Annotated in this window: 59 protein-coding genes and 6 pseudogenes (2 of these 65 running past the window's edge); 52 read left to right on the forward strand and 13 right to left on the reverse strand. The window is 43.3% G+C overall.

Annotation, left to right across the window (positions count from 1 at the left end; all coding sequences use genetic code 11):
• The 3 genes from sucC to ACYQ3Q_RS17165 form a co-directional block, all read left to right on the forward strand.
• Positions 1-369 carry the 3' portion of an ADP-forming succinate--CoA ligase subunit beta gene (gene sucC / locus ACYQ3Q_RS17155; protein ID WP_459929744.1) on the forward strand. It extends 747 nt beyond the left edge of the window, so 369 of the gene's 1,116 nt are visible here — the last part of the coding sequence; its start codon lies beyond the left edge, outside the window; the stop codon is at positions 367-369.
• 47 nt (positions 370-416) lie between these two features.
• Positions 417-1,286 (forward strand): succinate--CoA ligase subunit alpha, encoded by an 870-nt coding sequence (gene sucD, locus ACYQ3Q_RS17160; protein ID WP_459929745.1) that lies wholly within the window; start codon positions 417-419, stop codon positions 1,284-1,286.
• Between the two features lie 94 nt (positions 1,287-1,380).
• On the forward strand, positions 1,381-2,601 hold the full coding sequence (locus ACYQ3Q_RS17165) for a DUF401 family protein (RefSeq protein WP_459929746.1): 1,221 nt from the start codon (positions 1,381-1,383) through the stop codon (positions 2,599-2,601).
• A gap of 101 nt (positions 2,602-2,702) precedes the next feature.
• Here ACYQ3Q_RS17165 and ACYQ3Q_RS17170 read toward each other — a convergent pair.
• The 4 genes and pseudogenes from ACYQ3Q_RS17170 to ACYQ3Q_RS17185 form a co-directional block, all read right to left on the reverse strand.
• Positions 2,703-2,915 (reverse strand): annotated as a pseudogene (locus ACYQ3Q_RS17170) (flavodoxin family protein); the annotation flags it as partial.
• Between the two features lie 193 nt (positions 2,916-3,108).
• Positions 3,109-4,398, reverse strand: a complete 1,290-nt coding sequence (locus tag ACYQ3Q_RS17175; protein WP_459929747.1) for a hypothetical protein — start codon at positions 4,396-4,398, stop codon at positions 3,109-3,111.
• A gap of 46 nt (positions 4,399-4,444) precedes the next feature.
• Positions 4,445-5,521 (reverse strand): S-methyl thiohydantoin desulfurase family protein, encoded by a 1,077-nt coding sequence (locus ACYQ3Q_RS17180; protein WP_459929836.1) that lies wholly within the window; start codon positions 5,519-5,521, stop codon positions 4,445-4,447.
• A gap of 111 nt (positions 5,522-5,632) precedes the next feature.
• Positions 5,633-6,850, reverse strand: a complete 1,218-nt coding sequence (locus tag ACYQ3Q_RS17185) for a sigma-54 interaction domain-containing protein (protein WP_459929748.1) — start codon at positions 6,848-6,850, stop codon at positions 5,633-5,635.
• A gap of 853 nt (positions 6,851-7,703) precedes the next feature.
• On the opposite strand from ACYQ3Q_RS17185, the gene ACYQ3Q_RS17190 reads away from it, so the two are divergent.
• The 17 genes and pseudogenes from ACYQ3Q_RS17190 to ACYQ3Q_RS17270 all read left to right on the forward strand — a co-directional run bounded on the left by ACYQ3Q_RS17190 (position 7,704) and on the right by ACYQ3Q_RS17270 (position 19,886).
• Entirely contained in the window at positions 7,704-8,969 is a 1,266-nt protein-coding gene (locus tag ACYQ3Q_RS17190; protein ID WP_459929749.1) for a cytosine permease, read from the forward strand.
• Between the two features lie 73 nt (positions 8,970-9,042).
• Positions 9,043-10,134: an S-methyl thiohydantoin desulfurase family protein gene (locus ACYQ3Q_RS17195; protein ID WP_459929750.1), complete on the forward strand. Its 1,092-nt coding sequence runs from the start codon at positions 9,043-9,045 to the stop codon at positions 10,132-10,134.
• Positions 10,134-11,690, forward strand: coding sequence for a hydantoinase/oxoprolinase N-terminal domain-containing protein (locus tag ACYQ3Q_RS17200; RefSeq protein ID WP_459929751.1), 1,557 nt, complete (start codon positions 10,134-10,136; stop codon positions 11,688-11,690). The genes ACYQ3Q_RS17195 and ACYQ3Q_RS17200 overlap by 1 nt, the downstream gene beginning before the upstream one ends.
• Positions 11,691-11,710: 20 nt before the next feature.
• Complete coding sequence (locus tag ACYQ3Q_RS17205) at positions 11,711-12,439, forward strand: aspartate/glutamate racemase family protein (protein WP_459929752.1); 729 nt, start codon at positions 11,711-11,713, stop codon at positions 12,437-12,439.
• A 193-nt stretch (positions 12,440-12,632) separates the two neighbouring features.
• Positions 12,633-13,937, forward strand: coding sequence for an IS91 family transposase (locus ACYQ3Q_RS17210; protein WP_459927896.1), 1,305 nt, complete (start codon positions 12,633-12,635; stop codon positions 13,935-13,937).
• Entirely contained in the window at positions 13,927-14,112 is a 186-nt protein-coding gene (locus tag ACYQ3Q_RS17215; RefSeq protein ID WP_459927895.1) for a hypothetical protein, read from the forward strand. Before ACYQ3Q_RS17210 ends, ACYQ3Q_RS17215 begins: the two co-directional genes overlap by 11 nt.
• A gap of 122 nt (positions 14,113-14,234) precedes the next feature.
• Positions 14,235-15,287 carry a dipeptidase gene (locus ACYQ3Q_RS17220; RefSeq protein WP_459929753.1) on the forward strand — a complete coding sequence of 351 codons (1,053 nt, stop codon included), beginning with the start codon at positions 14,235-14,237 and terminating at the stop codon, positions 15,285-15,287.
• An 84-nt stretch (positions 15,288-15,371) separates the two neighbouring features.
• Positions 15,372-15,989, forward strand: a pseudogene (locus tag ACYQ3Q_RS17225) (recombinase family protein); the annotation flags it as partial.
• A 130-nt stretch (positions 15,990-16,119) separates the two neighbouring features.
• Positions 16,120-16,881, forward strand: coding sequence for a ParA family protein (locus ACYQ3Q_RS17230; RefSeq protein ID WP_459929754.1), 762 nt, complete (start codon positions 16,120-16,122; stop codon positions 16,879-16,881).
• Positions 16,882-16,914: 33 nt separating this feature from the next.
• Entirely contained in the window at positions 16,915-17,523 is a 609-nt protein-coding gene (locus ACYQ3Q_RS17235; RefSeq protein ID WP_459929755.1) for a ParB N-terminal domain-containing protein, read from the forward strand.
• On the forward strand, positions 17,516-17,743 hold the full coding sequence (locus ACYQ3Q_RS17240; protein WP_459929756.1) for a hypothetical protein: 228 nt from the start codon (positions 17,516-17,518) through the stop codon (positions 17,741-17,743). The genes ACYQ3Q_RS17235 and ACYQ3Q_RS17240 overlap by 8 nt, the downstream gene beginning before the upstream one ends.
• A 106-nt stretch (positions 17,744-17,849) precedes the next feature.
• The gene (locus ACYQ3Q_RS17245) at positions 17,850-18,062 is read left to right on the forward strand and encodes a hypothetical protein (RefSeq protein WP_459929757.1); all 213 of its coding nucleotides are present in this window, start codon (positions 17,850-17,852) and stop codon (positions 18,060-18,062) included.
• Between the two features lie 207 nt (positions 18,063-18,269).
• Positions 18,270-18,512 (forward strand): DUF6133 family protein, encoded by a 243-nt coding sequence (locus ACYQ3Q_RS17250; RefSeq protein ID WP_459929758.1) that lies wholly within the window; start codon positions 18,270-18,272, stop codon positions 18,510-18,512.
• 93 nt (positions 18,513-18,605) lie between these two features.
• On the forward strand, positions 18,606-18,767 hold the full coding sequence (locus ACYQ3Q_RS17255) for a hypothetical protein (RefSeq protein WP_459929759.1): 162 nt from the start codon (positions 18,606-18,608) through the stop codon (positions 18,765-18,767).
• Positions 18,768-18,852: 85 nt separating this feature from the next.
• Positions 18,853-19,137, forward strand: a complete 285-nt coding sequence (locus ACYQ3Q_RS17260; RefSeq protein ID WP_459929760.1) for a nucleotidyltransferase family protein — start codon at positions 18,853-18,855, stop codon at positions 19,135-19,137.
• A complete protein-coding gene (locus ACYQ3Q_RS17265; protein ID WP_459929761.1) occupies positions 19,127-19,483 on the forward strand; it encodes a HepT-like ribonuclease domain-containing protein in 357 nt (118 codons plus the stop codon). Before ACYQ3Q_RS17260 ends, ACYQ3Q_RS17265 begins: the two co-directional genes overlap by 11 nt.
• Before the next feature lie 208 nt (positions 19,484-19,691).
• Positions 19,692-19,886, forward strand: coding sequence for a hypothetical protein (locus ACYQ3Q_RS17270; RefSeq protein WP_459929837.1), 195 nt, complete (start codon positions 19,692-19,694; stop codon positions 19,884-19,886).
• Between the two features lie 246 nt (positions 19,887-20,132).
• Here ACYQ3Q_RS17270 and ACYQ3Q_RS17275 read toward each other — a convergent pair whose 3' ends face one another.
• Entirely contained in the window at positions 20,133-20,351 is a 219-nt protein-coding gene (locus tag ACYQ3Q_RS17275; protein ID WP_459929762.1) for a DUF8193 domain-containing protein, read from the reverse strand.
• Between ACYQ3Q_RS17275 and ACYQ3Q_RS17280 the strand changes: the two genes are divergently transcribed.
• A complete protein-coding gene (locus tag ACYQ3Q_RS17280) occupies positions 20,341-20,958 on the forward strand; it encodes a TraC-like domain-containing protein (RefSeq protein ID WP_459929763.1) in 618 nt (205 codons plus the stop codon). The two genes, ACYQ3Q_RS17275 and ACYQ3Q_RS17280, sit on opposite strands and share 11 nt — an antisense overlap.
• 68 nt (positions 20,959-21,026) lie before the next feature.
• Here ACYQ3Q_RS17280 and ACYQ3Q_RS17285 read toward each other — a convergent pair whose 3' ends face one another.
• Positions 21,027-21,338, reverse strand: coding sequence for a helix-turn-helix domain-containing protein (locus ACYQ3Q_RS17285; RefSeq protein WP_459929764.1), 312 nt, complete (start codon positions 21,336-21,338; stop codon positions 21,027-21,029).
• Positions 21,339-21,574: 236 nt separating this feature from the next.
• Entirely contained in the window at positions 21,575-23,311 is a 1,737-nt protein-coding gene (locus ACYQ3Q_RS17290) for an ABC transporter ATP-binding protein (RefSeq protein WP_459929765.1), read from the reverse strand.
• Positions 23,312-23,624: 313 nt separating this feature from the next.
• On the opposite strand from ACYQ3Q_RS17290, the pseudogene ACYQ3Q_RS17295 reads away from it, so the two are divergent.
• From ACYQ3Q_RS17295 to ACYQ3Q_RS17305, 3 genes and pseudogenes are all read left to right on the forward strand, one after another.
• A pseudogene (locus ACYQ3Q_RS17295) lies at positions 23,625-24,174 on the forward strand (MgtC/SapB family protein); the annotation flags it as partial.
• A gap of 34 nt (positions 24,175-24,208) precedes the next feature.
• Positions 24,209-24,358, forward strand: coding sequence for a hypothetical protein (locus tag ACYQ3Q_RS17300; RefSeq protein WP_459929766.1), 150 nt, complete (start codon positions 24,209-24,211; stop codon positions 24,356-24,358).
• 6 nt (positions 24,359-24,364) lie between these two features.
• Entirely contained in the window at positions 24,365-24,586 is a 222-nt protein-coding gene (locus ACYQ3Q_RS17305; RefSeq protein WP_459929767.1) for a hypothetical protein, read from the forward strand.
• Between the two features lie 355 nt (positions 24,587-24,941).
• Here ACYQ3Q_RS17305 and ACYQ3Q_RS17310 read toward each other — a convergent pair whose 3' ends face one another.
• The gene (locus tag ACYQ3Q_RS17310; RefSeq protein WP_459929768.1) at positions 24,942-25,517 is read right to left on the reverse strand and encodes a flavodoxin family protein; all 576 of its coding nucleotides are present in this window, start codon (positions 25,515-25,517) and stop codon (positions 24,942-24,944) included.
• A 228-nt stretch (positions 25,518-25,745) separates the two neighbouring features.
• On the opposite strand from ACYQ3Q_RS17310, the gene ACYQ3Q_RS17315 reads away from it, so the two are divergent.
• The 3 genes from ACYQ3Q_RS17315 (at position 25,746) to ACYQ3Q_RS17325 (ending at position 27,162) form a co-directional block, all read left to right on the forward strand.
• Positions 25,746-26,102, forward strand: a complete 357-nt coding sequence (locus tag ACYQ3Q_RS17315) for a winged helix-turn-helix transcriptional regulator (protein WP_459929769.1) — start codon at positions 25,746-25,748, stop codon at positions 26,100-26,102.
• Positions 26,103-26,202: 100 nt separating this feature from the next.
• A complete protein-coding gene (locus ACYQ3Q_RS17320; protein WP_459929770.1) occupies positions 26,203-26,520 on the forward strand; it encodes a DUF2680 domain-containing protein in 318 nt (105 codons plus the stop codon).
• Between the two features lie 204 nt (positions 26,521-26,724).
• On the forward strand, positions 26,725-27,162 hold the full coding sequence (locus tag ACYQ3Q_RS17325; protein ID WP_459929771.1) for a rhodanese-like domain-containing protein: 438 nt from the start codon (positions 26,725-26,727) through the stop codon (positions 27,160-27,162).
• Here ACYQ3Q_RS17325 and ACYQ3Q_RS17330 read toward each other — a convergent pair.
• The 4 genes from ACYQ3Q_RS17330 to ACYQ3Q_RS17345 all read right to left on the reverse strand — a co-directional run bounded on the left by ACYQ3Q_RS17330 (position 27,098) and on the right by ACYQ3Q_RS17345 (position 33,719).
• Entirely contained in the window at positions 27,098-28,477 is a 1,380-nt protein-coding gene (locus ACYQ3Q_RS17330) for a hexokinase family protein (RefSeq protein ID WP_459929772.1), read from the reverse strand. The two genes, ACYQ3Q_RS17325 and ACYQ3Q_RS17330, sit on opposite strands and share 65 nt — an antisense overlap.
• A gap of 64 nt (positions 28,478-28,541) precedes the next feature.
• The gene (locus ACYQ3Q_RS17335) at positions 28,542-30,242 is read right to left on the reverse strand and encodes a glycoside hydrolase family 13 protein (RefSeq protein ID WP_459929773.1); all 1,701 of its coding nucleotides are present in this window, start codon (positions 30,240-30,242) and stop codon (positions 28,542-28,544) included.
• Positions 30,235-32,490 (reverse strand): bifunctional alpha,alpha-trehalose-phosphate synthase (UDP-forming)/trehalose-phosphatase, encoded by a 2,256-nt coding sequence (locus ACYQ3Q_RS17340; RefSeq protein WP_459929774.1) that lies wholly within the window; start codon positions 32,488-32,490, stop codon positions 30,235-30,237. The genes ACYQ3Q_RS17335 and ACYQ3Q_RS17340 overlap by 8 nt, the downstream gene beginning before the upstream one ends.
• Before the next feature lie 389 nt (positions 32,491-32,879).
• Positions 32,880-33,719, reverse strand: coding sequence for a 3-hydroxybutyryl-CoA dehydrogenase (locus ACYQ3Q_RS17345; RefSeq protein ID WP_459929775.1), 840 nt, complete (start codon positions 33,717-33,719; stop codon positions 32,880-32,882).
• Positions 33,720-33,901: 182 nt separating this feature from the next.
• Here ACYQ3Q_RS17345 and ACYQ3Q_RS17350 point away from each other — a divergent pair, with 182 nt between their 5' ends.
• Positions 33,902-35,368 carry a 4-hydroxyphenylacetate 3-hydroxylase family protein gene (locus ACYQ3Q_RS17350; protein WP_459929776.1) on the forward strand — a complete coding sequence of 489 codons (1,467 nt, stop codon included), beginning with the start codon at positions 33,902-33,904 and terminating at the stop codon, positions 35,366-35,368.
• Positions 35,362-36,342: pseudogene (locus ACYQ3Q_RS17355) on the forward strand (acetyl-CoA hydrolase/transferase family protein); the annotation flags it as partial. The gene ACYQ3Q_RS17350 and the pseudogene ACYQ3Q_RS17355, both read left to right, overlap by 7 nt.
• Positions 36,343-36,465: 123 nt before the next feature.
• Here the strand turns inward: ACYQ3Q_RS17355 and ACYQ3Q_RS17360 are convergent.
• Positions 36,466-36,777, reverse strand: a complete 312-nt coding sequence (locus ACYQ3Q_RS17360) for a hypothetical protein (RefSeq protein ID WP_459929777.1) — start codon at positions 36,775-36,777, stop codon at positions 36,466-36,468.
• A gap of 25 nt (positions 36,778-36,802) precedes the next feature.
• Between ACYQ3Q_RS17360 and ACYQ3Q_RS17365 the strand changes: the two genes are divergently transcribed.
• The 23 genes and pseudogenes from ACYQ3Q_RS17365 to ACYQ3Q_RS17475 all read left to right on the forward strand — a co-directional run.
• A complete protein-coding gene (locus ACYQ3Q_RS17365; protein WP_459929778.1) occupies positions 36,803-37,072 on the forward strand; it encodes a hypothetical protein in 270 nt (89 codons plus the stop codon).
• A gap of 73 nt (positions 37,073-37,145) precedes the next feature.
• The gene (locus tag ACYQ3Q_RS17370; protein WP_459929779.1) at positions 37,146-37,604 is read left to right on the forward strand and encodes an ABC transporter ATP-binding protein; all 459 of its coding nucleotides are present in this window, start codon (positions 37,146-37,148) and stop codon (positions 37,602-37,604) included.
• 72 nt (positions 37,605-37,676) lie between these two features.
• Positions 37,677-38,249 (forward strand): ABC transporter permease, encoded by a 573-nt coding sequence (locus ACYQ3Q_RS17375; protein WP_459929780.1) that lies wholly within the window; start codon positions 37,677-37,679, stop codon positions 38,247-38,249.
• Positions 38,222-39,313: an ABC transporter permease gene (locus tag ACYQ3Q_RS17380; protein WP_459929781.1), complete on the forward strand. Its 1,092-nt coding sequence runs from the start codon at positions 38,222-38,224 to the stop codon at positions 39,311-39,313. Before ACYQ3Q_RS17375 ends, ACYQ3Q_RS17380 begins: the two co-directional genes overlap by 28 nt.
• A 60-nt stretch (positions 39,314-39,373) precedes the next feature.
• Positions 39,374-39,916 carry a PadR family transcriptional regulator gene (locus ACYQ3Q_RS17385; protein WP_459929782.1) on the forward strand — a complete coding sequence of 181 codons (543 nt, stop codon included), beginning with the start codon at positions 39,374-39,376 and terminating at the stop codon, positions 39,914-39,916.
• Between the two features lie 600 nt (positions 39,917-40,516).
• A complete protein-coding gene (locus ACYQ3Q_RS17390; protein WP_459929783.1) occupies positions 40,517-40,873 on the forward strand; it encodes an NADH-quinone oxidoreductase subunit A in 357 nt (118 codons plus the stop codon).
• On the forward strand, positions 40,864-41,385 hold the full coding sequence (locus ACYQ3Q_RS17395) for an NADH-quinone oxidoreductase subunit B (RefSeq protein WP_459929784.1): 522 nt from the start codon (positions 40,864-40,866) through the stop codon (positions 41,383-41,385). Before ACYQ3Q_RS17390 ends, ACYQ3Q_RS17395 begins: the two co-directional genes overlap by 10 nt.
• A complete protein-coding gene (locus ACYQ3Q_RS17400) occupies positions 41,375-41,863 on the forward strand; it encodes an NADH-quinone oxidoreductase subunit C (RefSeq protein WP_459929785.1) in 489 nt (162 codons plus the stop codon). The genes ACYQ3Q_RS17395 and ACYQ3Q_RS17400 overlap by 11 nt, the downstream gene beginning before the upstream one ends.
• 11 nt (positions 41,864-41,874) lie before the next feature.
• The gene (locus ACYQ3Q_RS17405; RefSeq protein ID WP_459929786.1) at positions 41,875-42,978 is read left to right on the forward strand and encodes an NADH-quinone oxidoreductase subunit D; all 1,104 of its coding nucleotides are present in this window, start codon (positions 41,875-41,877) and stop codon (positions 42,976-42,978) included.
• A gap of 26 nt (positions 42,979-43,004) precedes the next feature.
• Positions 43,005-44,060 carry an NADH-quinone oxidoreductase subunit NuoH gene (gene nuoH, locus ACYQ3Q_RS17410; RefSeq protein ID WP_459929787.1) on the forward strand — a complete coding sequence of 352 codons (1,056 nt, stop codon included), beginning with the start codon at positions 43,005-43,007 and terminating at the stop codon, positions 44,058-44,060.
• A 4-nt stretch (positions 44,061-44,064) separates the two neighbouring features.
• The gene (locus ACYQ3Q_RS17415) at positions 44,065-44,493 is read left to right on the forward strand and encodes a NuoI/complex I 23 kDa subunit family protein (protein ID WP_459929788.1); all 429 of its coding nucleotides are present in this window, start codon (positions 44,065-44,067) and stop codon (positions 44,491-44,493) included.
• A gap of 2 nt (positions 44,494-44,495) precedes the next feature.
• Positions 44,496-44,999: an NADH-quinone oxidoreductase subunit J family protein gene (locus ACYQ3Q_RS17420; protein ID WP_459927588.1), complete on the forward strand. Its 504-nt coding sequence runs from the start codon at positions 44,496-44,498 to the stop codon at positions 44,997-44,999.
• Positions 44,996-45,332 (forward strand): annotated as a pseudogene (gene nuoK / locus ACYQ3Q_RS17425) (NADH-quinone oxidoreductase subunit NuoK). The gene ACYQ3Q_RS17420 and the pseudogene nuoK overlap by 4 nt, the downstream one beginning before the upstream one ends.
• Positions 45,333-45,387: 55 nt before the next feature.
• Positions 45,388-45,807, forward strand: a pseudogene (locus ACYQ3Q_RS17430) (proton-conducting transporter transmembrane domain-containing protein); the annotation flags it as partial.
• Positions 45,808-46,081: 274 nt separating this feature from the next.
• Positions 46,082-47,788 carry a DNA repair helicase XPB gene (locus ACYQ3Q_RS17435; protein ID WP_459929789.1) on the forward strand — a complete coding sequence of 569 codons (1,707 nt, stop codon included), beginning with the start codon at positions 46,082-46,084 and terminating at the stop codon, positions 47,786-47,788.
• Positions 47,789-47,803: 15 nt separating this feature from the next.
• Complete coding sequence (locus ACYQ3Q_RS17440; protein WP_459929790.1) at positions 47,804-49,558, forward strand: helicase-associated domain-containing protein; 1,755 nt, start codon at positions 47,804-47,806, stop codon at positions 49,556-49,558.
• Positions 49,559-50,003: 445 nt separating this feature from the next.
• Positions 50,004-51,560: an ABC transporter substrate-binding protein gene (locus ACYQ3Q_RS17445; RefSeq protein ID WP_459929791.1), complete on the forward strand. Its 1,557-nt coding sequence runs from the start codon at positions 50,004-50,006 to the stop codon at positions 51,558-51,560.
• A gap of 13 nt (positions 51,561-51,573) precedes the next feature.
• Entirely contained in the window at positions 51,574-52,584 is a 1,011-nt protein-coding gene (locus tag ACYQ3Q_RS17450; protein ID WP_459929792.1) for an ABC transporter permease, read from the forward strand.
• Between the two features lie 7 nt (positions 52,585-52,591).
• Positions 52,592-53,431, forward strand: coding sequence for an ABC transporter permease subunit (locus ACYQ3Q_RS17455; protein ID WP_459929793.1), 840 nt, complete (start codon positions 52,592-52,594; stop codon positions 53,429-53,431).
• Positions 53,432-53,441: 10 nt separating this feature from the next.
• Positions 53,442-54,416, forward strand: coding sequence for an ABC transporter ATP-binding protein (locus tag ACYQ3Q_RS17460; RefSeq protein WP_459929794.1), 975 nt, complete (start codon positions 53,442-53,444; stop codon positions 54,414-54,416).
• Entirely contained in the window at positions 54,409-55,431 is a 1,023-nt protein-coding gene (locus ACYQ3Q_RS17465; RefSeq protein ID WP_459929795.1) for an ABC transporter ATP-binding protein, read from the forward strand. Before ACYQ3Q_RS17460 ends, ACYQ3Q_RS17465 begins: the two co-directional genes overlap by 8 nt.
• The gene (locus ACYQ3Q_RS17470; protein ID WP_459929796.1) at positions 55,391-56,341 is read left to right on the forward strand and encodes an aminopeptidase; all 951 of its coding nucleotides are present in this window, start codon (positions 55,391-55,393) and stop codon (positions 56,339-56,341) included. Before ACYQ3Q_RS17465 ends, ACYQ3Q_RS17470 begins: the two co-directional genes overlap by 41 nt.
• Positions 56,316-56,812: the 5' portion of a cupin domain-containing protein gene (locus ACYQ3Q_RS17475; RefSeq protein WP_459929797.1), read on the forward strand. 88 nt of this gene lie beyond the right edge of the window; the window shows 497 of its 585 coding nt (coding positions 1-497); it begins with the start codon at positions 56,316-56,318; its stop codon lies beyond the right edge, outside the window. The genes ACYQ3Q_RS17470 and ACYQ3Q_RS17475 overlap by 26 nt, the downstream gene beginning before the upstream one ends.

Below are 56,812 nucleotides of genomic sequence, written 5' to 3' on the forward strand. Positions count from 1 at the left end.
GCCAATGGTGCAGGTATCACCATGGGTACACTGGATACCCTCACCTATTACGGCGGGAAACCGGCAAACTTCCTTGATGCTGGTGGCGGAACGGGAGAGGAAGGCACGGCCAAGGCTCTTGAACTCATCTTGTCTAGAAACCCCAAGTCGATCATCATCAACATATTCGGTGGCATTACCCGTTGCGATGATGTTGCAAGGGCATTTGCCTCCGTCAAAAAAAATAGAGGAATCCCGGTTCCGGTGGTGATTCGCTTGGTGGGTACCAACCAAGAAGCCGGACGAGCTATACTGAAGGAAGTTGGCATTGAGGCCTATGATTTCATGCAGGATGCTGCCAAGAAAGCCGTTGAGTTGGCCAATTCGTAGTTCGAAGTTCGATTTGGGAATAAGTTCGATAAGGAGGGCTAGATAAATTGGCCATAATAATCGATGAAAATACGAACGTATTAGTCCAGGGCCTTACTGGCAAACAGGGCCTTTTCCACACTAAGCAAATGCTTGCTTACGGCAGCAAGATTGTCGCCGGCACTTCCCCGGGCAAGGGCGGTACCACCATCGAAGGTATCCCCGTCTACGACAGTGTGCGCGCGGCCTGTGAAAGTCATCGGATCGATGCGTCCGTCATCTTTATACCGGCAGCTTTTGCCAAAGATGCTGCTTTGGAAGCACTGGAAGCAGGTATAAAAGTTGTCGTAGTGGTTACTGAGCATATCCCGGTCCATGATGAAATGGCAGTTGTGGCTTATGCAAAACGTGTAAATGCTACCGTTATCGGTCCGAATACATTTGGCATCGTGTCCTCAGGTAAATGCAAGCTGGGTATTCCACCGAATCAGTTTTTTATTCCTGGATCTGTGGGTGTTGTGGCCCGCTCTGGGACTCTGACCTACGAAATCGTTGGCAACCTCACCGCCCAGGGTATCGGTCAGTCCACAGTAGTGGGTGTGGGTGGCGATAGGGTCGTGGGGCTGAGCTTTGTGGACGTTTTAAAACAGTTTGAGCAAGATCCAGAAACCAAGGCGGTTGTTTTAATCGGTGAGATCGGGGGTAACTCCGAAGAAGTGGCCTCTCTTTATATTAAAGAAATGACCAAGCCGGTGGTAGCATATATCGCTGGGAAGAGCGCCCCTGCTGGAAAACGGATGGGGCATGCGGGAGCTATTATCGAACGCGGAATGGGAACCTATGAGGGTAAAGTTAAGGCTTTGCTTGAAGCGGGTGCTAGGGTAGTGGAATTGCCTTTTGAAGTTCCAGAAGTCATTAAAGAAGTATTGGGTAGATAAGAATACTAGAGAAGACTTCCTACGCCAGTAATGCGACATTCATACGGAATTCAGACTTCTGACCGCGGACTTCGATTTTTAGGTGGGTAGGCAAATGTATGTAACAGTCAAGATGACCTTAGTGCTTATATCAATGGTATATCTCTTGAAGCGCAAGATTGCGATTGGCTATGTAATGCTTGTGGCCTCAGCCATCTTATTCATCATGTCTACCAGAGATCTGACGGTTGGGTACGCGGCGATTATTGGCACCCTTCGGAGGCAAGGTACCTGGGAAGTTATTATCGCCATGTACTTTGTGATGTGTTTGGAATACGAATTGCGGACCAGTGGCAGTCTGGACGGGTTTATGACCGCCACCCGCCAACTGTTTGGCAGTGATCGCTTATTACTGGCTTTTATGCCGGCATTGCTCGGTTTACTCCCATCTGTGGGCGGGGCCTTGTTTTCAGCTCCCCTGGTGGATAACGCCAGCCGCTGGTATCAACTCAGTGCGGAGACGAAGACGGCTATCAATTATTGGTTTCGCCACATTTGGGAGTTTTCCAATCCAATCGTGCCGGCCTTATTGCTTGCCAGTGAAATTACCGCGATTAGTTTAAATGTGTTAATCGAACATTTGGCTGTCTACACATGTGTCGCCACTATCCTGGGTTGGCTGGTTTTGCTAACGGGCCGGAACTACAATAGAGAAAACACTCTGACCCAAGGTCAATCCGATCAAGTGGAAACGACAAAGAATTCTTATCAAGCTGTGAAGGCTATCCTTTATGCGATTGGTCCTATTGTGTTAAACCTAATTCTAGTAACCGGATTTCATCTCAGTGCAGCAGTATCAATGGCCTTGGTCGTGGGGGTAATGGTGGCTGTTTTTCGCCTACGGGCTGCCCAAATCGGTGAGATGTTTAAGGAGTCCTTTCACACGAAATTATTATTGGGACTTCTGGCTATCTTCTTTTTTCAGCAGGTGTTGTCCGCGACCGGGAGCGTCAATGAGATTGTGGATCTGCTTAGGCAGTCCGGGGTTTCACCTGCGGTATTAGTCACCATCATTACCCTTACGGTGGGATTACTCACCGGCCAAATGACGAGTTTCGTAGCAATTACCTTTCCGATAGTTAATGTGATCGCACCGGGGGATATTAATCTTGTGACCATAGGCTATGTGATGGGAGTGGTAGGCACAATGTTGTCGCCTGCCCATCTTTGTTTAGTGGTCTCCTTAGACTACTTTAAAGCCAGTATCATTAACTCACTTAAGCCGATTGCTTTGATGGCCGGAATTATCACGGTCTTGGTGTTTATTCTAAACTAAACTAAACTAAACTGAACTGAACAGTAAATTAGGGGATAACCTTGATGAATCTTTTCCAATGAGCCCTTCGATTCTAATGGATTAGGGAGGTACTTAAAAAATTAACGGACCTGCTTTAAGAGCTGGGCCATATTTTTTCCTAAGGTGTGAAAAGTCAAGATTCCTTCAGCATCATTATGGACATCGCCTGGATCGGATAAGGTCATATTCCAATAATTTGAACTGCAAATGATCATTTCAGCTATGCCAAAGAAGAAGTTGATGGCAGAGTATGTAAAGGTTGAGCCCGCTCTACGGGCAGAAACGACCGAAGCAGCTGGAGAGGGTGAAAGGCTGATGGATTGAGGGTTTGGGGCATTTGGGAATTTGAGGTCATGTCAAAGGACAAGATTATCATAAGATTCAAATCAGGTTTTTAAATGGAGCAGACGCTGGCTACAAAATAAAATTACCTAGAAGAAACAACCGTCAAACTGTGAAAAGCAGATTTAATCATTACTCATCCGCTTAACAAAGATTACCCCAAATAATAAGTTTCAATAATACCCTGTTCTTGGGCAAATATTTTAAAGGATTATTTTCAAAACTATAATTTATTTTCCTCAATCGAACACCCTGCTTATCTAATGTATTCAAAGCTGTGTCTAATAGAGTTTGTTTTACAGAGTCTATCTCTTCTACAGAATTAACCACAATCATTTTTTGAGTCTCCCAACGAAACGGAGCGGTTAGCACGCCACTTGCTAAAACATGGGGTTCATTGGGAGCGTTGGCAATTGGATAGCTGAAAACAGGCGAAGTATCAAATATTTTGGAAAAGTTTACCATGGGAACAGGGCCAGGAAAGGGATTTAGCAACGCTATCGCTTCCTCCCATTTTTTTCGATTGTGGATATTTTCAATTATTATGGTCAAAGGATATCGCCCTGAAAGTTCTATGCCCTGAAATTTATTGACGACTTCCTGGACTCCGGGGAGGTAGTCTTCGGTAGCTCCCATCTTGATGCGCTGATCCTGCTCAAAAATAACTATAGTATTCTTATTTTTTTGCCAGTGACTACCCGAAATTAAATAAACAGCTTCTTTGGCTCGCCATGTAGCCAAAGGATTTGTTTCAGCCATCTTGCTACTAGCAAGGGTTCCGTCTCCTTTTAACAGATAAACCGGGGCAAAAATACCAACTTTATTCAACGACCTACCAATTTTTTCTAATAAAGCGTTTACATTTTGACGTAACAACGAATTAATCAACAAGTTATTTTCTCTCAACAAAAAATTAGCAGTGTTAAAAATGTCCGAAAAATAACAAGAGAATTGGCCCGGGCAAAATTGCTCTATTTTTTCGAGTATCCTAGGTGCAGAAGAGTTATCAATTAAAGAAAAAGTACTGTTAACGGCAACTTCTTTTATAGAAAGCATAGTCAAAGTTTCTAAAGTTTTTCTTAGTCGCACATCAAAGTCAGGCTTAATTGGCAGTGGCAAGTGAAAAGTATGGATTTTTACATTGCTCTTCTGCAATAAACTAGCAATCGGCATAAACTCTAGTGGAGTAGGTGTAATTCTTAAATACCCAAAGTTCTTGTTGCTTTTCAGTTCTTGCGGAATTATTTCCGTTAAATCACGAACCACTATTACATTTTCTATTTGTTGAGGATCTATACCATATCGGTTTAAGAATTGTTCCAAACTACTAATTGACAACGAAGAAATTCTCTCGGAAGCTACCACAACTTCGTTTACCCCATAGTTAATATCCACTTGTTCTTGTTGCCATATTAATACGATATTTCCGCCCATTTCCCCACCTCTTCAACCTAACGAACTAAGTTTTAATTAGTGTTATTTAATCACCGAAAAAATAAGAAAAGTATAGTTCCTCTAGGGATTTATATTTTGACTTGTACCCAAAATTTTGAGGCCCTATAAATTCAAGGGATTTTTTTGTTTTTAGCACCATGGGTGCGGGCATCCCTATAACCGCTACCTCTGCACCAACTGTTAGATTGCTGTTGCTAACAGGTTTTAGTGTTTCTAAATCAATGATAGAAATTAAATCTGGCACCATCGCGGCAACCTGATTATTTCGATAAGCTATCAGGTTTTCGTTTTTTACAAGAATCTTAAATTCTTCCTCTGCATAATAGCCCTTACCTTTGATGGCGATGGTATCCCATTCTAAAGTTTTGGTTCTGATATGGTTACTGGTGTCCACCGTTCCAACAAATAATTCTATAACACTGGCATATAAGGAATTCTTAGAAACCGCGATTAGATTGTTTAACAATTCTGCATATGATTTGGATTCAAGAAATGCTCTACCTATGTTTGCGGCAAAAGAAATCGTTTTGGGAATTAGTATACGTTTTAAGATATTTCCTGTTGTGGGATACCCCGCAAAAAAGCCGACCCCTCCACCCATATCAACAACTTGCCGAGTATTCAATTCCAATAAAAAAGTATCTTCATCATGAAAATGATAGTTATTTCCAAGGTAATCTTTTAATACGAAAGGGGTACTTGGCAGATTGTTAAGATGAAACGTTGTCATTTGAAATTCTGGAAAAGCCCTCCCCATGGCATCACCGTTTATGAGAGGTCGTTTGGATAGCCCGGCCACGAGCAGCGGATATAGAATATTCACCGATGCTGCTTCTAAGGGAAACAAACCTTGTATGCTGTTATTTCGCAGATTATTCAGTTGGTCAAATAAATCTACTCCTTCAAAACCGGTAATATAATGTTCTTCTAACAACTCGGGAGAACCCATAATGCCAACCGCCAAATATTGGTCGGAAGGATCAATTTCGTTTAATTCAATCAAGTTTACATCAAGGCCCTTACGAAAGGTTTCTTCTAGTAATTTGGCGATATTTCTTTCCCCGCCACCCCCGCCAGAACTTAAAAACATATTGCCCCACATCAAGGGTTGAATCCACTCCTTACTAATAACCTGCACTTTATTCCCCCCAAGCTAAGTTTCCCAATATTTCTTACGAAACAAGTCTGTATCACCTGGATAATCAGCAATCTGCTAAAGTTTATATTTTTTGATCCACCGATACAAAGTAGCTAAACTAATACCTAAATTTTTAGCAATTTCCCGTTTGCTATCAGTTGTTTGACCAAATTGTTCTAATAAACTTCGCAATTGTTCCCTATCTATTTCATGAGCCGTTTGATTATGCATAATTTGTAGTGACTGTCTTTCAGGCATAGTGGACTGGAACTGAATCGATAAATTTTCGATTCCTATTTCATCTGCTTTTGTAATAGCAACAGTATATTCCACCGCGTTTTCCAATTCCCGCACGTTCCCAGGCCAAGAATACGACTGTAGGATTTCCATCGCTTCATAGGTAAATGTCATAAAGTTTTTGTTTAGAAGAATACTGTACTTTCTAATAAAAAAGTTCAACAACAACTCGACATCTTCAGGCCTCTCCTTTAATGGCGGTATATTTATAGGAATAACATTGATCCGATAAAACAAATCTTCCCGAAACCTATTTTCTTTAATCATTTCTTTTAGATTTCGGTGCGTAGCCGTAATTACCCGGGCATTTATTGGAATTTGTTTGGCGCCCCCTATTCTTTCAATGTTCTTATTTTGGAGTACCCTCAATAATTTAGCCTGTAAAGCCAAGGGCATATCTCCTATCTCATCAAGGAAGAGGGTTCCGTTGTTAGCAAGTTCCAATTTACCCAGTTTTCCACCTTTTTTCGCTCCAGTAAAAGATCCTTCTTCATATCCAAACAGTTCACTTTCCAGGAGATTTTCTGGGATAGCCGCACAGTTAATAGCAATAAAAGGTCCATCTTTTCGCAGGCTTTCTTTGTGAATAGCCCGGGCAAACATTTCTTTCCCCGTTCCACTCTCCCCTCTTAACAATACCGTAGAGTCCGTCATTGCAACGATATGCGCGGTAGAAATTGCTTTTAACATTTGTGGATTTGCACTAATGATGTTTTGAAAATTTATTGATTTCCTCGGTGTAGAAAAATCAAAGTTTTTTGTTTTCAGTCCCGATTGATGGTTCACCAAGGTTTTTCCTAAGTATCTATCGGAATAATAATAGTGCCGCAAATAGGCGGGCAATGGATTGTTTTTATCCAGCACCAAATTCAACGTTGTTGCTTTCCGGTAATTTTGTTCCAAAGGAGTTTCTTCGTATTCCAAAAAATGTTGGTACAGGTTGAGTTCCTTAGCCTTTTCGTTTTGATATATTATTTTGTCTTGATCATCAAACAATATAACCCCTTCTCCGTGAAGTTCGCCAAAAAACTCTGCAACCTGCCGGAAAAATTCACCCTGGAGCTGTTCCTTTTGTTCTGACTCCCAAAAGGACACTATTTGCGAAAAATCGATAGCCGATTTCAACCATAATGTTGTGTCTGCTGGCGATGAACCATGGAATCGCCATAATACCCCAGCTGACTTCTGGGAAATTTCAACAGGAACAAAAACCTCTTTAGTACAAAGACATCCTTTAGCCTCGATGCAATCGGAGCACAAGTGGTGACGTCCTTTGTTTATGACAAGGGGATGCCGGTAAGAAAGTAATCGTTTCAGATGAACTTGATCTGGAACCAAACCTTTTAATTCCGAATAATCTTCTGAAACAACTGTTCCATATATTTTTTCTTCACTCCACCAGGTAATCTGGCAATTGTAGAATTGGGCAAGATTACTGAGAAAAGAGCTTGGGGTAATCCTATTTTCCAACGACGGTCACTCCAATTCGCGCTGATATCATCAATTTATTAATCTCAGTATAGCATGGCAATAACACGACAACAAGAAAAGTGCGAAAACTATATGTTTCTACGAGAATTTATGAGAATTTACGAGAAACCGATAGGTATTTTTATTTTTTGACAAAATTTAGATGAGAATTATTTGCGAAAATTCTTAAGGATATGAGAAATATTAAAAAAACTATTTTTGATAATGCAAAATCTAGTAGATTTTTCTCCCCTTCGAAAAAAAATTGTTGGTGAATTCCAGGGCCTTAGGGTTTTTAGTAGCAAATATTTGTTTTGGGGTTTATAGGTTGGCATGAATATTGCTTATTAAGTGATAAAAATACAAAGGAGGTCATTTAATGAGCGAAAATAATTCAGATGCATTTGAGAGGTACGCGCTGGAAGCTGTACCCCAAAGTGATCGGCAGCCGTGGTACACCATAGCGCTTATTTGGATTGGAACTATGATTTGTGTTCCAGGCTTGATGATCGGAGGAGCTTTAATAACAGGTTTGACGGTTATGCAGGCGTTTTGGGCTGGAGTAATTGGTTACAGTATCGTGGTGTTGTATATGAGTTTTCAGGGTATGCAAGCTGCCGACTTAGGTCGGCCAACGGTAAGTATGGCTAGTTCATCTTTTGGTGAAACAGGATCCAGAGTAGTTATTTCACTTATTCTGGGAATTGCCACGTTGGGTTGGTTTGGCGTTCAGGCAAATCTTTGTGGGGGAGCATTTAGCAATATTTTAGCTTCTTGGCAAGGCATTAACTTGCCGGTATGGATTTCATCTCTAATTTGGGGCGTAATTATGTTAACAACCGCCATTTACGGATTTAATGCCCTAAAATATTTGAATTATATCGCGGTTCCCGCTCTCATTATTTTATCGTTATATGGTTCTTATGTTTCTCTTTCTACTTATGGTTCTGACATCTTATTTAATTATCAACCACCACAACCGTTTTCTTTTTTTCAAGGCATAGCTTTGGCAGTTGGTTCTTTTGCGGTTGGCGGCGTTATTGCAGGCGATTACTCACGCTATGCGGTCGGTCGAAAAGATGCAATTTTATCATCCGTACTTGGCGTACTCCCTGTAGGAGTTGGTATGTTTATTATGGGTGGCGTAATGGCAGTTGTAGCAGGAACGTACGATATTACTGTCATTCTTGCTAACCTAGGTGTACCTGTAATCGGTTTAATTGTTTTGATTTTGGCAACATGGACAACCAATACAGTCAACGCTTATTCGGGTGGTTTGGCTATTACAAATATGTTTAATTTGAGTGATTCCAAAAGAGCTTTGGCGACGGGTATTGCTGGTGCGTTAGGTACCTTTTTAGCCATTGCCGGTATCGTTGATTATTTTACTAATTATCTGTTATTACTAACCTCTGCGATTCCTGCTGTAGCCGGGGTAATGATTGCTGATTATTGGATTGTTAAAAAAGGAGACGCTTCAAAGTGGAGGAAAGTTCCCGGGATTAACTGGGTTGGTATGATTTCTTGGTTATTAGGGGTTGTTGCCAGCAATGCTATTAAAATTGGCATTGGTCCTTTAAGTGGAATCGTAGTGTCCCTAGTCGCCTATATAATACTTCATTCCTTTGTCGCCAAAGAAAAATAATCCAAATAAATCTTGAAAAACTCTTTACTTCAACTAAGAACCAACATTTGCAAAAAGAAGAGGAGGCATTGTAATGCGAAAAATCGATGAACAAGCGGTTGAAGATATTGCCCTAGGGGCCGCCCTTTTGGGTACTGGTGGTGGAGGAGACCCTTATATTGGAAAGTTAATGGCCAAGCAGGCCATTGCTGAGTATGGCCCGGTAACTTTATTAAGTCCTGATGAGGTGCCGGAAGATGCTTTAGTGGTACCCTCAGCAATGATGGGGGCACCGACGGTATTGGTGGAAAAACTAATGAACGGGGAAGAGCTAATTCGTTCATTTAAAGGATTAGAAAATTATCTAGGTAAAAAAATATATGCTACTTTTCCAATAGAGGCAGGGGGAGTTAACTCCATGATCCCATTTGTGGTCGCTGCCCGCATGGGAATCCCGGTAATTGATGCAGACGGTATGGGTCGTGCTTTTCCAGAACTTCAGATGTTAACCTTCCATTTAGCCGGACTAAATGCCACTCCCATGGTTCTGTCTGACGAAAAAGGCAATGATATTATCTTTAATACAATTAATAATTATTTTACTGAGAATGCCGCTAGAAGCGCAGTAGTATTAATGGGTGGATCTGCAACCCTTAGTATCTACCCCATGACAGGGAAAGATGTTAAAGAACATGGTGTCACCGGGATTGTATCCTTTGCCGAAACAATTGGTAAGGGAATTAAAGAGTCGCGTAAGACTGGACAGAACCCCATAGAGGTACTTCAACAAATAACGGGTGGTTTTGAATTATTTAGAGGAAAAGTTGTTGATGTCCTTCGAAAAACCGAGGGAGGTTTTAACCGGGGTGAAGCGGTAATTGAGGGTGTGGAAAGTTATAAAGAGGAAACACTAGTTGTCGAGTTTCAAAATGAAAATTTGATTGCCCGCAAGGGAGGGGAAATTCTAGCCACTACCCCTGATCTAATTTGTATGGTAAACCTGGAAACTTGTATTCCGTTTACAACTGAAGCACTTAAATATGGCCAACGGGTTTTGGTATTAGGAATCCCCTGCGATTCTAAATTTAGAACTCCCAAAGGAATAGAAACGGTCGGACCCCGTTATTTTAAATATGATGTAGACTATATACCAATCGAAGAGCTAGTGAAAGGAGGTGGCAAATAATGGGCTATCGTATAGGAATTGATGTAGGTGGTACAAATACCGATGCCGTAATAGTTGATGAAAATTTAAATCTTGTTGAAAGCATAAAAACACCAACTACAGTTGATGTTACAACTGGAATTTTTAACGCTCTCAGTGGTGTTTTGAAAAAGTCGGGAATTGATAAAGATAAGATAACCTATGCTATGTTGGGTACCACCCATTGTACCAATGCAATTGTAGAGCGAAAAAGACTTTGCAAAGTGGGAATTATCCGAATCGGCAAACCTGCTTCGTCAGCGATCAGTGCGATGTCTGATTGGCCAGTTGATTTAAAAGAGGCTGTGAGCGATAATTATTTCTTGGTTTCTGGCGGGCACGAATTTGATGGTCGGGAAATTTCCCCTCTAGATGAAGATGAAATCCGCACCGGGGCGAGAAGTCTTAAAGGCAAAGTGGATACGATTGCTGTTTCTTCCGTTTTTTCCTTTGTTTCCTCAGACCATGAAAAACGGGCAGCCCAAATTTTACGAGAAGAATTAGGCGATATTCCCATATCCCTTTCCCACGAAATTGGCTCATTGGGATTATTGGAAAGAGAAAATGCAACTATCTTAAATTCCGCTTTAACAGATGTGGCCAAAACCACGGCCTTGTCCTTTAAAAAGGGGCTAAGTCGAGAAGGTGTAAACAACGCAAACGTCTATTTATGCCAAAATGACGGGACTTTAATGTCTATTGATTATGCCATGAAATACCCAATCCTAACCATCGCCTGTGGCCCAACAAATAGTATTCGCGGCGCATCCTTTTTAAGTAAAAAAAGCGATGCGATTGTATTAGATGTTGGGGGTACCACTAGCGATATCGGGGTAATCGTAAATGGTTTCCCCAGAGAATCTTCACTGGCAGTAACAATCGGCGGTGCCCGTACCAATTTCCGGATGCCAGACCTGATTTCCATCGGTTTAGGCGGGGGCACTATTATTCAGGAAAAAGATGGAGAAATTCAAGTTGGCCCTCAAAGTGTTGGATACAGAATTACCGAAGAAGCCCTTGTTTTTGGCGGTAAAACCTTAACTGCTACAGATATCGCAGTACGTTTAGGAATAGCCCAGGTTGGGGATCCCCAAAAAGTATCACATATTGATGAAGGCTTTGCCAAAAGAGCATTTGATAAAATGATGCTGCTAGTTAGTGATAACATTGATAAAATGAAACTTTCTAACGAAGATGCTACGGTCATCTTAGTAGGAGGAGGAAGCATTCTTATTAGCGATAAATTAGACGGGGTTTCTGAAATCATCCGTCCTGAGAACTTTGCGGTCGCGAACGCTCTGGGCTCAGCCATCGCCCAAGTAAGCGGGCAAGTGGAACTAGTGTACAAGTTGGATACTATCAGTCGGGAAGCAGCTTTAGAAGAAACCAAAAAAGCAGCAATAAACGAAGCGATTAAGGCTGGCGCAGATCCGTCTACCATAAAAATTGTTGAGGCAGAAGATGTTCCGCTAGCATACCTACCGGGTAACGCTACCAGAATTCGAGCTAAAGCGGCTGGTGATCTTGCCAGTAAATAAAAAATAAGGGGGCATATATTATGAAAATCAAAGTAATTGTTCCGCTAATCGGAACCTCATTCAACGACGAAGTGCGTCGGGAAGTAGCATCTTTGGCTACCCCAGGGGTAGAATATGATGTGGAGAGTCTGGACTATGGTCCTGCCTCAATCGAGTCTGAGTATGATGAAGCACTTGCAGTTCCGGATATTTTGCACAAGGTAAAAAAGGCAGAAGAAGAAGGTTTTGACGGTGCAATCCTAGATTGTTTTGGGGATCCCGGTGTTCGAGCTGCTCGGGAAACCACTAATCTGGTAGTATTTGGGGGGTTTGAACCTCCGATGCTGATCGCATCTGGTCTGGGAGACAAAATTGCAATTGTCACCGTGTTGCCAGAAGTTATTCCCATGATTGATGGCTTGATTGCTAAGGCAGGTTTAAAGGATCGGGTTGTCGCCGTGCGCCACGTAGATATTCCAGTGTTAGAACTTTCTGATATTCAAAAATTAAAGGACGCTCTATTTGAACAAAGTGTAGAGGCAATTAAGCAAAACGGCGCTCAAGTTATTGTACTTGGTTGTACCGGTATGATGGGAGTTGCCAACGAAGTTATGGATAGACTGAAAAAAACAGGTTATGATATTCCGGTAGTCGACGCTTTTGCTGCCGCTCTTCGAATGACCGAAGCAGTTGTTTCCTTAGGTCTACGGCCCAGTAAACTCGCTTACATGCCAGTACGAATGAAAGCTCGAAAATGGTGGGGAGAATAAAAAGACTAAAGGGTGCCTATATAAACGGCACCCTTTTTTATACTATCAGAAAGTATAAATTTCTGGTAAGCATAAGTGCAACTAAGGCGGCCGCCTGCGCTGAAGCTTGGCGCCAGCCAAGTTTTCTTTAACGTATCAGAAAGTATAAGTTTTGAGGGTACCCCTTTACTTGCGAATTTGGTATGATGAAGTCATGGAAAATAACATTTTGAGGCGGATTTTTTTTGACGACGAGAGACACTGGGATAGATTTGTCGAAAAGTACGGAGATCGTATAAGAGCAATTGTTATTAAAGAAGTCGAGAAATTCCGGAATTGTGGCAATCCCAAAAATGGGTTTAAGCTATTAGTTTGCGAAGGCTGCCATGATCTACGGATCGTTCCGTACCGTTGTAAAGGAAGATTTTGCACAACGTGTTCAAGTGGTGAAACTGAGGAATGGAGCCGAATGATGGCAGAAGACGTTCTTCAGGTAAATCATCGACATGTCGTGTTTACGATAGATGAAGGATTAAGAGAAATATTTCAGAGGCATCGACAGTTACTTAAACCTCTTATGGATGAGGCGGTCGGGATAATTCAAGAGTGGTTTAAGAAGAAATTTAAAATAACGCCAGGAATCATAGCGGGGCTACATACGTTTGGGGCTCAGATGAACTTTAATCCTCATGTTCATATGCTAGTAAGCATGGGCGGAATGAAGAAAAATGGGGAGTGGAAGGTATACGACTATATACCTTTTCCAATGTTGCGTAAACAATGGCAGACCGTAGTTTTGAAGCTAATTCGCAGCAATTTAAACGTTGCAGAAAAGAAGAAGATCCAACATCTTTTACAGAAAGCCTATTCAGCCAATGGAGAAGGCTTTTATGTTTATGCTCCGAAGCAAAAGGGAAATGTGAAAGTTCAATTAGGATATATCGGTCGTTATATTCGTCGACCCGCAATAGCGTTACATCGGATCGAGGCATATGACGGCCAATATGTAACCTATCGATATCATGACAAAAAAGATGGACAAGAGAAACGGGAGACACTAACAGTTGAAGAGTTTATAAAACGATTAATCGTACACATTCCGGATGAGCAATTTAAAACAATCCGTTATTATGGTGTGTATTCCCGAAGAATCAAAGCACGTTGTAAAAAACTAATCTCAGTCTGGCAAAAAGAAGTAAGACGATGGATCGTAAAGGTTAAAAAGATAGTAAAACGAAGAAAATGGGAGCAACGGATAAAAGAGCAGACAGGAAAAGATCCAATGGTATGTCCGCATTGTCAGTGTTATTATGAGTACAAGGGAGAAGTCTGCCTAAAAGATGGACAATTGGCAATAAAGTATGCAAGTGATGAGGTAGCAAGAGCTTGCCTGGAAAGGATGATTTACAATATCACCGGTATCAAAACAACGAAAACCCAACAAAAAGAAGAATTCACAAAACCAGAGAAGAATGCCGATCGAGAACAGTTCTGTCAATTACATTTGTTTGCAGTGTAATGAGCAAGAGAAAATACCGTTAGAAGTCGTAAGGAATTTTGATGCTATGGATGATGGTGATCCAACCGTTCCTCCGCAGTTTAACTGTGAGAAATGTGGAGGGGATATGTACCCAGAGTATTATAGGGGACTCCACGGTTATGAATACAAAATTTCGGATATCCAAGAACAATAAAAAGGACCGAGGCCGCAGCCTCGGTTTTTCTTACTTTTCGAAGGTTTAAAGTATAAAAAGGATAATAGTAACTGACAATGAATATATCCCCGTATATACGTTGTGGGAATGGAGGAAAAAACATGCTTTTATCAGAAAATAAACTGCCGGAGTTAGTAAGCAAAATACAAAAAGACTGTGTGATTATTGACGCCCATTTTGATCTCCTATTTGATGTTGTTAGGAAAAGACAGCATGGGCAAAGAAAAGTAATTGAAACCGATTATTTGCCAAGTTTGATCGAGGGTGGCGTCAACGTTGTTGTCGCCTCATTATATATTGATGATGAGTTTTTACCTGAAATGGCATTAAGACGAGCACTCCAACAAATTAGTGCTTTGTACGAAGAAATAGACGAATCTTCCGGAAAGTTCGTATTATGCAAGAGTTTTCATGATATTGAACAGGCGATCAAGAATAATAAATTAGGAATCCTTCTTTCTTTTGAAGGAGTTGAACCTTTATATAATGATTTAAGCTTGCTGAAGATTTTCTATGAACTAGGAGTGAGAATCCTTGGCCTGGTTTGGAGTCGGAGAAACTTTGCGGCAGATGGGTGCCATTTTAGCGCAGTAAAAACCGGTACCAAAGGGGGGCTTACTGATTTTGGGCTAAAACTGATTGAAAAAGCGGATCAGCTCGGCATGTTGGTTGATGTAAGCCATTTAAATGATGAGGGTTTTTGGGATATCATTAAATTCTCAAAATCTGCTATTATCGCCTCCCATTCTAACTGTAGAGTACTAGCAAGCACCATGCGAAATCTTACTGACCAGCAAATCCAGTCTATAGCTGAGAAAAACGGCGTTATTGGCATAAACGCCGCAAATTTAATCGTAGCCGATAAACCTGAGGATGCCACTTTAGAATATCTGGTAAAACATGTAAGCCACATGGTAAAACTGGTGGGAGCGGAACATGTTGGTCTAGGCTTTGACTTTTGTGAATCACTTATGGCATATCTTTCTCCCTTAACAATAAAAACTATGTCCCCCACTCCCTTTGATGTGTTAAAGGGACATAAGGACTTGAATAAATTTATTGAAGCACTCCTAGCAACCGGCTTAAAAGAAAGTCAGATTCACCAAATCTTGGGTCAGAATTTCTTAAGAGTCTTCAAGGACAGGTTTAAATAAATTTTAAATAGATATAGAAAAATTACCCTTATTGTTTACTCAAATATAGTAAAAAAGTTTTGAGTTAAAATTATCTTTTTTATACACTCGAAGCAGGTCGATTATTATACCCGGCACATACAGGCAAATGACGAGTGGGATTTTGTTGGAGTATATACCGATGAGGGTATTTCAGCCACAAGCACGAAAAACAGAGACGGCTTTAAGAGCATGATAAAGGATGCCTTGGACGGCAAAATTGACCTTATCCTCACAAAGTCGGTCAGCCGTTTCGCCCGAAACACCGTGGACACCTTGACCACTGTCCGACAGCTCAAAGAAAAAGGTGTTGAGGTTTATTTTGAAAAGGAAAACATTTATACCCTTGACAGCAAGGGCGAATTACTTATAACGATTATGAGTTCCCTGGCACAGGAAGAGAGCCGGAGCATCTCCGAAAATGTAACATGGGGACAAAGAAAGCGATTCGCAGACGGCAAGGTGAGCCTGCCTTATAAGCAGTTCCTCGGCTACGAAAAGGGCGAGGACGGTTTTCCGAAGATTGTGGAGGAACAGGCAAAGGTCGTCCCCATGATTTATAGGCTTTTCCTTGAGGGCAAAACGCCTACGGGCATTGCCAGGCTGCTGACCACAAAAGCCATCCCGACACCATCCGGAAAATCCAAGTGGCAGGCAAGCACCGTGGAAAGTATCCTCACTAATGCGTGAGTTATAATAGGCATAAATCAGCAGAACCCAGTAAACAAGCTGGTTTCCACCGATTTATGCCTATTTTTATGCCCTTTTCAGGGGGCAAACATCAGCAATTTTAATGATAAGGAGGCAATTGAAAATGTGTAAAATAGTACCGGTTGCGAATCAGAAAGGTGGTGTATCAAAAACAACAAGTGTCCGCAATCTTGCCTATTCTCTTGCTGAATTAGGCTATCGAATTTTGGCAGTGGATTACGATCCCCAATCCAATTTAACGGCTTCTCTTGTGGTGGAAGATGAAAATGAAAACAGGGATATCCCTAAAATACGCACAACGATGGCAAACTTGATGACAATGGCAATGGACGAGGAAGAACTACCGCCCAAGAGCGAATATATTCAGCAGCGCGGGAAGATTGACTTTATCCCCAACGACATTCATCTGTCGGTGGTTGAATCCAATCTGTGGATGGAGATGGGAAGCGAAAAATTGCTTTTCAGTATCCTGGAGCCTTTACGTAGGGATTATGACTATATCCTCATTGATACAAATCCCTCCCTGGGCCCGCTGACAATCAATGCTCTTTCCGCCGCCGACAGCGTTCTCATCACGATCAACCCTGAATTCTACGCTACCATAGGGCTTCAAGACCTGACCAAAACCATTCTTAAAATCAAGCGCAGGATTAACCCTAAAATTGAATTTGAGGGTATCCTGCTGACCATGTGCGATATGCAGACCAATCTGCACAAAGAAGTCTGCGCGGAGGTAAATGAAGCATACCGGGGAGGCATGAGAGTTTTCAAAACCTCTATTCCCCGTTCTATCAGAGTGGGCGAAGCCAACCGTTGCGGATTTGAGCATTTTGGAATTCGAGCCCAAATCCAAGGCAGGGATTGACGTATATGGAATTTGCAAAGGAGTTGATTGGATATGCCGGATAGACCCGCACCGAAACGGATTAAATCAATGGACGAGCTGCTTATGGCAGTGGAGCCGGAGATCCAGCCAACCAATATAAAAAGTGGTGTAGTTCGCTTGAATTTTTCTCAAGTGGACCCATACCCCAATCACCCTTTTCGCCTATACAGCGGTGAGCGGTTGGACGATAAGATTGCAAGCATCAGCAATTATGGTATTCTGACCCCGATGATTGCCCGCACCAAGGATAACGGAAGATATGAAATGCTTGCGGGGCACAACCGCATGAACGCCGGTACGCTGGCAGCGCTTGATGAAGGCGACTTTATCATCAAGGACAACCTGTCGGATGAAGAAGCGTGGATGTATGTCATTGAAACCAATGTCATGCAGCGCTCCTTTGCCGACATGCTACCGTCTGAAAAGGCGGCGGTACTTGCTCTGCGGCACTCAAAAATGTTCTCCCAGGGTAAGCGCAACAATATTATTGCAGAGCTTATTAAGCTTGAAAAATCCCATGAAATCAAGGAAGTCGCAACTTCTGCCCCAGTGGGGCAGAAGTTGACAAGCAGAGATAAAGTCGGGCTGGCTGGACAGCGACCTGAAAATACGTGTGGATAACAGTGAAATTTCTATCCGTTGCGCAGTCGACCTCTCTTATCTTGCAGAAGCTGAACAAGTAGAGGTTAATAAGGTTTTGACGGAGAACGAGTATAAAGTCGATATGAAAAAGACCGATATGCTCCGCAACTACTCCGCCCCCTGTCAAAATCAAGTACAAAGTCTATTCCAAGTATTTTCCGGCGGACACAAAGGCGAGCGAGATCGAGAGAATCGTTGACGATGCCCTCGAATGGTATTTTTCCAAACCTGCCATGTTAACAACATCAAATGTCATTAGCTTCCTTGTCTTATGTCGAATCAGTAGAAGTGTTAAAATTGGTCTGGTGTCGACTGTAACGAGCTTTGCTGGACTTTTTCTATTAGTGGTAGGCACCCAAATTAATTGTTATATGTACAACCACGGAGTAAATGGCAGCTATGACGGGTTTGAGAATGTCCCTAAAGCCTTAGCAATCATTTTTATTGTGTGCTTGGTTCCTCAACTACTGATGGCGGCTTTCATATCGGCAAAAAATTCTAAAGAGCAAATAGCGTAATTTACAGAATGACACTTAATAAGTCACTTACTGGATAAAATTTACTTGTCGGGTAAGTGAATTATAAAACCTGTGGAAAGGAGACGATGGTACCCCGATCCTGGCCTTCACCACCATAGAATATGCCCTAGCGCAAAAGCCGGGGTATTTTATTTTTTAAAAACGTAAAAAAACGCGAGAGCAATTGGGAAAGGAGTGATACTTGCCATGAAAGAATTGAGCGAACCGCTTTTTAGAGCGTTTAGAGTAAATATGATGAAGGGAATGGTTTCTGTCAGAGGCATCCTGACAGACAGAAGTGGGTCAGGAATGATTGACCTTGCTATCAATGTAATGATCAGCGTAGTTTTGGGAGCTTTAGTCCTTGCGGGATTGTATCTACTGTTTGGCTTGACCATCCTTCCAATGCTTTCAGAAAAAATAAAGGAAATCTTCAATTACCAAGGCTAAAACAAATAAGGTGTGCTTTTGGTTTGCGTATCTCTGACGTTCATTTCAGCATGATATACTGCTCCTATCTCAAATGATAGGAGTTGAAATATTATGCAGATGGAAAACAAACGGTTTAAGCTTAAGAAGTTTAAGTTTAAAACAGAGAACGGCAGGGCTATCGACAGGTATATGATAACAGATAACCTTCTGCCAATGCTGGAGGTAAACCAGTGGATCGAAGCAAAAAGCCTTTCGAGGCATATTCCTTTTTGACTGTGACCAGTTTTAAAGGTATAATGTAATCAGATATTTAATCATCGCCTTAATTTTGTTTAAGGCCTTTAAGAGGTGATAAAGCGTGACAATTACAGATATTCGAGATGCGGTCGTTCAGGTTGCACCTGCGTATCCGGTGCTTAGCATTGACTTGTTTGGCTCATTTGCAAGTGGTGAGGATACAGAGGATTCAGACGTGGATTTACTTGTATACTTTGATGAAAAAGTTGCAAGTTTATTTGATATGTCCGGGCTTAAGCTTGATATTCAAGAGAAATTGAACACCAAGGTGGATGTGGTTGCCGGCCCCTTAAAGGAAAATAGCTATTTAACCATTAACAAGAAGGTAAGGATATATGAAGCATAGGGATATTCAATTACTGAAAAAGATCATATCCGAATGCAAAGACATTATAAGGTATTCTAATGAAATCGGTGAAAAAGGATTCCTCGAAAATGATGTTTACCAGAAGGCAACAGCAATGTCGCTCCTTAACATTGGCGAGCATACCAACGCATTGACGAAGGAGTTGTGGACGGATTACAAGGATATCCAGTGGCGAAAGATCGTTGATCTTAGAAATATCGTTGATCTTAGAAATATCGTAGCACACGGGTATGGCGAATTAAGAATGGAGCTTGTCTGGAATTTATCCCAAAAAGAGGTTCCGGCGCTAATGAAACAACTTGAGGACTTGCTGAAAGAAGTTTAAACAGAAAACACTATTTAAAATTAACACGATTGAACAGTAATGTTTGATCGTGTTTTTTTGTACCCAAATTTAGAAGAAAGGCAGGTAAAATCAATGGCTTGCACACTTTATAAGCCAAAGCTATGGGGGTATCTCAAAGGAAATTTTCTATATCGTGTAAATTTTTTCTACACGAAAGCCAGCCGGATTCCCCTGCCAGGATATCAGCATCGCTGGCAGCCAGCGGGGGCTTGCCGAAGAACGAAGTGGCCTCTTTTTTGAGATTGTTAGGCTCATCGAAGGCAAAGCTGCCGAAGATCGACCCCATGAAAAGAAAAGCGCCGCCTCCCAGGGCAGCGCACACCATAATCATAATGATTGGAAAAATCAAGCCATTTCCACCTCGCTTTCTTCGATTTCCTGAATGCCTTCGCAATCTACCGATTTGAATATGCTTCTATGCCCCAGGCGTAACCACCTCCAGATAAAAAAAGAGCAGCACCCGTTTAGGTACAGACCCGAAAGCCCGGCTAATTATAGCTCCATTTCGTCTTCGTCCTCATCTTCGTCATTAAAAAGAGCCTTAAAGAAGTCGTCACTGCTATTGTAAGATTTAACGCTGAAATAGCTCGCGTCCTCGACCTCTTGGACTGTATATAATTCCGGCTCCCTAAGTCCCCGCAACAATATCACCGTTATCCAGCTTGCGATTTCCTTGAAGCCCCAACTCGGCAATGATGGTGTCGTTGGACTGACTTTGATCCGTTGCACCGGAATAGGCGGTAAAACCCAAGTCCGGGGTTTCTAGGAACATGGAGAAGGGCAGGTTTTTGTGGGTCAGAGAGCCCATTTTGGAGCGCAGACCACCGCTTAGCAAATTGTCGTACATCAGGCTGTCGGACAAAAGGAAAAAACAGGCTGCGGCAGCGGACGGCCAGCGAAAGACAGCCAATGAGTTTGTCAACGTCAAGGATATCAAAGGCAAATATCTCTACACAAGAGACCAGCTTGTACTCTGTTATCTGAAAATAAACCCCATCACCATCGACCTGTTCAGCAAGGGCGAAAAACATCAGTTGGTCAAGCAGCTCACAGCGAGCATGTCCGGCATACAGCACCCCTTTAAATTTCTTGCCGTATCCCGTCCGGTGGACATTACGCCCCTGATCTCCGAGCTGTCGGCGGCGCTTGCCACCTCCGACCCCAAGCAAAAAGAACTTCTCAAACAGGAAATCCTGGAGATGACCACCTTTGCCCTGTCCGGCGAGGTGGTGGAACGCCAGCTTTACATCGTCCTGTGGGAGAAAGCCGACGAGGGCGCCGAAAAGGAGTTGCTGGTGAAGGCAAAGGATTTTGCGGGAAACCTCGACGACTGCGGGATTGGCTGCGAAATTTTGGAACAGCAGAATATTGTGCGGCGCTCCATGTTAAGAATCTGGAGATATTCTTCAATCTCTACCTGCCCAGCCTCACGGACATGCAGAAGGCCATCCTGAAACAGAGCGTCAGGGAGATAAAAAAAGAAGCAGGCTGTATTGGTATATTGATATGCAGCCTGCTTTTCTCACTTTGTCTTTATGTCCTTAATAATAGCCAGAAGATGCTCCAACTGGCCATCGTTTAGCTTCTTTAACTCATCAATTAAGTCATTTAATTTTGTCGGAAAGCTTACTTCGTCATCAAAGAAATCCTTTGGAGGGACATTCAGATATTCGCAGATATAAAAAAATCCTGTCATGGACGGCAGCGACTTTTTGTTCTCAATTTTATTGATATAGCTTTCGCTTTGACCTAAAGACAGGCTCATATCCCTTGCGGAAACCCCTTTTTGTGTGCGGAGCCTGGTTAATCTTTCGTAAAACAAATCCTCATACATTACAATTCACCACCTTGTATATATGATTATAGACAATACATCAGTTCATTATACGGAATTACAGCATATGTTTCTGTTGACATAGGGAAACGTATTGCATATATTGTAAGAAGATATATGCTTTAATTCCTTATTATTATGAGAAAGGTGGTTGCTATAAAATGACGATGCTTATTAATATAAAGCCTGCCTGCTGTTTTGCCTTGTCAGCCTCTGTTAAGGCTTGCAGGTAGTCTTTACTCTAAGCCTTCAAATTGCATGTTGTAGTAATGAGCATAGATTCCGGCCTGTTCGAGCAGCTGTTTATGACTGCCTTTTTCTTGGATGCCTTCATCGGTGACTACGACGATTTCGTCTGAATTTTTTATCGTGCTCAGCCTGTGGGCAATTACTATGGTGGTTCTATTCTTAGAGAGTTTTTCAAGGGACTTTTGGATGTATTTTTCACTTTCATTATCAAGGGATGACGTAGCCTCGTCTAAGATTAGAATCGGAGGGTTCTTTAAAAACACTCTGGCGATTGATAGCCTTTGTTTTTGACCGCCGGAAAGTCTGACCCCTCGTTCCCCTACATAGGTGTCATACCCATCGTCAAGGGACAAGATAAACTCGTGAATATTGGCCTGTTGGGCGGCCTCGATAATTTCGGCATCAGTAGCTCCTGACTTGCCATAGGCTATATTATCTTTGATTGAACCGTCAAACATATAGACATCCTGCTGCACAATGCCGATCGCGTTTCGTAGAGACTCTAGCGTCACATCCTTGATATCGTTACCATCGATAGTTATCGATCCGGCTGTTACGTCATAAAATCTGGGCAGGAGCGAACATAAGGTTGTTTTTCCTCCGCCGGACGGTCCGACTAGGGCAATGTTTTTGCCCGCTTTGATCGTTAGGCTTACATTATCTAAAACATTGGAATCTGCGTCATAGCGGAAAGATACATTCTTATATTCAATCTCTCCTTTAACATCTGTGAGGGGTTTAGCTCCTGCTTTGTCCACAATATCCGGCTGTGTCTCCAAAACCTCAATAAATCGCTTGAACCCAGCATACCCTTTTTGAAACGATTCCGTATAGTTTATTAATACATCTATCGGATTGATAAAGAGGTTAATGTAAAGGACATAAATAGCCAGATCAGAAACTCTCAACGAACCATTGGCGATAAATACACCCCCGGAAACAATGATCACAACATAGAGTAGCCCTTCAAAAAACGAATTCCAAGCGTGGAAACTGCCCATTAATTTGTAAATTCTAACTTTGGAAAACAAAAAGTCGTGATTACTCTTATGGAATTTTTCCCTTTCCACGTGTTCATTGGCAAAGGATTTTACAACTCTAATCCCAGACAGGCTATCTTGAAGGCCAGAATTTACAGCAGCAATTTTCACCCTGCTATCTGCAAAGCTAGGAGCCATCTTTATATTTTTATAAATGGTGAAGACTACCATGATCATCGTGATCCCTAATAAAATCAAGGTCATTTGGACATTGATCAGCATTAAGATACTAAAGGAACCAATGATCTTCAGAGCAGAGATAAAAACATTTTCTGGCCCGTGATGAGCAAGTTCGGATATATCAAATAAGTCTACGACTAATTTGGACATCATTTCCCCGGTATTGTTGCGATCATAATAGGAAAAGGATAACCTTTGAAAATGGTTGAACAGATCTTTCCTCATATCTGCTTCCATCCTCGCGCCCATAATGTGGCCCCAGGAGATGATGAAATACTGGCAGAAATACTTAAGCACGTACATAGACAGCAAGGCTAAGCCCACGAATCCTATAGCCTGCATTATGATTGCTTTATCTTGGTTAAATAAGTTTTTAGTCAGATAATTAAGGATTTGAGGAAAGGCCAGATCTACGATAGAGACAAGTATTGCACAAACCATGTCTGCATAAAAAAGGAATTTGTAGGGTTTATAATACTTGATAAATTTCTTGAGAATAGTCATGAAAAGGATACCACTCGCCTTCTACCTTATTCGTTTAATTATGAAGAGAAACTAATTTAAGGAAGAAAGTCCGACCGCTTCGGGCTTTCTTCCTTTCGTTTAACCCATCATTTCTTCTTCACAGTCAGGGTACTGCAGACCCCTTAAAGTTTATCTATATTGTAACAACAGATGGGCTGATTGTCATCATCACGCCCCATCGAGTTCAATGAGTTCAGAGTCATAGTTTTTAGACTGACTTCTTAATAATAATGCATTATTTTATAAGATTAGGTGAAGATGGGATGGAGTACCTATATTCCCCAAAATAAGAGTTGGCTTTCAACGAGAACGACATGAAAGTCCAGCAGGCTTTAGAACTTATATCCTAGTATCCTTAGGTTCCGCTCTAATTATGGTTTTATCGATTTTATGGATTTTCTGATTTTCCCTCAACGGGAGACCCTGCTCGCTTAGCCGCTCAAGTCGTTTCAGGTATCGGTTTTTTAGGAGCCGGAACCATTTTAAGAGATGGGGTATCAGTAAAAGGATTAACAACCGCCGCTTCTCTTTGGGTTGTTTCAGCGATTGGATTGGCCGCAGGAGCAGGATTTTACTATTCATCGTTCCTTGTTACAGTTTTAGTTTTCATTACATTAGAGCGTTCCATTGAAACCTATTTTTTCAGAGGTAAGCAAATTTTTAGAGTCGTTACAGTCAATAGTACTTGTACGATCCAGGACATCAATCGTATTTTAGAATCACACAAAATAATGGCTCGTAATATTTCTATGAAATTATTACAAGAAGAACAAAACAAAAAAACGTTTGAATATACATTGAGAACTCCCTTTTATATATACAATATTATCATACTAGGTTGATTAATCAACTCAAAATCTATTTGGAGGTTTAAAAATGGAAAAAGTACTAGGATTTCTAAATGAAAATCGCATGGGTTCATTGGCAACAATTGCTAATGAAAAACCAAGGGTTAGGCCATGGGGATTTATGATGGCGGAAAATGGCAAGTTTTATTTTTGTACAGCAAACACTAAAGATGTATAAAATCAAATGAAAGAAATTCCTTTTATTGAATTCACATCAACATCAAAAGATATGGTAACAGTTAGGTTATCCGGTGAAGTAATTTTCAGTCAAGATTTAGGTATGAAAGAAAAAATTCTGGAAAGTAATCCAATGGTAAAAGGGCTTTGCAAATCAGCGGATAATCCTATCTTTGAAATCTTTTTTGTTGAACATGGAGAGATAATTGTATCGGATTTCTCTGGCTAACCACCCAGAAAAATCAGCTTTTAATAAAGATAGAGAAGAAAAGCAAATATGTACTGTTTGACGTATCACAAAGAAGAGACGAGTAAATAACGTCTCTTCTTTGTGATATCGTTAATTCTTGGTCAGATAGTTTTCGATGTTATACTCTGCTACGCGTTCTTGAAGCCAAGCATCAAATTCTGTCTCCAATTTTTGTTCTAACAATTGGTCTTTGCTTTCTTCTCCCTAGTTGAATCACTTGAATGAAATCCTCTGCATAAGCAATGAGCCCTGCTGGCGCACGTCAAATGGAGGGCTCATTTTACACTATTAGCTTGAGATTCCCATGGATTCGAAGCAAAGCTTAACTTTCAACTTAGCGAACCTGTTTTAAGAGTTTGGCCATGTTTTTACCAAGGGTTTGGAAGGTTAGGACGCCTTCAGTATCATTTTGCACATCGCCTGGGTCACGGGATAAAGTCATGTTCCAATAATTTGAACTGCAAATGATCATTTCTGCTATACCAAAGAAGAAGTTGATAGCCGAGTAGGTAAAGGTTGATCCTGCTCTACGCGCTGAAACGACCGAAGCTCCTACTTTTCCCCTTAATAAGGCACCTCCGTTAGACTTTGATACATAGCCACAACGGTCGATCAGGGCCTTCACTTCCGTGCTCACATTACTGAAGTAGGTGGGTGAACCGATAATGATGCCATCGGCTTCTTCCATTTTCTGAATGAAACTATTCATCTCATCGTCCTTGCGCACACACCGGTTATCTTTATTTTCACGACATTTGCCGCAGGCCAAGCAGCCAAAGACTTTACGCCCACCCAATTGGACGATTTCCGTCTCGATTCCTTCGTTTGCTAATTCCGCCAAGACAATTTTGAGGCTTTGTGCGGTATTGCCATTAACCCGCGGACTGCCATTAAATGCTACAACTTTCATATTCGAACACTCCTTATTTTTTTAGCTTAAGTAATTGTAAATATAATATTAAACGATATAATAATAATTGACAAGTACGTACCTCTTTGTACTATAGTATCTAATGGTATACCTTGAGTTAAAATGGTTATAGTAAATATTGCAATGGCTTTGTGAACAAGATTAGAATTCAGAAGGTGCGAAACTAAAGTTTAATTTATTTACCACTATGCTAAGGAGTGAGACGAAATGATCAAGTTCAAAAATAACGAATATCAATGTTCAATGGAATTGACGTTGGCCCTTATTGGTGGAAAGTGGAAAGCACTTATTCTTTGGCATTTAGCGGATAAAACCTTAAGATACAGTGAACTGAGAAAAACGCTTCCCAATGTCACTCCGAAAATGTTGACTCAACAGCTCAGAGAACTGGAAGATAGTGGATTAGTCAAGCGATTCATTTATACACAAATTCCGCCTAAAGTCGAGTATTCATTGACTCAAGCCGGTAAGAGCCTCCTGCCCATTTTGGATACCATGTGTAAATGGGGACAGAACTACGCTGACGAAGCTGAACAAATTGAGCAGGTAAAGAAACTGACCTAGAGTAAAAACTGAAGAATATGTAATCATAATAATAACCCACACGGTAATTGGGCATTCTAAGAATGTTTCCGGCAAAAAAATGAATGAGGAGGACTGGCAAATGAGAAGACTGGCTGCAAGCATTTTGGCTTTGGCTTTGTTGGTTCTAAGCGCCGTGCCTGCCTTCGGGGCTGTTGATCAAGCTAAATTAAAGGAGATTAAAGCTCTCACTCAGCAAATGAACAGCATTAAAACTCAGATTATTGATAAGGAAGTCGAGGCAGGAATACTGGATCAAACAAAAGCCGAAAAAATCAAGAACGCCATGCAAGAACGTCAACAAAGAATTGAACAGGATATCGACAAAGGCGAATTTCATGGTTTTGGGCACAAAAAAGGCTGCGGTCGTAAACCCTCTAATGCTCAGAAAACAGAGTAAACTCATTCACCACTGATTCACTGTCGGATAACAACATTAAAGGAGCGAACCCTTAGGAAATTTAGGGGTTCGCTCCTCTTAATTATACTCATCATAGCCGAATATTCATTTCCACCCGCGATATTTGGTTTAGGGTATGAAAAAATTACATTTGACAAAAATAACAGCACACCTTACAATGCCAGTATACCTTGGGAGGGTATAATGACATTGTATGATAATTTATGGGAGAGAGGAATTTCGAATATGAACCAGACAATATCGGCAGTAATTCTATTAGTTGGAGTACTATTAATCTGGACATATATGAAGGACTCAGGGGTAAGAAAATTAAGAATCGACCCTATAGAAGCGAAAAAGAGAATAGATACGGAAAAAGGAATCATTCTTCTGGATGTTAGAACCGAAGAGGAATATATCGAAAATCACATCCCCAGAGGCACATTGATTCCTTTAAGTGTTTTGGGAAGGGACGCGAGCAAGAAATTGCCGGACAAACATGCCACAATTTTCGTCTATTGTAGGAGTGGAAATCGGAGTAGAGCTGCTGTAAGGATGTTATTAAAGCAGGGTTATACTAGTGTTTTTGATTTGGGCGGCATAATAAGCTGGCCATATAAGACGGTTTCTGGCAAGAAGTGATAGCTGCTGCAATGGCTGCCCCTGTAAGAGAGCCTCCGGCCGAAATTTTAACGGTGACCCGTCCCGCTTTACTCTCTAACGCTTCGCTTAAGGCAGCCGTTAATTCCTGGGCGTAGCCAGGCATTCCTTTGTACAGGGAACCGTCAATTGCCACAGTGTGAGGATGGTTGAGGTGGGGGTCAAGGTGTCGGATAACCCCGATCAGGCTGGCCGCTACTAGTCGTGCTGAACGTTTTGTAAGTATATTAGCAAGGCGTTGAAGAGCAAAGCACTCATCTCCTGACACAAGGCGTGAGTGAGTGTTCTTCTCAGTAAGAATTAAGGCCAAGTCTTTGCCGCTTATGGAATAAGCTTGGTTCCAGCATGAAGGGGCAGGGGGGTTATTAAGTGAGCTGAGCAGCCCCCGCTGGGATAAATCTAGGACAATCTGACGAAAAAGCTCTCCGAGGTATTTGCCGGAGAGCTTTTTTTCGAAGCGTTGCTCCCCGGGGTTATCGCTTTCCAGGTCAAGCCTTTGATCGTAGAGGGTATCAGGAGCGTCGGAGAAGTTCCCGGACTCGGTGTTTATGATGACAGGAGCCTCAAAGCCGGGTGCTTTCTGTTCAAGGTAGCAGGTGTTGTGTCCGGTGCCGATGATCGAGGAGATGTCTACTATGCCTGGGTCTTGATAGGCTGCGGTCAGGAAGGTGGTCACAGTGTCGTTGATAATGGCAGTAGGGATCACAACATTGCCAAGCCCTCGGCGCTCTAGAGCGGCAGAGAGCAAGTGACCAACATCTTTCCCAACCACCCCGGATGTCTTGACTTCTTTGTTCCAGTTGAGGAGAAGCCCTTCCCCAATCGTTCTTTGGCGATAGGGAAAAGAGAAGGCGAAACCTAGGGGAAGTGCTCCTAAAGTGCTAGAATTCAGTATGGGATTGGCAGGAGACTGAGTGAGCACTTCGTGAATGATCTCTGCCAGGAAATCAAAGAGCTCTTCAGCCGTAACGCTTGCGGCCCGGTAGTCGTGCCCGGAAGCGGGGTCTGACAAAGGCCGGCTAAGCTTATGTAATTCCAGAAAATCTCCTGCTCCGTTAAGCTCGACGACAGCAGCCCGAGCATTCGAGCCACCAAAATCAAGGGCTAGAAAAGTTCCGGCTTCGTAGCCGCTCGGAGCCTGGAGAAAGGAGGGAAACATCTTAAGCGAGCTTCCAAGCCCGATTAAGCCTTGCTCCATATGCTCCTGAAAACGGGATGCTATCGTTAAGATCATATTCTGAGAGATCGATAATTCATTCTCGAGTTGAGTTAAAACTTGCTCTAACAAGACACACATCCTCCATCCTCCTAATGCACGATTCTAAAGTGACCGAACTCCAGGTGCTTTTTAGTCAACTACTCTACGCTTGATTCAGCAAATAGACGCGTGCTTCATACGGACGCAAGGCGAGTTCCTTAAGGTCTTCGTCAATAATTTCAGCTTTAGTGTCCAAGTAATTGGCAATCAACAGTCTGCCGCTTTTAAAGCTGACCTTTTCGGGAAGAGTAAAAGATGTACACTCTTGGAAGAAATTCAGAATGACCAAGAGGGTTTCCTCTTCCCAATGGCGCAGATAGGAATAGATCTTGGAATGCATAGGCAAAAGCAGATGATAATCCCCGTACACGAAGAGGGGGTATTGGCGGCGCAGTTTGATGAGCTTGCGGTAATAGTGCAAGATAGAATTCTGATCTTGCAGAGCTTGCTCCACATTGATTTCGCGGTAATTGGGATTAACAGGAATCCAAGGAGTGCCGTCCGTAAAGCCAGCATGAGGACTGTTATCCCACTGCATCGGAGTGCGGGCGTTGTCCCGGCCTTTTTCATAAATGACTTCCGTTAGTTCCTTCAGGTCTTTGCCGTTCTTCAGACCTTCTTCATACATGTTGAGCGTTTCGATGTCCCGATAATGCTCAATACTAGGGAAACGGACATTGGTCATGCCGATTTCTTCCCCTTGATAAATGTAAGGTGTCCCTTGGAGGGTGTGAAGCAACGTAGCCAACATTTTTGCCGACTCCACCCTGTAGGTGGTGTCATTGCCAAACCGGGAAACCATGCGGGGATGGTCGTGGTTGCTTAGAAAGAGGCTGTTCCACCCGATGTCGGCGAGTTTCTTTTGCCAATCGCTGATGATGCGCTTAAAGTCCGCTAGTTCCCAGACTTTTTTCTCCCACTTGCCGCTCGGTCCGTAATCCAGTTCCAACAGCTCAAATTGAAAAAGCATGTTCAGTTCATGGCGACACTCATCGACAAAAACGCACGCCAGGTCTGCGTCAACCCAACGGGTCTCCCCCACGGTCATAATGTCGTATTTAGACAAAACCTTTGTATACATTTCTCTGAGGTAATATTGCAAGCGGGGCCCGTTAATGAAGAACTGTCCTCCCCATTGATAAGGAGAACTGTCTTTGGCTGAGGCATCAGGTAGCTCGGGGTGTTTGGCAATCATGTTGATTACATCCATTCGAAACCCATCAACACCCTGATCCAACCACCACTTCATCATATCGTAAATTTCGTAACGCACCGTTTTGTTTTCCCAATTAAGATCGGGTTGGTTCTTAGAAAAGACGTGCAAATAATACTCCTCGGTCAAGGCATCATACTCCCAAGCCGAACCGCTAAATTCCGAGGACCAGTTATTGGGCTCTTTGCCGTCTTTGCCCGGCCGCCAAATATAGTAATTGCGGTAAGGGTTGTCTTTGCTTGAGCGGGACTCTAGAAACCAGCGGTGTTGGTCTGAGGTGTGATTGACGACTAAGTCCATCACTAACTTCATGCCACGGCTGTGCAGCCCGTCCCGCAGATCCTCCCAGTCTGCCATGGTACCCATCTCATCCATGACTCCCCGGTAATCACTGATGTCATACCCATTATCCACATTGGGGGAACGATAAATTGGGCTGATCCAGAGCACGTTAACCCCCAAGTATTGTAGGTAATCAAGCTTGGAGATGATTCCTTTAAGGTCTCCAGTGCCATCCCCGTTGCTGTCTTTAAAGCTGCGGGGATAGATTTGGTAAACAACGCTTTCTTTCCACCACTTTTTTTTAGGCATTCACGCCAATCCCTTCAATTGTTATGTCTTCCCCGGCTGCCAGTTCTTGAAGTATTTTCCTCACTTCCAGATAATCAGGCAGGAAGTAGCTCGCTTGAGACTTGTCTGTGCCAACGCGAATGGTAAACCTATTTGGCGCCAACCCGCTGGGCCAGGAATGCTCAAGTGCGAGAATAGCAAACAAATCCTCATCCGTAGTATCATCCCCAATGGCCAGAATAAAATCATAGTCTTGTGTGAGCGCAAAAGAGAGGCCAGTCGATCCTTTGGTTACCTCAGAGTTCCTGACTTCAATAACTTTGTTGCCTTGTAGTATATGAATATCAACGTTGGAGGTGAAAGCCACCAACCCGTCCATGAGTTCTCGAGCACAGGCGGCGCTAAGCTCCGGATTAGCTTGACGGAAGTGCCAAGCCAGAGAGAATTCTTTCTCTTCGATAAATGAGCCCGGGAGTCTGTCGGCATACATTTCGAGCATCGGCAGGAGTTGACGTTTCCAGGAGTTGACCAGAGGTTTACTCAAACGCCACTGCTCTCCTCGACGTTTGATCCAGGCTCCATGCTCGGCCACTAGGGTAATATTTAAGAAACCCAGCCAAGTTTCAAGGGTTGCTCTATCCCTGCCACTAATAACAACGACGTCCGTATTCGTGTTCGTTAATTCCTTCAGAAGCTCGAGAAGTTCTTGATCAGGCTTGGCTTGCTCAGGGTTGTCTGTGAAGGGAACCAGAGTTCCGTCATAGTCAAGCAGCAGCAAGCGTCTGTCGGCTCGACGGAAACCAGTGTGTAAGGTCTGTTTGTGTCGACTCAGGGGGAGGGTCTGGGATTGTCCTTTCTGCACCTGCAACAGTTCCTGAATAAAATCGCCCGACCAGCGCACCACATCGTAGCGTTTGAGTCGCTGTTGCATGACTTGGTTGCGCTTTTTCTGCTCTGTCTCAGGCATTGCCAAAGCTTGCTGCAAAGCCTCAGCAATAGCTTCCAGGTTATTGGGATTAATGATCAGAGCCTCTCCTAGTTCTTTGGCGGCACCGGCCATTTCGCTCAGAATAAGCACACCTGTTTGATCCGTGCGAGCAGCTACATATTCTTTGGCAATTAAGTTCATCCCATCCCTTAGGGGAGTGATTAAAGCGACATCACTTTGTCGGTACATGGCCAGCAGAGAGTCAAGCGGCAAAAACTTGTATTGGTAAATAATTGGGGTCCAGCTAAGCGTGCCGAAGCGACCGTTTATTTCGCCTACAAGTTCATCAATCTGCCGCTTCATTTGTTGGTAATGTGCAACTCCAACGCGAGAAGGAACCACGATCATGAGCAGAACCACTTGCTCCCGACACTGGGGATTATTCTCCAAAAACAGCTTGTATCCCTGCAAGCGGTTGCTGATTCCTTTGCTGTAATCTAAGCGGTCGACTGAAAGAACAGCCTTGAAGCCGTCCAATAGTTGCTCCAGATCCTGCATATTCTGCACAAACTCTGAGCCATTGGGGATTGAGTGGTAGCGTTGATAGTCAATGCCCATGGGAAATGTGTCAACTTTAACAGCATGATCCTGGGACAGGATTTGCCCGAGCTTGTGTTCATGCCCTAAAATTCGCAGCACAGTGCGTAAGAAATACTGGGCATATTCAGGTGTGTGAAAACCGATGAGATTGGCACCCAAGAGTCCTCTCAGGATTTCTTGGCCCCAAGAAGATGGCAGCAGACGGTAGAGCTCATAGGATGGAAAGGGAATATGCAGAAAAAAGCCAATGGGGGTGTCGGGCAGTTTCTCCCGAAGCAGGCCCGGCAGGAGCATAAGGTGGTAATCATGCACCCAGATGACATCCCCTGGTTTAATTACTTCCAACACGACATCCCTGAAGATCTTGTTAACGTCTTGATACTGGAGCCAGTATTCTTTGTCATAGACTGTATTTGATGGGAAGTAGTGAAACAAGGGCCAAATGATCTTGTTACAAAAACCCAGATAAAATTTGTCCATAGCCTTTTCCGATAAGAATACCGGAGAAGCATGGAGATTCCCTAAAACGCTCTTCACTTCAGGTTGCATCTTGTCGGGCACCGTGATTCCCGGCCACCCGATCCAGACATATTCGATGTCCTGGGCCGAGGTGCTTTTCAACAAATCTAAATAGGCACTTAAGCCAGAGACTAGACCTCCAGCGCTTTGCTCAAAGATAAGTTTTCCGTCCTTTTGAACTCCGTTCAACGGCAGCCTGTTCGAAACAATTAGCAACCTCATAAACACTTCTCCTTCCTTTCTATAAAAAACAAAAGAACCGCGTTAGGCGGTTCCGCAAGGTCCTCAATCTGAGGTTATGTACAGTAAGTAGCGAATCTTAAGAAGATTTAAAGTGAATGTTAAACCAAGAAGACCTTGTAAAAATATTACTTAGTTTACCTAACAACTTAATAATAGCATTTAAGTTGCCTTGTGTCTACCCAAAATAGGGTGCCAAAAATACTCACTTATCTTTTATACCTAAAGAACTTCAATTAAAGTTTCTCCTTAAACAAAAAGCCCTCCCGTTGCCGAAACAATTCACGGCTACAGGAGGATTTTTCATCTCTATTTAGCTGTTACTGGAGGGCGAGACATTTTTGGCGCATAACGGTGAGCAGGTGCTCTACTTAGTATTGATAGAAACCTTGCCCGGTTTTGCGGCCCAGCCAACCTGCTTTAACATACTTACGTAGCAATGGACAAGGACGATACTTGTCCCCAAACCCATGGTGTAGCACCTCCATGATTGAAAGGGTGGTATCCAACCCAATAAAATCGGCCAAGGCAAGTGGACCCATCGGGTGATTCATCCCGAGTTTCAAAACATTATCAATGTCCTCAACTGTGGCAATTCCTTCGCTTAGGGTGTAAATGGCCTCGTTGATCATGGGAATAAGGATGCGATTTGCTACAAAACCGGGGGAATCGTTGACTTCAACCGGTGTCTTACCCATATTTAGGCTCATTGATTCAACAATTTTATAGACTTCATCACTTGTTGCTAAACCACGGATTATTTCAACTAATTTCATAGCTGGTACAGGGTTGAAAAAATGCATTCCGATAACTTTATCCGGACGTTTAGTAAATGCTGCAATTTCCGTAATAGGTAATGAAGAAGTGTTGGTTGCAAAAATAGTGTCTTCCGGGCAAATAACATCTAACTGTAAGAAAATCTGAGCTTTGATTTCAATTTTTTCTACTGCCGCTTCAATTACAAGATCTGCAGCAACAGCGTCTTGAAAAGAAGTCGATTTTGAAATACGGCCTAATATAGCATCTTTTTGACTGCTTCCAAGTCTCCCTTTCTCAACGCTTTTAGAAAAGTTCTTAGTGATCATATCTATGCCGCGATTGACGAATTCCTCTTTTATATCATTAAGTACGATTAAGTAACCAGCTTGAGCAGCAACTTGGGCAATTCCAGCACCCATTTGTCCAGCTCCTATGACCATGATTGTTTGCATAATCAACCTCCATATTTGATAATATTTGTTGTCCCAAACTTGAGAGACTAAACATCAATTATGCAATTCATGTGCCAATCTATATTTTTACATGGATCGATGGTATAGAAATATGTTGTATTTTGAGTAAACACTGTTAGAAAAAGGAACAGTTCTTGTTTTGTCAAAAGGATATATATTAAATGAAAACTGCTGCAGAGTATGAAGAAAGTTTGCGAAATCTTAATCTTAAAGTTTATCTGCAAGGCGAACTGGTGGATAATACGGTTGATCATCCCATAATCAGGCCTTCGATGAATTCCGTTAAAGCCACTTATGCCTTTGCCGAGGATCCACAGTATGAGGAATTAATGACAGCTACGTCTCATCTTACTGGAAAGAAGATTAACCGTTTTTGCCATTTGCATCAAAGCACCGATGATCTAGTCAAAAAAGTAAAAATGCAGCGCCTCTTAGGGCAAAAAACAGCTGCCTGTTTCCAACGTTGTGTGGGGATGGATGCCATTAATGCAGTTGACAGCGTTACTTTTGAAATGGATCAAAAACTGGGAACAACTTATCACGATAGATTCACAAAGTTTTTATTAAATATGCAGGAAGAAGATTGGACCGTTGATGGAGCAATGACTGATCCTAAAGGCGATCGTAATTTACCGCCCAGCAAACAGGCAGATCCGGATCTGTTTTTGCATGTTGTTGAGAAAAGGGAAGACGGTATTGTCGTTCGGGGTGCTAAAGCCCATCAAACAGGGGCGATTAATTCCCACTGGATTCTTGTTATGCCTACTATCGCTATGGGAAAAGATGACGCTGACTATGCTGTTTCTTTTGTCGCCCCAGCAGATGCAGAAGGCATAGTCTATATCTATGGTCGTCAGTCTTGTGATACTCGCAAACTTGAGGGCGGAGATATTGATGTGGGAAATAAACAGTTCGGCGGACATGAGGCACTGATGGTGTTTAATGATGTATTCATTCCTTGGGAAAATGTGTTCATGTGTGGGGAAACTGAATTTAGCGGTGCTTTGGTCGAACGGTTTGCAGGTTACCATCGTCAAAGCTATGGTGGGTGCAAAGTCGGTGTTGGTGATGTCTTGATTGGGGCGACAGCACTGGCCGCTGATTATAACGGCGCAGCTAAAGCGTCTCACGTCAAAGATAAGCTTATAGAGATGATGCATCTTAATGAAACATTATACGCCTGCGGGATTGCCTGTTCAGCCGAAGGCAATAAAACGGCATCAGGTACTTACATTATTAATTTATTATTAGCCAATGTTTGTAAACAAAATGTAACTCGTTTCCCATATGAAATAGCGCGCTTGGCTGAAGATGTCGCTGGTGGCTTAATGGTTACCATGCCATCTGAAAAAGATCTACGTCATCCGGAAATCGGCAAGATCGTTAAGAAATATTTCTGTGGGGTGGCCTCAGTTCCGACTGAAGACCGCATGCGCATCCTCCGTTTAGTTGAAAATATCACCTTAGGTACTGCTGCAGTCGGTTACCGGACTGAATCCATGCATGGCGCAGGTTCGCCACAGGCTCAGCGCATCATGATCTCTCGCCAGGGTAATCTTGAACAGAAAAAAGAACTGGCCAAAGCCATTGCAGGGATTGGAGAAGTGTTTATCAAGATAAGATCGTAAGTGCTGATCAAGCTGTGAAAAATATTAAATCCAGTGATAGAATAGTCATAGGGCATGCTTGTGGTGAACCGCCCGCCTTGATTGAAGCCTTGGTGAATCGTGCGCCGGAAGTTTATAATGTGGAAATCGTTCATATGGTAGCCATGGGACCAGCTAAATATGCTCAACCAGAATTAGAGAAGAGTTTTCGTCATAATGGTCTGTTTATCGGAGCACCAACGCGAAAAGCTCTTGAGGAGAAAAGAGCGGACTATACACCATGCTTTTTTTCCGAAATCCCACGGTTGTTTAAAGATAATATTCTGCCTGTCGATGTGGCATTGATTCAGCTTACACCGCCTGACGAGCAGGGGTTTTGTAGTTTTGGTATCTCGGTTGATTATACTCAGGCAGCTGCGGAGTGTGCTCAACTGGTCATTGCGCAGATGAATAATAATATGCCCCGAACCGGTGGGAGCAAAATTCATCTGGCTGAACTAGACTTTATTGTGGAAAAGGATGAACCATTAATCGAGCTTAAACCACCGAAAATCGGGGAAGTGGAAAAAGCGATCGGTGAAAACGTGGCGACATTGGTTCAAGATGGAGCTACGCTTCAGTTAGGGATAGGGGCAATCCCAGATGCTGTTTTGCTGTTTTTAAATGATAAAAAGGATTTAGGTATTCACTCAGAAATGTTTTCCGACGGTGTGGTGGCTTTAGCTGAGGCAGGTGTCATTACGAATAAGAAGAAATCTATCAATCCTGGAAAATTTATTGCCACCTTCCTGATGGGAACACGTAAACTGTATGATTTTGTGGATAATAATCCAGATGTCGAGATACTTCCTGTCAACTATGTCAATGATCCTTATGTGATCGAGCAACATGAAAACATGGTATCAATTAATTCTGCTATACAGGTGGACTTAATGGGCCAGGTCAATGCTGAAATGATTGGTTCTAGGCAATTTAGCGCAGTGGGTGGTAGTCTGTGAACATTAATATGTGAATCGAATTGCTGAAAACCAGTTGCTTTTTTACTTATCCTTTTTCATTTAAACAAAGAACCCTCCCGTTGCCGAGAGAATTCGCGGCTACGGGAGGGTTGTTCATCTCTATTTAGCGGATACTGCAGGTCGTGACATTTCTGGCTCATAACGGTGAGCAGGGGTAGCGGCAATTTTACTGTTGCGAACGTAAATCAGGAGATCTATTAAGACCATCATGAAATTGAGTAAGTATAAATAGACGACCATATCATACTGATTAAAAACTTTATTCAAGATCCCGGCAACATACCCGATCAGAATGACGATGAGAAAAGATACGCTTTTACCTTTGGTTGATCGGGAGATGTAAGACTTATAAATGGATAGGGGCCAAGCAGCACCGAAACAAATCAACATAATAACTTCAAAGATACTCATGAAAAAATCACCCCATCTAAGTTGTATGTATTTACTTTCACAATCGATCGTCTTATTATACTACGTTTTGGAGATGAATAGTTCAGTTTTACTAAAGTTCCATTTTTCGAAAAAGATTGAAAAAGGCACAGGTTTTATGCAAAAGCTACATCGAGTTAACCCCGATGCCTGGCAAGAGGTTAAGGAGAATTGGCGGGAGGCATTGGCGCTATCGGCATCGTCCAGGTCGAAGGGGAAGCTGCTGCAGCACGATTTGTTCGGAAAAATCAATAGTTACTTAAGAAGAATCTATTGAATTCCACACCCGCTATGTATATACTATTAGCTGGATATATACTTTTAGCTATAGGGGCAGAAAGGATGTAACTATGGTTGAAATTGCAGTAACAAAAAGTAGGGAATCAGCGGGAGAGAAGCAAATCAGGGGATGTGAGGTTAGGCTAGATCACGTCAGTAAACAATACACCCAGGGCAAGGAACAGGTAGTAGGTCTGGATAACGTGAGTATAGAAGTCAAAGCGGGTGAATTCCTAGCCATTATGGGGGCAAGCGGGTCCGGCAAGTCCACACTATTAAATTTAGTGGCCGGCTTAGACAAGCCGAGTCAAGGGGATATTTACCTCAACAACCGGAGAATTTCCGACTGGAAGGATAATCAGCTCACCCTGTTTCGTCGCCAAGAAATCGGTTTTATCTTTCAGTTGTTCAATCTGATCCCCACCTTAAGTGCCGAGGAGAATGCCGCTTTGCCTTTACTGATGGCCGGCCAGCCCCGCTCAGTTTGGCAACCCAAAGTGAGTGACTGGCTGAAGCGGGTGGATCCATGATCCCATGGTTGCCGCGTACGGTCACGCTCTGATCAGCCTGAAAGACGGACGAATCCTTGATTCGACGGCGAGGTGAGTGAGTTGTTAAGTATAAAGTTAGCTCTAGCCTATTTTCGCCGTCGAAAACTGCGGGCGATTTTAAATACGCTGAGTGTGGCGGTTGCGATAGCGGCGTTGGTGGCTTTGCAAGGGTTGAATAGTAGTATCGATTATGCGAGCGGAGAGTTTGCTAGTTTACTGGGGGGAAATGCCCACTTGGAGGTGAAAGCACCTCAGGGCGGTATGATTGATACTTTACTAGCAAAAGTCCAAAAGACGGCAGGGGTACAAGCGGCAGTTCCTTTTGTGCAGAGCTCCGTACAGGTCAGAGGATTGCCGGGATTTACCACGCTGATGGGCATTGTGCCCGGAGAAGATGAAGCAATCCGTACCTATCGGGTAATGCAAGGACGTATGCCAGCACAGGATCACCGAGAAATCGCTGTACCAAAGGAATTGTTACGGGGGAAGCCGGTAAAAGTGGGGGATATCTGGCAGGTCCAGACTATGCTGGGAATGCAGGATTTTACCCTGGTCGGAATCTTGGAAGACAGCGGAGTGGCCCAGACCAATCTGGGATGCCCATACTTCTTGGTTTGGCTGTAGCTTTTGGCTTCTTAGGAATCCTCGCCAGTGTTAATCTGACATTTGGCAACTGGGTTAATACCTTAATTTCGTCAGACATTGTGATTACCCAGGGATTACAGACCTTCTCCAGTAATCAAGTAGGTTTACCTGAAGCATTGTTGGAACGGGTCCGTAAGGTAGACGGGGTAAGAGTCACTGCCGGATTACGTACCACCGGTATTCAATGGCACGGCAATCCCCTCGATCTTCAAATCTACGATGTCTTAGATAGTCGTCAATTAGCCACTCCCCATGTGCTTGAGCCGGGGAAGGATGAAGCTTGGAACGCCATTAAACAAGAAGGGAATATATGGATTTCCCAATCGATGGCTTTAAAATATGGCGTGTACAGAGGAGAAAAGCTGGAAATTCCTACCCCTGCTGGAACCCTTGAGTTTCCGGTTGTTGCCATTATCAAGGATTTCTATAGCTATAATGGCAGTGTGTATATGAACCGCCAAGACTATCTTCGCTATTGGGGTGACCACTCGATTGATCATATCTACTTAACCCTAGAACCTGGCGTATCACCAGCCTTGGTGCGGGATCGGTTGGAAGCAAATTTGCAAAATGACTTCCGGGTGCAGGTAGCCTTGGCTTCAGATTTTCGGGACAGCATGATCAAGTTGAACAGGAGTATATGCGATATTTTCAACTTGGTAATTATTGTAATGCTCCTAGTGGCAACGGTTGGGACTGCCAATTCTATGCTGATTTCTGTACTAGAGCGGGTTCGTGAAATCGGTACTCTCCGTTCTGTGGGACTGACACGTGGACAAATCAGAGGTGTGTTGTTAATTGAAGTGGGGTCTTTGTTTATAGCTGGAATAGTCCTAGCGATTCCGGTGGCAGCCGGTATTCAGATTGGAGGCACGATATTTGATAAAAACGTCAATGGTTGGGTCTTGGATGTATCGATCCCTTGGGCCAAAAACATTGGCGTTGCCATCGTCATGGCTTTGGTCGTTGGTCTGAGTACAGTGTACCCAGCTTGGTTGGCCTCAAGGTTGACCCGGTCAAAGCGTTGCGTTCAGAGTAAATAATTAAGATTGGTCAAACTCGTTCATAAAGAATAAGCAGAATAATAAGGAGAGTAGTTAGTCATGCCGGTTAAACACGCTATCTTAGGTATTTTGAAAGAAGCCCCACGCCATGGATATGAACTAAAAAGTATTTTTGATGCGCGAATAGGGAACTTCTGGAACCTTAATTACGGACAAATCTACACCACACTGGACAGGCTGGATAAAGAGGGATTCGTTAGTGGAACTGAAGAAGAGCAAAGTTTCCGGCCAGACAAGAAAGTGTACGATATTAGCCCGAAAGGGGTCCAGGAGCTAGAGCGTTGGCTCCAAGAACCGGCTACCAAACCAAGGGCTCTACGAGATGAACTCTTTATAAAACTAGTGTTCATTAGCAGGGAGAATCCGGAGCTTGCGCTCCAACTCCTTGAACGACAAACTCAAATATACATGGAGCAAATGAGAGAATTGACAGAAACCAAGTACCGCCTGAGCAAAGGAGGGATTAACCGGGAGAATATGATGACTGATCTGCTCACGGATGCGGCGTTGTTTCACGCGGAAGCCGATGTGCGGTGGTTGAGCCATGTAGAAGCCAAGATCCTTGAGTATGCCAGGACGTAGGTGTTCCTTTTGCCTGAGTTTCCTTCGGTCCCCTTATCCATTTGGAGAAGGGGAGCGAAGGTTTTTTCATTTACAGGATCTTAAAATACTAGTGTTCTTAGAGAACGCGATTTGTTTACAGCTAACATTTCAAAGTTGTGTTTTCGCGTATTATGCGGGGATATAGTATTTAATTAATATATTTTGGCAGTTTATGCAACTTAATGGGTAATTTTACAAGTTATAAAATTATCTATCAATTGAAGTCAATTTTCTCTACGTATATACTAATAGCTAGATATATGCTTTTAGCTATTAAGATCCTTTTAGCCACGGATTTTGGGGAGTGTCAAAACGTTAAATCGGGAGAAATCCATCTGACAATGAATAAACACTGATAGGTTTTTAATGAGAAATCATTTAGAGGCTGTCTAATTGAACTAGCTACTGACGTAGTGCTTCATAAGGGCTAGTTTATCAATAACTCAGTGCCGAGACTGATATTAACAAGGAGTTATATCAGTTTTAAGGTAGGTATTAAGGAAGGAGGGAATAAGGTTACAACCTAAAACTCGAAAGGAAGTGAACTGGCACTAAAGCTGAGTGAAAGGAGAGAATAAAATGTCCGATAATTTTGCCGCGGTGGGACTGTTGCTTGCGTTTGCAGTGGTTTTACCGATCGTAGTTATGACTGTGGTTCATCTGTTGGCACCCCATAAGCCGCATCAGGAAAAGTTAACAACCTATGAATGCGGTAATCTGCCGATTGGTAAGGCCTGGATTGGATTCAAAAGTAACTACTTTCTTTACGCTATTGTCTTCGCCGCCTTTAGTGTAGAAACAATCTTTTTGTATCCTTGGGCCTTGACGTTTCGTAAACTAGGAACCTTTGCTTTTGTGGAAATGTTTGTCTTTATGATTATTCTTATTGTCGGCTTTTGGTACGCTTGGAAGGAAGGTGCTTTGGAGTGGATGTAAAAAGGGAGAAAGAACTGCGCGATGCCGAAGCTATGGAAGAAAAAAATATTTTACTTACCAGCATAGATAAGTTCTTGAATTGGGGTCGAGTGCATTCTTTTTGGCCTAATTCATTCGGCCTAGCTTGTTGTGCGATTGAGATGGCATCAACAGGAGATCCCCGTTACGACCTATCTCGTTTCGGATATGAGGTGTTCCAAGCCTCACCGAGACAAGCTGATTTAATGATTGTGGCAGGAACTTTGACGAGGAAAATGGCACCAGTAGCGCGGCGTATCTATGATCAAATGCCAGAGCCTAAATGGGCTATTGCCATGGGTAATTGCGCCTGCTCAGGGGGTCCGTTTGCAGACTCCTATGCTGTGGTACCGGGGGCGGATAGTATAATTCCGATCGATGTTTATATACCAGGCTGCCCTCCCAGGCCGGAATCCTTGATTTTTGGGATGTTGCAACTTAAACAGAAGATCCAAAATCCTGCTAAGGCGAGGTTAATGAAGTATGGTAAATGATAGTTTGAGAGTCCGAGTAGGCGAGTTGGCTGCCAGGATTAACGGAGAAGTCGAGGAGAGTTTGGGCGAGCTTGAATTAACAGTTGATGGCCGATATACACTTGAAGCCTTAACTGAGGCTAAGAACTTTGCGGATGTCCCATGTGATTTTTTGCATGATCTATGTGGAATGGATCTAGGGGATCACCTCGAAGTTGTTTACCAATTATCCAGTCTGCGCGGTCCTCAGCGTTTACGTATAATAGCCAGAGTCGACCGGGAGAATCCTGTGATTGAGTCAGTTACGCACATCTGGAAGGGGGCAGACTTTTTAGAGCGTGAAGCCTTCGATATGTTCGGCCTACAATTTAGAGGACATCCAAATTTGAAGCGTATCTATATGTGGGATGATTTTGAAGGGTATCCAATGCGGAAAGATTATGTGATTGAGAATCATGAACAACGTGCTGTTATGCGAGTAAGAAAAGAAGGGGAATAGGTGGGGAAACTATGATGATTGAAGGAACTCAAGAGTACTCCTTAAACATGGGCCCCCAACACCCGAGTACACATGGCGTGTTTCGCATGGTGGTCCATTTAGATGGTGAGGTTGTTACTAAAGTTGAACCCAAAATTGGCTATCTCCATCGTGGTTTGGAAAAAATGGCAGAAAGTCGAACTTATACTCAGTTTATTCCCTACACAGACCGCTTAGATTATCTAGCAGGTCCGCACAATAGTCTTGGTTACGTCCAAGCCGTTGAAAAATTGATGAACCTAGAAGTGCCTGAGCGTGCTGAGTATCTCCGCATTATCTTTGCGGAATTGGGGCGGATTGCCAGTCACTTAGTCATGATCGGGAGTGGATCTTTAGATATTAGCGGTTGGACTCCCTGGAGTTATTGTTTCCGTGACCGCGAGCGGATTCTGGATTTTTTTGAGATGACGGCTGGCAATCGCATGACTCCCAATTACTTTCGCATCGGCGGGGTCAGTCAAGATGTTCCGGACGAGTTTATGCCTGCACTTAAGAGCTTTCTCGAGGATATGCCTGAGATGATCGAGGAGTACTATGGTATCTTTTTCGGGAATGAGATTGCACAATCACGCATGAAAAGTGTTGGTATTCTTCCTAAGGAATTGGCAGAAAATCTACTGATAACGGGGGCCAACCTAAGGGCCTCTGGAGTACAGTATGATGTGCGTAAAGCTGAGCCTTACGGTATTTACGACAGGTTTGATTTCAAGATCCCGGTGTTGTATGGCTGCGATACTTATGACCGACACTTGATTCGGCTGTTTGAAATACAAGAGAGCAAAAAGATTATCGAACAGGCCATGAGAGACATCCCAGCAGGGCCGGTGATGGCTAAGGTTCCTAAGGTACTTAAGCCACCAACTGGCAGAGTTTATCATCGAGTTGAGAACCCTAAGGGAGAAATGGGTTGGTACATTGTCAGTAATGGGACGACAAAACCGGCGCGGGTTCGGATTCGTACCGGCGCCTTTGTAAATGTTCAAATGCTTCCTGCTATCGTTAAAGGCTGGAAGATACAAGATCTTGTGACTATTTTCGCATCTATGGATCTTGTTTTAGGGGAAGTGGATAAGTAAGAACTTTTCAATGAGGGGAGAAGAAGATGGACGCTTTAAATAATCTTTTTGTAAATATTGCGGCTACCATCCGTGGACTTTTTGCCGATTCCCACTCGTTTGGAGCTGACTTGACCATTAATATTATCGTGTTTATTGTGCTCTTTTTGATTATGGTCGTCGCAGCTTTGTTTCTTAGTTTGGTGGAACGCAAATTCGCTCACTGGGTATCACAGAGATCAGGTCCCAATCGACTTGGGCCACACGGCTGGTTCCAATTTATCGCCGATGCGGTGAAAATGGTAGGTAAGGAAGATATTATCCCTGCCAATGTCGATAAATTCCTCTTTAAAATGGCTCCCATGATGTTAGTGGGGGTTACCTTGATGCTCTTTGGCGTAATTCCCTTCGGTGAAGGAATGGTAGCTATAAATCTCGATTTAGGTATATTTTACTTTTTTGCAGTATCATCCCTGTCAACTTTAGCGATCTTAATGGCCGGATGGGCATCCAATAATAAATACTCCTTACTTGGCGGTCTGCGAGCGGTAGCTCAAATGATAAGTTATGAAATTCCGTTGCTCTTATCCTTGCTAGGTGTCGTCATGATTACTCAGACCTTTAATCTAACCTCCATAGTCGAAGCCCAGAAAACCATCCCCTTTATTTTCCTGCAACCTTTGGCTTTTGTAATTTACCTGATAGCCGGGATTGCCGAGACGAACAGGGCTCCTTTTGATAATGTCCAAGGGGAACAGGAGATCGTTGCTGGACCTTTCACTGAGTACTCAGGACTTAGGTGGGGATTATTCATGCTAGCCGAATATGGCAATGTGGTTGCCACATCGGCAATCGCTGTTACGATGTTCCTGGGTGGTTGGTACGGCCCCGAATTCCTGCCGGGGTGGTTATGGTTTGTTCTCAAAATCTGGTTAGTAATTTTCTTAATGATGTGGGTTCGTTGGACCTTTGTCCGGATGAGAATCGATCATCTTATGCATTTTGCCTGGAAGATCTTACTTCCCTTAACGTTAGCGAATATCTTCTTAACAGGTGTGGGTATTTATGTTTACGAGTTGCTCATTGCGCGGATGGGAGGGTAAAAGAGTGTTTGGTGAAGGTTTATTAAAAGGCTTGAGTATTACGATTAAACGTTTCCTCGGACCCAATCTTACTGAATATTATCCAGAAGTTAAGCCGAATCTTCCTGCCCGTACAAGATGTTCTATGGTTCTTGAACCTGAAAAGTGTATTTCTTGCGGGCTTTGTGTCAATGCCTGTCCGAATCAAGTCATTGATCTAACCAGCGAAAAGGATGAGAAAAATAAGAAAGTATTACAGATTTACCATATGAACATGGGTCGCTGTCTTTTGTGTGGGTTATGTACTGAAGCCTGTCCTACTAAAGCTCTTAAACTCTGCCAAGTGTATGAAAATGCAGTCTACCATCGTGAAGAATTACTGTGGGATATGATTGCGCGTGCCATGCAGTGGGATATGATTCAACGCGCGGAGCGAAAAGGGAAGGTGGAGTGAGCATGGGCACTATCGTTTTCTTTATTTTTGCGATCCTGTCGATTGCAGCCGCTTGGGGTGTCGTGACCTCCAAGAACATTGTGCACAGTGCGCTCTATCTAGCCCTTTCGTTTTCGGGAGTTGCCGTGCTCTATATTCTCTTGAATGCCGACTATTTGGCAGCGGTGCAGTTGTTAATCTATACGGCAGCGGTCTCCTTGATGGTCGTCTTCGCAGTCATGCTGACTCTGCGTGGTGATATCTGTGATAGCAATCCAGAAAACCGTAGTTGGCTAACCGGAGCGCTGATCTCGGGTTCAGTTTTTGTGATCATGGGGCTCGTCATTCTCTCCAATGCGGACTGGCGCGTTTTGGCCACACCGTGGACGAGCGGCGGCTCAGCAGAGGACCTTTCGCTCCTGTTACTCACTCGGTTTATGATTCCATTTGAAGCGGCGGCTGTCTTGCTCACCGTAGCCTTAGTCGGAGCCGTGATCTTGGCGAAGGGAGTGAAGGAGAGCAAATGAGTTTAGCAAATTTTAGTGTCGGGCTTTCGACGTATCTCCTAGTGGGAGCGATGCTCTTTTGTATCGGACTTTACGGGGTCTTTGCCAAGCGAAATATCATTGCAGTCCTGATGTCCATTGAGCTGATGCTTAATGCGGTTAATATTAATTTTGTGGCGTTCAACCGGTTTATTTGGAACGAAAAGATTGACATACACTATGTGCTGACAGGGCACACTTTTCGTGATCGTCGTAGCGGCCGCCGAAGTGGCGGTGGGACTGGCCTTGATCATTACGATTTATCGTAACCGTCAATCGACCAACGTGGACGAATTAACTTGGTTGAAGTGGTAAGAGAGACTATGGAGAAGGTAGGTGTTCAAGGAAATGCATGATCTCTTTCAGTGGTGCAGTGGCGACCCTTATAGCAGAGAAGCAAGGCAGTGACAAGATTGCCGATTATGCAGGCCTCTGGCGTCGCTCCCCGTTAGCGACCGTCGTCATGACAGCCTCCTTATTATCCTTAGCTGGAATTCCGCCCCTCGCGGGATTTGTCGGGAAGTTCTATCTCTTCTCGGCAGCGATGGATCAAGGGTATGTGGCGATTGCCTATATCGGGTTCGTGATGAGCATGATTTCCGTGTACTATTATCTCTCGGTGGTCAAGGTGATGTTCCTCGCTGAGGGTGAGGGCTTACCGGATGTTCCAGTCCATGGAGCGATGAAGTTCACGATGGTATTTACCATGTTAATCACCTTAGCCCTTGGTATTTACCCGACGCCTTTAGCCCAAATGGCTACGGCGGCAGCTCAAAGTTTATTTAGGTAAGTGACACTAGGTGTACAGGGACATCAGCTTTCTTTAAGGTGTGGTTTACATTATCGGGTTCATTGTTAAGGTGCGAAATGAAAGCCCTTCTCGACTAAGTAGGCTGTTTTCTAGTTGACTATAGTCATTTTAGGGACAGGTCCTGTGTTTCTTCGAAGGTGAAACAAGGGAACCTGTCCCCTTGTTTTCTGTGTTTTAGTGTTAGAAGGGTGCTCTTCAGAGTGCTCTTTTATGCTATAATAATGACGAATATTATCGGAAGAGGGAGACACTAATGCCAGTTGGTACAAATCCTGTGATCGTCCAAAGTGATCGATCCGTTCTGTTAGAAGTACAGAATCCACTTTATGAAGAAGCTCGCGATACGTTAGCCATCTTTGCCGAATTGGAAAAAAGCCCGGAGTATATCCATACTTATCGGATCACGCCCTTATCATTATGGAACGCTGCCTCAAGTGGAGTTACCGTCGCCGATGTGTTAGACGGTCTGGAGCGCTACAGTAAATTTCCTCTCCCCGACTCAGTGCGCACGGAGATTAAGCAGCTTATGGGTCGCTACGGCTTGGTGAAGCTGGTTCGAGAGGAAGATAAGCTCTTTTTGACGGCGGAGGATCCAGTGATTCTCCTGGAAATCGTCCGACATAAAGAAGTTAAGCTATTGCTGGCCTTTGGTGAAAGGGAAAGGAACGACGATTCCCTAAACTTGTCTCTAACCCGAGTAGAGATCAACCCAGAAGCCCGTGGGCAATTAAAACAGCTCCTGATGAAACTCTTCTACCCAGTGGAAGACTTAGCGGGTTATATCAAGGGTACCCCTTTGCCCATGGCTTGGCGTACGGAAAATCCTGAAGGTGATCCCTTTGCTCTGCGAGCCTATCAGCAAGAAGCCGTCGCAACCTTCCATCAGCAGGGTTCCGTGCGTGGCGGGAGCGGAGTTCTGGTATTGCCTTGTGGCGCAGGCAAGACCGTGATCGGTATGGGTGTGATGATGGAATTGCAGTGCGAGACTCTAATTTTGACAACGAATAACAGCGCTGTCAAACAGTGGCTGCGCGAACTGGCGGACAAAACCACCCTGGAAGCGGCGCAAATGGGGGAATATAGTGGTGAGAAAAAAGAGATCTGTCCGGTCACCGTGGCCACCTACCAAATTCTCACCCATCGTCCCCACGCCGATGCCAACTTCAGTCACTTTCACGTCTTTAATGAAAAGAACTGGGGTCTGATTATCTATGATGAGGTGCATCTTTTACCTGCGCCGGTCTTTCGGGCCACTGCCGATTTGCAGGCAAAACGCCGTCTAGGTTTGACGGCAACCTTAGTCCGGGAAGACGGTAAGGAAGATGAGGTTTTTACCCTGATCGGCCCGAAGAAAATGGATGTCCCCTGGAAGGTCTTAGAGTCTCAAGGCTGGATTGCCACTGCAGAGTGTATGGAGTGGCGAATCTCCATGAGTAAAGCCCGCCGTATGGACTATGCTTTAGCCGAAGAAAAGGAGAAATTCCGCTTGGCGGCGGAAAATCCCCTCAAGATGGATAAAGTGTCAGAGTTAATAGAGCAACATCGGGATGACTTGGTGTTGGTGATTGGGCAATATGTGCGTCAACTAGAAATGCTGGCTCGTGAGCTGAATGCTCCTTTGATAACAGGTAAAACTCCGCAACGAGAACGTGATCGACTCTATGAAGAGTTCCGAAGTGGCCGTTTGCGTCGTTTAGTGGTCTCTAAAGTCGCTAACTTTGCCATTGATTTGCCGGATGCCAATGTAGCAATCCAGGTCTCCGGGACCTTTGGTTCTCGGCAGGAAGAAGCGCAAAGGCTTGGCCGAATTTTACGACCTAAGCAGGGAGAGGGCAAAGCATATTTTTATAGTCTGGTATCCAAGGATACGAAGGAACAGGAGTTTGCTATGCATCGGCAGCTTTTCCTGACTGAACAAGGGTATGCCTATAAAATTATGATCGAGGAGGATCTTGAATAAGGAGGAATTTACACAATGAAGAAACCGTCTTCAGGTTCTAAACGAAACTCTAATCAGCATCAATCAGCTCCTTCTGATCAGACACAAATTCCTCCCAAGTGGCGGCCAGTTTTCGGAGAAAAATACCCTCCAGGGTTTAAGCCGCCCACTCTTGAGACGGATAAGCCTACGAGTAACAAATCCCCTAACTTCAATAAACCTACGAACTCAAATAACCCCACCAATCATAACAAACCCAAGGCTAAGTCAACCCCTCAACAGAAAGGGGTTCCTCAAAAGAAGCTTAAGCCAAAGGATTGGGCGGATTATTTTGCTCGGATGGATCCAACGGAGCGGATTCTCTTTGCCTTCACCGCCTATAGGCAACCAAAGGATTTGAGTATTGACCAGTTTTATAATTATGACAAAGATAGCTTTCGCTATTTAGATACAGATCTCCTTGGGCCTGATTATAGCGAGGTTGTTAGGATGCTTAGCAAATGGAAAAACCTTGGCCTCTTGATTGTTGGCCGTTATTCCAATTTACTCAGTCTTGAAGAAGGTGTTGCTGAAGCCTTTTGGCAATTTATTGAACAGCAAGGTCTACTAGAACTTTATAAAGTCGAGCCGGAACAATCCTATCCCGCAGAATTTCCAAACACGTTAGATAACATATTTAATTTTCTCGTCATGATAGAGCAGGGTGAGGTTTTGATCACCCGCACTCATGAGATCAACAAACACTCATTGAAGCGTGTGTTGGCCGCTCTGACTGTGCCCCCCCGGCCTGACAATCTATTTTCCTCGGAGAGTTATTTTTTCTGGCTGTTGAGGGTAGTTCGGGTTTTCCAATTGTTTAGGACAAAAGGAGAACGGTTGGATTTGACAACAGCGGGCAGGGAGTTGCCAGAGGGTATTAAAGTAGAAGACTTGCTCGGCCAGATTTGTCCGATCCATGTTGGCTCGATTACCAATAAAGGATTTTTCGTGGTCTTTCCATTAATAGCCCGTTGTACTGAGTGGACAAGCTTGGGGCATATGGTGACTACCTTGATCTCAACCAAAAACTTGTGTAACCTGTTACTGCAAGATCATGTGATCTACCTACTTGAACCACTGCGCTTACTAGGTTTACTGGATTGGGGTAAGCTTAAAGAAGATATTTTTGTTCGGGCCACCCCTCTGGGACAGTTTCTAATTCCCAAATTGTTGCGAAGGCAAAACCTTGAAGATTATAAGGCTGAGATTAAGAAGCTCACAGACTCCGTTTACCCAATGAATGGGCCAAATACGGCCTATGTCCAACCAAACTTCGAAATCTTGCTCCCTCATTCTGCATCTTGGACTGCGCGCTGGGAACTGAGTCAATTTGCCGTGCTTGAACAGCAGGATCAGATGCTTAAATATCGCTTAGACAAGACCTTTCTGATGAATGCTCTGAAAAGAGGCTTGCCGGCTAATGAAGTGTTATCCGTACTGACAAAGCTAAGCACTTATCCTTTACCCGAAAATCTTGTCCTTACTGTCCAGCAATGGGTAGAGTCTTTTGGCCAAGTCGCCTTTGTACAACTCAGTCTCTTGGAATGCACAACACCAGAACAAGCAGCGTCCATCGCTTCGGCCCGCAAATACAGGGAGTATGTGCTCGGATTATATAGTCCCACCGCCGTCATCGTACGAGAGGTTGAAAAACTGCGCAAACTTCTCGAAAAGCAGGGCATCTTCCCTTTACCAGGGGTTTTAAGTGGAGAAGGGGTTGCAGAACGGAAAAGATCTTCTGACGAAGATTAAAACTAGGTTAACCAACATGACCCCACGTTCAAAGCAGGTGCAACCCTCAAGGGATCTTTTCAGAAATTTATATATTGACCTGAGCAGAAAAAACTGGTAAAATGCCACCTAACAACTAATATTGTAAATTGTGATGACGGGGTAAAGTATTTTAAGGACTTTTCCCTTCCCTTCCTTTTACGAGCAATGAGGCTCCAGACACAATACTTTAGAGTAATTTGTCTGGAGCTTTTGTTATATATAGAGAGAACAGGGTTCGAGTTGCAAAAGCTCGGACTGGTTAATTGTGATTATTTTATTCAATCACATTAAAAAAGTTTAACCACACTGAATAATATTAAAAAGTTTGGTTTTAAGCTGCCTAAAAAGGGGGTGAACAATTTAATTTTTATTGCAACTATATAAAAACTTTTTAGAACTATTTTAAGAATTGGAGGAGAGCAAAATGAAAAGAGTATTGGTTCTTGTGCTTAGTTTCCTGGTATTAGCGAATTTGGTCGGTTGTGCTAAGTCAGCGAATACACCTCAAGCGTCTTCAACACAGGATAAAACTTTGGTGGTAGCGACTGCGGCCGATTTCGGGACAATTGATCCTGCTGTGGCCATGGACAATTCAGCCTGGAAAATATGTTATCCTGCTTATGAGCGCCTTGTAAACTTTAAAGAGAGTAGTACTGAAGTCGAACCTGGTTTAGCGAAGTCGTGGGATGTTTCACAGGACGGATTAACTTGGACTTTTCATCTGAACGATAATCTTAAATTTGCGGATGACACAATTTTAGATGCATCAGCCGTAAAATTCTCATTTGACAGGTTAATGAAAGTAAAAAAAGGACCATCTGATGCATTTCCAAGTTTGGAAAGTGTAACGGCAGTTGATCCGAAAACCGTACAATTTAAACTAAAAACCGTCTTTCCTCCTTTCCTTTCTACTTTAGCGACTAATGGCGGTGGAATAGTCAACCCTGTTGTTATGAAGCAAGAGAAGGATGGGGATATGGGACAAAACTGGTTAGCTGCTCACACTGCCGGTAGTGGTGCTTACATTTTGTCGGAGTGGGTTCCAGAACAGTATCTTAAATTAACGGCCAATCCCAATTACCCAGGTGAAAAACCTAAGTTAAACACAATTATGGTAAAAATCATCAAAGACCCATCGGCACAGCGCATGGCTTTGGAAAAAGGCGATGTTGACATAGCTGAAAGTATTCCGGTTGATCAAATCAAAGAATTAAAGAAAAATGCGGATTTAGTGGTGTTCGATACACCAAGTCTAATGGTTGATTATGTTTACTTAAATACTCAAAAGTCGACACTTAATAATCCTAAAGTACGGCAAGCGATTTCTTATGCTATAGACTATCAGGGGATTATTTCCAGTGTTTGGCAGGGAAATGCAACCCAAATGCGTGGTCCTATTCCGAAGGGGCTATGGGGTTATCAGCCTGACTTATTCCAGTATACCAGAAACCTTGAAAAGGCTAAGTCTCTTTTACAGGAAGCCGGAGTCAAGGACTTGACACTTAATTTGATGTATTCCGATCGTAAAGCCTGGTGGGAGCAAGAAGCTCAAATCATCCAAAATAATCTCGCTGAGATCGGAATCAAAGTTAACTTGCAAAAAATTGCTTATGCTACTCAACGGGAAAAAATTGATAAAGGGGACTTTGAACTGACGCTAGGTGTTTGGAGTCCTGATTATGCCGATCCCTACATGTTTATGAATTACTGGTTTGACTCCAAAAACTTCGGTTTAGCCGGCAACCGGGCCTTCTACAAAAATGACAAAGTTGATCAACTTGTCCGACAAGCAGCCAGTATTAATGATCCGGTCCAAAGAACGGAACTGTATAAACAGGCCCAGGAGCTTATTATGCAGGATGCCCCTTATGTCTTCCTAGTACAGAAAAACTATCAATTACCTATGCGGAAATCTGTGCAAGGTTTTGTCTTTAACCCAATGCTTGAGGATATGTATAATTTCCAAACGATTAACAAGTAAATGGGGTAGCAGAATGAGTCGCATCAAATTTTTGGCTAAATGGATAAGCCAGCTCCTGATTGTTCTCCTAGGCGTTACGCTTGTAACCTTTCTTGTTTCGCATGTCGTGCCGGGTGATCCGGCACGCATGCTTATTGGACAAAGGGCAGATGCCCAAACTTTGGAAAGTATGAGACATGCCTTGGGCCTTGATAAACCGGTTTGGTTCCAATATCTTGACTATTTGTGGGGTCTAGTGCATGGAGATATGGGAATCTCCATCCGAACCCAGCGTCCTGTTCTGAGCGAATTGTTAACTTATTTTCCGGCAACCATTGAATTAACCCTATTTGCCATGGGGTTTGCGGTACTCATCGGCGTCGTTCTCGGTTTACTTTCGGCTGCTTACCGTGATACCCTAATTGATCATGCTACCCGGGTTTTTGCAATTTTAGGGGTATCCACACCGTTGTTTTGGCTGGGTTTGGTGGTTTTGCTGCTATTCTATAAATATTTGGGCTGGCTTCCCGGGTCCGGTAGAATTGACTCGTTTATTAATCCACCGACTCATATTACCGGGCTTTACGTATTGGACAGTGTTTTATCAGGAGACTGGGTTGCTCTCAAGAGTAGTATGCTCCATTTGGTGTTACCGTCTATCTGTTTAGGCTACATTCAACTCGCTACGATTGCCCGCCAGGTAAGGGCCAGTATGATCGAGGTGCTTGAGCTGGACTATATTAAGACGGCAGTTTCTAATGGGATTCCCAGTAAAAGGATCGTTTACCGGCATGCTTTGCGCAATGCTTTAATACCTACAGTCACAGTTATTGGCTTAACATTCGGAGAGCTTTTGGGTGGAGCGATTATAACTGAAACGATTTTTGCCTGGCCGGGTATGGGTAAATATGTTGTTGATTCAATTTCCTTTTTGGATTTCCCAGCGATTATGGGTTTTACAATTTTAGTAGCTCTCATCTATGTCTTAATTAATATGCTTGTTGATCTGCTCTATCCTATACTCGATCCGCAAATTAAGGGGTGAACTGACTTTGGTTGAACTAAGATATTTTCACTATTTTACAAAGCGTTACCCCTTGACCGTAATTGGAATGATCATTATTTCTTTGGTTATGCTGCTGGCTCTCGCAGCCCCGTTCATTTCACCGCATAATCCCTATACCATGCATCTGGTAGACCGTTTGAAACCACCAAACAGTATCTATCTTTTAGGTACGGACGAGATGGGGCGTGACATTCTAAGTCGTATAATTTACGGAGCAAGACTCTCTCTTTTAGCTGGGGTGGGGATTGTTGGCATCGCCGGTATTTTTGGTATAATCTTTGGCAGTATTTCCGGATTTTTAGGCGGCAAAGTTGATTCATTGCTCATGCGACTTATGGATATCATGTTGGCCTTTCCAAGTCTGGTTTTAGCCCTTGCTCTATCAGCGGCTTTAGGCCCAAATTTTCACAATAGTATACTTGCCGTAGCTATTGTGAAAATTCCTGTTTATGTCCGTTTGGTCCGAGGCCAGACCCTGTCCATCAAAAAAAGACAATTTGTCAAAGCAGCTCAAACCTTTGGTGCACCCAAGGCTTGGATTATCAGCCGTCATATTATACCGAACTGTTTAGCGCCTGTCGTTGTTCAAGCAAGTTTAGGAATTGGGGAGGCTATCCTTATTGCTGCTGCACTGTCGTTCATTGGTTTAGGCGCTCAACCTCCGGAGGCTGAGTGGGGGGCAATGGTTAGTATGGGCAGAACCTTCTTGCTCGATCAATGGTGGTATGCAACCTGTCCAGGCATTGCTATATTCGTTACGGTCATAGGGTTCAATTTATTGGGTGATGGGGTTAGAGATATGCTTGACCCACGCTCCCGCAATTAGGGGGAAAGTTATGGAGCCTCTTTTAAGAATCAGCGATCTTCATGTGGACTTTCTCGGTTATGCCGGAGTAACCCGAGTCCTTAATGGAATTGATTTAGAGCTATTCCCCGGAGAATTCTTAGGCTTAGTTGGCGAATCCGGTTCGGGGAAATCTCTTACAGCTAACTCGGTTCTCGGATTATTGCCTAAAAGGAGTGCCAGGATATCCAAGGGTTCAATAATGTTTGAAGGTCAGGAATTGGTAGGCAAACCGGATAAAGAGTTCCAAAGTATCAGGGGCAAGAGAATTTCTATGGTTTTTCAGGAGCCTATGAATGCCCTCAATCCATCGTTTAAAATAGGCACTCAAATGGCGGAAATCCTCAAATTGCATAAGGGATTAACATCTAAAGAGGCTAAGGAGGAGTCTGTCCGTTGGCTATCCCGGGTTCGGATACCGCATCCCGAGAGGATAGTCAATGAGTATCCTTTCGAATTAAGCGGTGGTATGAGACAAAGAGTACTTTTAGCGATGGCCCTTGGCTGTGGAGCGAAGCTCCTGCTGGCAGATGAGCCTACGACTGCTCTTGATGTTACCATTCAAGCCCAGATTTTGCAGCTTATGAAAGAGACGGCGGATCAACTTGGGACTTCAGTACTTCTGATTACGCATGACTTGGCTGTGGTGGCTCAAACCTGCCGACGGGTTGCAGTGATGTATAGTGGAAATATTGTAGAAAGTGGCTCGGTCGGAGATGTTTTACACAGACCGCGGCACCCTTATACGATAGCTCTCTTGCAGGCATTGCCAAACCCTGACGGCAAGCAAAACGACTTAAGATCCATCCCCGGTAGTGTTCCGAACCTCTTAACCCCCCCATCTGGTTGCCGTTTTCACCCACGGTGTACTTTAGCAGAACAGAAGTGCAGGGAGATCCGGCCATTGTTGACCAGTATTTCTGAGAATCATTATGTAGCCTGCTGGAGGGATGGACATCATGCTTAAACCTTTACTTTCTCTAAGAGGGGTGGAAAAGGAGTTTCCTGTTCGTGGAAATAAAGGAAGTTTACCATTTAAAGCTGTGAACAACGTTTCCCTGGATATCTTTCCGGGTGAGACGGTGGGTTTGGTAGGTGAATCCGGTTGCGGTAAGAGTACTTTAGGATATATGGTGCTTAATCTTCTGGACTTGACGAATGGGAAGATTTTCTTTGAGGGTCAAAATTTGATGAATATCGGCAAAGTTCAGCAGCGAGAAATAAAATCACAAATTCAAATTGTATTTCAAGATCCACAATCTTCCCTAAACCCGAGATTTAGAATCGGGCAAATTGTCGAAGAACCCTTACGCTTAAACGGTTGGCGGGATAAACCCAAAAGACAGGAGCGGGTGCGGCAACTTCTCATCAAAGTAGGGTTAGGGGAGGAATATCTAGGCAGGTTTCCCCATGAACTGAGCGGGGGCCAACGACAACGGGTAGCCATCGCCAGGGCCCTATCTTTAGATCCCAAACTTATTGTTCTGGATGAACCAACTTCAGCTTTAGATGTGTCGGTACAGGCCCAGATCCTCAATTTGCTAAAGGAATTGCAAAGGGACCTTAACCTTGCATATTTGTTTATTTCGCATAATTTAGCCGTTGTAAGGCACTTAAGCAATAAAGTTGCGGTCATGTATTTAGGCAGAATCGTAGAATTGGCTGACTCAGATGAACTATTTAATAACCCTCTCCATCCCTATACAAAAGTTCTTCTACAATCTGTACCTAATATCAATACGGAAAAACCTCTTGTTGTGGAGTTCGATGGCGAAATGTCGACCCGGTTGATATCTCCTCAGGGATGTAGTTTCCACCCTCGTTGTTGTTATGCAAATGAACTGTGTCGTGAAACCGGTACGGAATTACAAATTATCAAAGAGGGACACTGGGTTTCTTGTCATGCTGTGAGGGGAGAAAAGAGTGAAGGAGATGTAGTGGTTGCCCAAAGTTCGACAACGTATCCTAGAATCACTGACTAAAAATCAACCTATTAAAAACCTGTTGTTGCTAACAAATGACCTAGCTTTTGGATGTAAACTTAAAGAAATACTGGACATCAAGTGTCAAATCATGGTTGTTCCCTTGAATGTTTCTGTTGTAGACATAGCCTTATCTCCGTCTGTGTACAAAGCTAGCCACATTATAGAATTATATAATCCTACTCTGGAAAATTCCGTTTTTTTGAAGGAATTGCGTCAAGTGTTATTTCAAAAAGGCAAACTTGTACTGGCACTATGGAATTGGGATGAACGTTACTTGGAAGATAAGTTTTGGGGAGATGTAGAATATAAGGGGATTTCCTCTGCGGCTGAATCCTTAGCCCGAAAAATGTCTTCAGTTAAAAAAGTTAAGATTACTTCGGAATTGGGAACTGATATCAGTTTTTCAATTGAAGGGAGACCTTGGATTCTAGCCGACGGATACTGTGAACCAGGTAAATTAACACAGCTTCCGGATGGAGAAATATTTACCTGTCCGGTTGAAGAGACGTTTTCTGGGCAAATTATGGTTGATGGTACCATATCACGACTTTGGCTGCCAAACGAACCTGTGAAACTGGTGTTTGAGGCAGGGGTGTTAATAGATGGAAGTACTGAATTTATGGAATGGATTGAGCTTTATGCCGGCGGGGTTCGAAGTATTGGTGAATTTGCCATCGGGATGAATCCTGCCATAAACAAACCCTACCACAATATCTCTACCGATGAAAAAGAAGGTGGAAGTGTCCATTTTGCCATTGGAGACAGTTACAACCTAGGACGAACGAAGTCCATACATCATGTGGATTTTGTCATCCGAAAACCCATAATCTCCATTGACGACAGTATATTGCAGCATTATTTGCCAGGGAGCGATGATACTGATGAGCGATTTATCAATGTCACCTGAAGGAGTACCGATTAAAGATATCGGGAAAAAGATTCGTTATTATCGTCAAGAAAAGGAGATGACCGTAGAGGCCTTAGCAAACAAAACCAACTTGAGTTCCAGTCTGATTAGCCAGGTCGAGCGTGGACTTTCTACCCCTTCTCTTGACTCTCTTTGGAAGATGACTCAGGCCTTGGGGATATCGCCAATTAAGTTGTTTGAAGAAAATGCCAATGACCCGGTCGTTGTAATTCCGCGAGAGGAACAAAAAGTTTTAATATTGCCTGAATCTAATGTGACTTATCGTCTTCTTTCCCCGGTTAATAGTCAGACTAAGTTAGAGTTCCTTTCCATTATTCTGGAACCGGGTACTTGGTCGAAGGTCGATTTAGTGGCACACAAAGGGGAAGAATGTGGAGTTATTGTCCATGGGGAAATGACGGTTGTCGCTGGAAGGAAGGAGTATTTACTGAGGGAGGGGGACAGCATTTA

This window comes from Desulfosporosinus burensis (assembly GCF_054657535.1).

Bases quoted from the DNA above. Each gene is read 5' to 3' on its own strand.
- ACYQ3Q_RS17165 (WP_459929746.1), top strand. From the start codon at position 1,381: ATGTATGTAACAGTCAAGATGACCTTAGTGCTTATATCAATGGTATAT.
- ACYQ3Q_RS17175 (WP_459929747.1), bottom strand. From the start codon at position 4,398: ATGGGCGGAAATATCGTATTAATATGGCAACAAGAACAAGTGGATATT.
- ACYQ3Q_RS17180 (WP_459929836.1), bottom strand. From the start codon at position 5,521: ATGTGGGGCAATATGTTTTTAAGTTCTGGCGGGGGTGGCGGGGAAAGA.
- ACYQ3Q_RS17190 (WP_459929749.1), top strand. From the start codon at position 7,704: ATGAGCGAAAATAATTCAGATGCATTTGAGAGGTACGCGCTGGAAGCT.
- ACYQ3Q_RS17195 (WP_459929750.1), top strand. From the start codon at position 9,043: ATGCGAAAAATCGATGAACAAGCGGTTGAAGATATTGCCCTAGGGGCC.
- ACYQ3Q_RS17200 (WP_459929751.1), top strand. From the start codon at position 10,134: ATGGGCTATCGTATAGGAATTGATGTAGGTGGTACAAATACCGATGCC.
- ACYQ3Q_RS17205 (WP_459929752.1), top strand. From the start codon at position 11,711: ATGAAAATCAAAGTAATTGTTCCGCTAATCGGAACCTCATTCAACGAC.
- ACYQ3Q_RS17210 (WP_459927896.1), top strand. From the start codon at position 12,633: ATGGAAAATAACATTTTGAGGCGGATTTTTTTTGACGACGAGAGACAC.
- ACYQ3Q_RS17220 (WP_459929753.1), top strand. From the start codon at position 14,235: ATGCTTTTATCAGAAAATAAACTGCCGGAGTTAGTAAGCAAAATACAA.
- ACYQ3Q_RS17230 (WP_459929754.1), top strand. From the start codon at position 16,120: ATGTGTAAAATAGTACCGGTTGCGAATCAGAAAGGTGGTGTATCAAAA.
- ACYQ3Q_RS17235 (WP_459929755.1), top strand. From the start codon at position 16,915: ATGCCGGATAGACCCGCACCGAAACGGATTAAATCAATGGACGAGCTG.
- ACYQ3Q_RS17250 (WP_459929758.1), top strand. From the start codon at position 18,270: ATGAAAGAATTGAGCGAACCGCTTTTTAGAGCGTTTAGAGTAAATATG.
- ACYQ3Q_RS17255 (WP_459929759.1), top strand. From the start codon at position 18,606: ATGCAGATGGAAAACAAACGGTTTAAGCTTAAGAAGTTTAAGTTTAAA.
- ACYQ3Q_RS17265 (WP_459929761.1), top strand. From the start codon at position 19,127: ATGAAGCATAGGGATATTCAATTACTGAAAAAGATCATATCCGAATGC.
- ACYQ3Q_RS17275 (WP_459929762.1), bottom strand. From the start codon at position 20,351: ATGTACGACAATTTGCTAAGCGGTGGTCTGCGCTCCAAAATGGGCTCT.
- ACYQ3Q_RS17285 (WP_459929764.1), bottom strand. From the start codon at position 21,338: ATGTATGAGGATTTGTTTTACGAAAGATTAACCAGGCTCCGCACACAA.
- ACYQ3Q_RS17290 (WP_459929765.1), bottom strand. From the start codon at position 23,311: ATGACTATTCTCAAGAAATTTATCAAGTATTATAAACCCTACAAATTC.
- ACYQ3Q_RS17300 (WP_459929766.1), top strand. From the start codon at position 24,209: ATGGAAAAAGTACTAGGATTTCTAAATGAAAATCGCATGGGTTCATTG.
- ACYQ3Q_RS17305 (WP_459929767.1), top strand. From the start codon at position 24,365: ATGAAAGAAATTCCTTTTATTGAATTCACATCAACATCAAAAGATATG.
- ACYQ3Q_RS17310 (WP_459929768.1), bottom strand. From the start codon at position 25,517: ATGAAAGTTGTAGCATTTAATGGCAGTCCGCGGGTTAATGGCAATACC.
- ACYQ3Q_RS17315 (WP_459929769.1), top strand. From the start codon at position 25,746: ATGATCAAGTTCAAAAATAACGAATATCAATGTTCAATGGAATTGACG.
- ACYQ3Q_RS17320 (WP_459929770.1), top strand. From the start codon at position 26,203: ATGAGAAGACTGGCTGCAAGCATTTTGGCTTTGGCTTTGTTGGTTCTA.
- ACYQ3Q_RS17325 (WP_459929771.1), top strand. From the start codon at position 26,725: ATGACATTGTATGATAATTTATGGGAGAGAGGAATTTCGAATATGAAC.
- ACYQ3Q_RS17330 (WP_459929772.1), bottom strand. From the start codon at position 28,477: ATGTGTGTCTTGTTAGAGCAAGTTTTAACTCAACTCGAGAATGAATTA.
- ACYQ3Q_RS17335 (WP_459929773.1), bottom strand. From the start codon at position 30,242: ATGCCTAAAAAAAAGTGGTGGAAAGAAAGCGTTGTTTACCAAATCTAT.
- ACYQ3Q_RS17340 (WP_459929774.1), bottom strand. From the start codon at position 32,490: ATGAGGTTGCTAATTGTTTCGAACAGGCTGCCGTTGAACGGAGTTCAA.
- ACYQ3Q_RS17345 (WP_459929775.1), bottom strand. From the start codon at position 33,719: ATGCAAACAATCATGGTCATAGGAGCTGGACAAATGGGTGCTGGAATT.
- ACYQ3Q_RS17350 (WP_459929776.1), top strand. From the start codon at position 33,902: ATGAAAACTGCTGCAGAGTATGAAGAAAGTTTGCGAAATCTTAATCTT.
- ACYQ3Q_RS17360 (WP_459929777.1), bottom strand. From the start codon at position 36,777: ATGAGTATCTTTGAAGTTATTATGTTGATTTGTTTCGGTGCTGCTTGG.
- ACYQ3Q_RS17365 (WP_459929778.1), top strand. From the start codon at position 36,803: ATGTATTTACTTTCACAATCGATCGTCTTATTATACTACGTTTTGGAG.
- ACYQ3Q_RS17370 (WP_459929779.1), top strand. From the start codon at position 37,146: ATGGTTGAAATTGCAGTAACAAAAAGTAGGGAATCAGCGGGAGAGAAG.
- ACYQ3Q_RS17380 (WP_459929781.1), top strand. From the start codon at position 38,222: ATGCCCATACTTCTTGGTTTGGCTGTAGCTTTTGGCTTCTTAGGAATC.
- ACYQ3Q_RS17385 (WP_459929782.1), top strand. From the start codon at position 39,374: ATGCCGGTTAAACACGCTATCTTAGGTATTTTGAAAGAAGCCCCACGC.
- ACYQ3Q_RS17390 (WP_459929783.1), top strand. From the start codon at position 40,517: ATGTCCGATAATTTTGCCGCGGTGGGACTGTTGCTTGCGTTTGCAGTG.
- ACYQ3Q_RS17400 (WP_459929785.1), top strand. From the start codon at position 41,375: ATGGTAAATGATAGTTTGAGAGTCCGAGTAGGCGAGTTGGCTGCCAGG.
- ACYQ3Q_RS17405 (WP_459929786.1), top strand. From the start codon at position 41,875: ATGATGATTGAAGGAACTCAAGAGTACTCCTTAAACATGGGCCCCCAA.
- nuoH (WP_459929787.1), top strand. From the start codon at position 43,005: ATGGACGCTTTAAATAATCTTTTTGTAAATATTGCGGCTACCATCCGT.
- ACYQ3Q_RS17420 (WP_459927588.1), top strand. From the start codon at position 44,496: ATGGGCACTATCGTTTTCTTTATTTTTGCGATCCTGTCGATTGCAGCC.
- ACYQ3Q_RS17435 (WP_459929789.1), top strand. From the start codon at position 46,082: ATGCCAGTTGGTACAAATCCTGTGATCGTCCAAAGTGATCGATCCGTT.
- ACYQ3Q_RS17440 (WP_459929790.1), top strand. From the start codon at position 47,804: ATGAAGAAACCGTCTTCAGGTTCTAAACGAAACTCTAATCAGCATCAA.
- ACYQ3Q_RS17445 (WP_459929791.1), top strand. From the start codon at position 50,004: ATGAAAAGAGTATTGGTTCTTGTGCTTAGTTTCCTGGTATTAGCGAAT.
- ACYQ3Q_RS17450 (WP_459929792.1), top strand. From the start codon at position 51,574: ATGAGTCGCATCAAATTTTTGGCTAAATGGATAAGCCAGCTCCTGATT.
- ACYQ3Q_RS17460 (WP_459929794.1), top strand. From the start codon at position 53,442: ATGGAGCCTCTTTTAAGAATCAGCGATCTTCATGTGGACTTTCTCGGT.
- ACYQ3Q_RS17465 (WP_459929795.1), top strand. From the start codon at position 54,409: ATGCTTAAACCTTTACTTTCTCTAAGAGGGGTGGAAAAGGAGTTTCCT.